The 57,671-nt window shown below is 37.4% G+C and carries 54 protein-coding genes, 2 tRNA genes and 2 other annotated features (1 of these 58 running past the window's edge); of the genes, 49 read left to right on the top strand and 7 right to left on the bottom strand.

Annotated elements, in window-relative coordinates:
- The 6 genes from ORL93_RS13770 to ORL93_RS13745 form a co-directional block, all read left to right on the top strand.
- On the top strand, positions 1-597 hold the 3' portion of the coding sequence (locus ORL93_RS13770; protein ID WP_097795379.1) for a GerMN domain-containing protein. It extends 450 nt beyond the left edge of the window; the window shows 597 of its 1,047 coding nt (coding positions 451-1,047); its start codon lies off the left edge, out of view; its stop codon occupies positions 595-597.
- Between the two features lie 136 nt (positions 598-733).
- The gene (rph, locus tag ORL93_RS13765) at positions 734-1,471 is read left to right on the top strand and encodes a ribonuclease PH (protein WP_003200759.1); all 738 of its coding nucleotides are present in this window, start codon (positions 734-736) and stop codon (positions 1,469-1,471) included.
- A gap of 11 nt (positions 1,472-1,482) precedes the next feature.
- The gene (locus ORL93_RS13760) at positions 1,483-2,094 is read left to right on the top strand and encodes an XTP/dITP diphosphatase (protein WP_018781674.1); all 612 of its coding nucleotides are present in this window, start codon (positions 1,483-1,485) and stop codon (positions 2,092-2,094) included.
- 13 nt (positions 2,095-2,107) lie between these two features.
- Positions 2,108-2,614 (top strand): metallophosphoesterase, encoded by a 507-nt coding sequence (locus ORL93_RS13755; protein ID WP_003200763.1) that lies wholly within the window; start codon positions 2,108-2,110, stop codon positions 2,612-2,614.
- Between the two features lie 101 nt (positions 2,615-2,715).
- A tRNA-Gly gene (locus tag ORL93_RS13750) sits at positions 2,716-2,789 on the top strand.
- Position 2,790: 1 nt separating this feature from the next.
- Positions 2,791-2,864, top strand: a tRNA-Arg gene (locus ORL93_RS13745).
- A gap of 52 nt (positions 2,865-2,916) precedes the next feature.
- Here ORL93_RS13745 and ORL93_RS13740 read toward each other — a convergent pair.
- Entirely contained in the window at positions 2,917-3,531 is a 615-nt protein-coding gene (locus tag ORL93_RS13740; RefSeq protein ID WP_003200781.1) for a PH domain-containing protein, read from the bottom strand.
- Positions 3,532-4,051: 520 nt separating this feature from the next.
- Between ORL93_RS13740 and ORL93_RS13735 the strand changes: the two genes are divergently transcribed.
- The 7 genes from ORL93_RS13735 (at position 4,052) to ysxC (ending at position 13,707) form a co-directional block, all read left to right on the top strand.
- Positions 4,052-4,300, top strand: coding sequence for a hypothetical protein (locus ORL93_RS13735; protein ID WP_018764400.1), 249 nt, complete (start codon positions 4,052-4,054; stop codon positions 4,298-4,300).
- Between the two features lie 198 nt (positions 4,301-4,498).
- Complete coding sequence (locus tag ORL93_RS13730) at positions 4,499-5,497, top strand: hypothetical protein (protein WP_097795381.1); 999 nt, start codon at positions 4,499-4,501, stop codon at positions 5,495-5,497.
- A gap of 333 nt (positions 5,498-5,830) precedes the next feature.
- Positions 5,831-7,114 carry a trigger factor gene (gene tig / locus ORL93_RS13725; protein ID WP_003200787.1) on the top strand — a complete coding sequence of 428 codons (1,284 nt, stop codon included), beginning with the start codon at positions 5,831-5,833 and terminating at the stop codon, positions 7,112-7,114.
- Positions 7,115-7,384: 270 nt separating this feature from the next.
- The gene (clpX, locus tag ORL93_RS13720) at positions 7,385-8,644 is read left to right on the top strand and encodes an ATP-dependent protease ATP-binding subunit ClpX (RefSeq protein ID WP_018764399.1); all 1,260 of its coding nucleotides are present in this window, start codon (positions 7,385-7,387) and stop codon (positions 8,642-8,644) included.
- A 106-nt stretch (positions 8,645-8,750) separates the two neighbouring features.
- Positions 8,751-10,421: an ATP-dependent protease LonB gene (gene lonB / locus ORL93_RS13715; RefSeq protein WP_003200791.1), complete on the top strand. Its 1,671-nt coding sequence runs from the start codon at positions 8,751-8,753 to the stop codon at positions 10,419-10,421.
- 362 nt (positions 10,422-10,783) lie between these two features.
- Positions 10,784-13,114 (top strand): endopeptidase La, encoded by a 2,331-nt coding sequence (gene lon, locus ORL93_RS13710; RefSeq protein ID WP_003200793.1) that lies wholly within the window; start codon positions 10,784-10,786, stop codon positions 13,112-13,114.
- Entirely contained in the window at positions 13,111-13,707 is a 597-nt protein-coding gene (gene ysxC / locus ORL93_RS13705; protein ID WP_018764396.1) for a ribosome biogenesis GTP-binding protein YsxC, read from the top strand. The genes lon and ysxC overlap by 4 nt, the downstream gene beginning before the upstream one ends.
- A gap of 27 nt (positions 13,708-13,734) precedes the next feature.
- Here ysxC and ORL93_RS13700 read toward each other — a convergent pair whose 3' ends face one another.
- Both ORL93_RS13700 and ORL93_RS13695 read right to left on the bottom strand, forming a co-directional pair.
- Positions 13,735-14,151, bottom strand: coding sequence for an organic hydroperoxide resistance protein (locus ORL93_RS13700; RefSeq protein WP_003200800.1), 417 nt, complete (start codon positions 14,149-14,151; stop codon positions 13,735-13,737).
- A 2-nt stretch (positions 14,152-14,153) separates the two neighbouring features.
- On the bottom strand, positions 14,154-14,606 hold the full coding sequence (locus ORL93_RS13695) for a MarR family winged helix-turn-helix transcriptional regulator (RefSeq protein ID WP_016116496.1): 453 nt from the start codon (positions 14,604-14,606) through the stop codon (positions 14,154-14,156).
- 626 nt (positions 14,607-15,232) lie between these two features.
- On the opposite strand from ORL93_RS13695, the gene hemA reads away from it, so the two are divergent.
- The 8 genes from hemA to ysxE all read left to right on the top strand — a co-directional run bounded on the left by hemA (position 15,233) and on the right by ysxE (position 23,752).
- Positions 15,233-16,570, top strand: coding sequence for a glutamyl-tRNA reductase (gene hemA, locus ORL93_RS13690; protein ID WP_018764395.1), 1,338 nt, complete (start codon positions 15,233-15,235; stop codon positions 16,568-16,570).
- A gap of 16 nt (positions 16,571-16,586) precedes the next feature.
- Positions 16,587-17,420 (top strand): cytochrome c biogenesis protein, encoded by an 834-nt coding sequence (locus ORL93_RS13685; RefSeq protein ID WP_018781677.1) that lies wholly within the window; start codon positions 16,587-16,589, stop codon positions 17,418-17,420.
- A gap of 15 nt (positions 17,421-17,435) precedes the next feature.
- The gene (gene hemC, locus ORL93_RS13680; protein ID WP_265959139.1) at positions 17,436-18,365 is read left to right on the top strand and encodes a hydroxymethylbilane synthase; all 930 of its coding nucleotides are present in this window, start codon (positions 17,436-17,438) and stop codon (positions 18,363-18,365) included.
- A 2-nt stretch (positions 18,366-18,367) separates the two neighbouring features.
- Positions 18,368-19,126 (top strand): uroporphyrinogen-III synthase, encoded by a 759-nt coding sequence (gene hemD, locus ORL93_RS13675; RefSeq protein WP_018764394.1) that lies wholly within the window; start codon positions 18,368-18,370, stop codon positions 19,124-19,126.
- Positions 19,127-19,157: 31 nt separating this feature from the next.
- Complete coding sequence (hemB, locus tag ORL93_RS13670; RefSeq protein WP_006096072.1) at positions 19,158-20,147, top strand: porphobilinogen synthase; 990 nt, start codon at positions 19,158-19,160, stop codon at positions 20,145-20,147.
- The gene (gene hemL / locus ORL93_RS13665; protein ID WP_003200815.1) at positions 20,147-21,436 is read left to right on the top strand and encodes a glutamate-1-semialdehyde 2,1-aminomutase; all 1,290 of its coding nucleotides are present in this window, start codon (positions 20,147-20,149) and stop codon (positions 21,434-21,436) included. The genes hemB and hemL overlap by 1 nt, the downstream gene beginning before the upstream one ends.
- 180 nt (positions 21,437-21,616) lie before the next feature.
- Positions 21,617-22,648, top strand: a complete 1,032-nt coding sequence (gene spoVID / locus ORL93_RS13660; RefSeq protein WP_080740069.1) for a stage VI sporulation protein D — start codon at positions 21,617-21,619, stop codon at positions 22,646-22,648.
- A 78-nt stretch (positions 22,649-22,726) separates the two neighbouring features.
- Complete coding sequence (gene ysxE / locus ORL93_RS13655) at positions 22,727-23,752, top strand: spore coat protein YsxE (protein WP_097795383.1); 1,026 nt, start codon at positions 22,727-22,729, stop codon at positions 23,750-23,752.
- 27 nt (positions 23,753-23,779) lie between these two features.
- Here ysxE and ORL93_RS13650 read toward each other — a convergent pair whose 3' ends face one another.
- The gene (locus ORL93_RS13650) at positions 23,780-23,974 is read right to left on the bottom strand and encodes a hypothetical protein (RefSeq protein ID WP_018764391.1); all 195 of its coding nucleotides are present in this window, start codon (positions 23,972-23,974) and stop codon (positions 23,780-23,782) included.
- A 278-nt stretch (positions 23,975-24,252) separates the two neighbouring features.
- Positions 24,253-24,484, top strand: a binding site (T-box leader).
- Positions 24,485-24,520: 36 nt separating this feature from the next.
- On the opposite strand from ORL93_RS13650, the gene ORL93_RS13645 reads away from it, so the two are divergent.
- The 24 genes from ORL93_RS13645 (at position 24,521) to pheA (ending at position 49,754) form a co-directional block, all read left to right on the top strand.
- Positions 24,521-27,166 carry a valine--tRNA ligase gene (locus ORL93_RS13645; protein ID WP_098806323.1) on the top strand — a complete coding sequence of 882 codons (2,646 nt, stop codon included), beginning with the start codon at positions 24,521-24,523 and terminating at the stop codon, positions 27,164-27,166.
- Positions 27,167-27,281: 115 nt separating this feature from the next.
- The gene (locus ORL93_RS13640) at positions 27,282-28,583 is read left to right on the top strand and encodes a bifunctional folylpolyglutamate synthase/dihydrofolate synthase (RefSeq protein ID WP_018781681.1); all 1,302 of its coding nucleotides are present in this window, start codon (positions 27,282-27,284) and stop codon (positions 28,581-28,583) included.
- A gap of 322 nt (positions 28,584-28,905) precedes the next feature.
- Positions 28,906-29,865, top strand: a complete 960-nt coding sequence (locus ORL93_RS13635; protein ID WP_265959138.1) for a stage II sporulation protein B — start codon at positions 28,906-28,908, stop codon at positions 29,863-29,865.
- Positions 29,866-30,063: 198 nt separating this feature from the next.
- On the top strand, positions 30,064-30,639 hold the full coding sequence (locus ORL93_RS13630) for a Maf family protein (RefSeq protein ID WP_003208628.1): 576 nt from the start codon (positions 30,064-30,066) through the stop codon (positions 30,637-30,639).
- 47 nt (positions 30,640-30,686) lie between these two features.
- Positions 30,687-31,364: a RadC family protein gene (gene radC / locus ORL93_RS13625; RefSeq protein WP_003200830.1), complete on the top strand. Its 678-nt coding sequence runs from the start codon at positions 30,687-30,689 to the stop codon at positions 31,362-31,364.
- A gap of 159 nt (positions 31,365-31,523) precedes the next feature.
- Positions 31,524-32,540 (top strand): cell shape-determining protein MreB, encoded by a 1,017-nt coding sequence (mreB, locus tag ORL93_RS13620; RefSeq protein ID WP_003200832.1) that lies wholly within the window; start codon positions 31,524-31,526, stop codon positions 32,538-32,540.
- Between the two features lie 41 nt (positions 32,541-32,581).
- A complete protein-coding gene (mreC, locus tag ORL93_RS13615) occupies positions 32,582-33,436 on the top strand; it encodes a rod shape-determining protein MreC (RefSeq protein ID WP_018764385.1) in 855 nt (284 codons plus the stop codon).
- A 12-nt stretch (positions 33,437-33,448) separates the two neighbouring features.
- On the top strand, positions 33,449-33,991 hold the full coding sequence (gene mreD, locus ORL93_RS13610; protein WP_003200835.1) for a rod shape-determining protein MreD: 543 nt from the start codon (positions 33,449-33,451) through the stop codon (positions 33,989-33,991).
- 35 nt (positions 33,992-34,026) lie between these two features.
- Positions 34,027-34,713 (top strand): septum site-determining protein MinC, encoded by a 687-nt coding sequence (minC, locus tag ORL93_RS13605; RefSeq protein ID WP_003200837.1) that lies wholly within the window; start codon positions 34,027-34,029, stop codon positions 34,711-34,713.
- A 2-nt stretch (positions 34,714-34,715) separates the two neighbouring features.
- On the top strand, positions 34,716-35,519 hold the full coding sequence (gene minD, locus ORL93_RS13600; RefSeq protein WP_003200838.1) for a septum site-determining protein MinD: 804 nt from the start codon (positions 34,716-34,718) through the stop codon (positions 35,517-35,519).
- A 209-nt stretch (positions 35,520-35,728) separates the two neighbouring features.
- On the top strand, positions 35,729-36,472 hold the full coding sequence (locus tag ORL93_RS13595) for a M23 family metallopeptidase (protein WP_006096065.1): 744 nt from the start codon (positions 35,729-35,731) through the stop codon (positions 36,470-36,472).
- Positions 36,465-37,325 (top strand): M50 family metallopeptidase, encoded by an 861-nt coding sequence (locus ORL93_RS13590; RefSeq protein WP_018781684.1) that lies wholly within the window; start codon positions 36,465-36,467, stop codon positions 37,323-37,325. The genes ORL93_RS13595 and ORL93_RS13590 overlap by 8 nt, the downstream gene beginning before the upstream one ends.
- Positions 37,326-37,392: 67 nt before the next feature.
- Positions 37,393-38,784: an Rne/Rng family ribonuclease gene (locus tag ORL93_RS13585; protein WP_003208621.1), complete on the top strand. Its 1,392-nt coding sequence runs from the start codon at positions 37,393-37,395 to the stop codon at positions 38,782-38,784.
- 73 nt (positions 38,785-38,857) lie between these two features.
- Positions 38,858-38,935, top strand: a sequence feature (ribosomal protein L21 leader region).
- A 14-nt stretch (positions 38,936-38,949) separates the two neighbouring features.
- Positions 38,950-39,258 carry a 50S ribosomal protein L21 gene (gene rplU, locus ORL93_RS13580; RefSeq protein ID WP_003200848.1) on the top strand — a complete coding sequence of 103 codons (309 nt, stop codon included), beginning with the start codon at positions 38,950-38,952 and terminating at the stop codon, positions 39,256-39,258.
- 11 nt (positions 39,259-39,269) lie between these two features.
- On the top strand, positions 39,270-39,614 hold the full coding sequence (locus tag ORL93_RS13575) for a ribosomal-processing cysteine protease Prp (protein WP_006096063.1): 345 nt from the start codon (positions 39,270-39,272) through the stop codon (positions 39,612-39,614).
- 3 nt (positions 39,615-39,617) lie between these two features.
- Positions 39,618-39,908 (top strand): 50S ribosomal protein L27, encoded by a 291-nt coding sequence (gene rpmA, locus ORL93_RS13570; protein ID WP_000944957.1) that lies wholly within the window; start codon positions 39,618-39,620, stop codon positions 39,906-39,908.
- Between the two features lie 64 nt (positions 39,909-39,972).
- On the top strand, positions 39,973-40,521 hold the full coding sequence (locus ORL93_RS13565; RefSeq protein WP_003208615.1) for a sporulation initiation phosphotransferase B: 549 nt from the start codon (positions 39,973-39,975) through the stop codon (positions 40,519-40,521).
- Positions 40,521-41,807: a GTPase ObgE gene (obgE, locus tag ORL93_RS13560; RefSeq protein WP_003200852.1), complete on the top strand. Its 1,287-nt coding sequence runs from the start codon at positions 40,521-40,523 to the stop codon at positions 41,805-41,807. The genes ORL93_RS13565 and obgE overlap by 1 nt, the downstream gene beginning before the upstream one ends.
- 497 nt (positions 41,808-42,304) lie before the next feature.
- On the top strand, positions 42,305-43,012 hold the full coding sequence (locus tag ORL93_RS13555; RefSeq protein WP_097795385.1) for a response regulator transcription factor: 708 nt from the start codon (positions 42,305-42,307) through the stop codon (positions 43,010-43,012).
- Positions 43,002-44,084 carry a HAMP domain-containing histidine kinase gene (locus ORL93_RS13550; protein WP_033799121.1) on the top strand — a complete coding sequence of 361 codons (1,083 nt, stop codon included), beginning with the start codon at positions 43,002-43,004 and terminating at the stop codon, positions 44,082-44,084. The genes ORL93_RS13555 and ORL93_RS13550 overlap by 11 nt, the downstream gene beginning before the upstream one ends.
- Positions 44,085-44,178: 94 nt before the next feature.
- The gene (locus ORL93_RS13545; protein ID WP_006096061.1) at positions 44,179-44,955 is read left to right on the top strand and encodes an ABC transporter ATP-binding protein; all 777 of its coding nucleotides are present in this window, start codon (positions 44,179-44,181) and stop codon (positions 44,953-44,955) included.
- Positions 44,930-46,843, top strand: a complete 1,914-nt coding sequence (locus ORL93_RS13540) for an ABC transporter permease (protein ID WP_097795386.1) — start codon at positions 44,930-44,932, stop codon at positions 46,841-46,843. Before ORL93_RS13545 ends, ORL93_RS13540 begins: the two co-directional genes overlap by 26 nt.
- Before the next feature lie 49 nt (positions 46,844-46,892).
- Positions 46,893-48,806 carry an ABC transporter permease gene (locus ORL93_RS13535; protein ID WP_098125166.1) on the top strand — a complete coding sequence of 638 codons (1,914 nt, stop codon included), beginning with the start codon at positions 46,893-46,895 and terminating at the stop codon, positions 48,804-48,806.
- A gap of 96 nt (positions 48,807-48,902) precedes the next feature.
- Complete coding sequence (pheA, locus tag ORL93_RS13530; protein ID WP_003200865.1) at positions 48,903-49,754, top strand: prephenate dehydratase; 852 nt, start codon at positions 48,903-48,905, stop codon at positions 49,752-49,754.
- A 34-nt stretch (positions 49,755-49,788) separates the two neighbouring features.
- On the opposite strand, the gene ORL93_RS13525 is transcribed toward pheA, so the two are convergent.
- The 3 genes from ORL93_RS13525 to ORL93_RS13515 form a co-directional block, all read right to left on the bottom strand.
- Positions 49,789-50,436 carry an MOSC domain-containing protein gene (locus ORL93_RS13525; RefSeq protein WP_097795388.1) on the bottom strand — a complete coding sequence of 216 codons (648 nt, stop codon included), beginning with the start codon at positions 50,434-50,436 and terminating at the stop codon, positions 49,789-49,791.
- Between the two features lie 88 nt (positions 50,437-50,524).
- A complete protein-coding gene (locus ORL93_RS13520; RefSeq protein ID WP_003208602.1) occupies positions 50,525-51,067 on the bottom strand; it encodes a transcription repressor NadR in 543 nt (180 codons plus the stop codon).
- Complete coding sequence (locus tag ORL93_RS13515; RefSeq protein WP_029427232.1) at positions 51,067-52,209, bottom strand: IscS subfamily cysteine desulfurase; 1,143 nt, start codon at positions 52,207-52,209, stop codon at positions 51,067-51,069. Before ORL93_RS13515 ends, ORL93_RS13520 begins: the two co-directional genes overlap by 1 nt.
- 364 nt (positions 52,210-52,573) lie before the next feature.
- On the opposite strand from ORL93_RS13515, the gene nadB reads away from it, so the two are divergent.
- From nadB to safA, 4 genes are all read left to right on the top strand, one after another.
- Complete coding sequence (gene nadB, locus ORL93_RS13510; protein ID WP_097795389.1) at positions 52,574-54,100, top strand: L-aspartate oxidase; 1,527 nt, start codon at positions 52,574-52,576, stop codon at positions 54,098-54,100.
- A gap of 19 nt (positions 54,101-54,119) precedes the next feature.
- The gene (nadC, locus tag ORL93_RS13505; protein WP_097795390.1) at positions 54,120-54,953 is read left to right on the top strand and encodes a carboxylating nicotinate-nucleotide diphosphorylase; all 834 of its coding nucleotides are present in this window, start codon (positions 54,120-54,122) and stop codon (positions 54,951-54,953) included.
- 29 nt (positions 54,954-54,982) lie between these two features.
- Positions 54,983-56,089, top strand: coding sequence for a quinolinate synthase NadA (gene nadA / locus ORL93_RS13500; protein WP_006096054.1), 1,107 nt, complete (start codon positions 54,983-54,985; stop codon positions 56,087-56,089).
- A gap of 204 nt (positions 56,090-56,293) precedes the next feature.
- Positions 56,294-57,671: SafA/ExsA family spore coat assembly protein (gene safA / locus ORL93_RS13495; RefSeq protein ID WP_265959137.1), on the top strand; the 1,378-nt coding region annotated here is incomplete at its 3' end.

The raw sequence follows: 57,671 nt of genomic DNA, 5'->3' as shown, positions 1-57,671 counted from the left end.
GAATCTGTAGCATGGACATTGACGCAATTTAAAGAAATTAAGCAAGTCAAATTTCAGATGAACGGTAAAAATTTAGAAACGATGCCGGTTGCTGGTACACCGATTGGTGAAGGGGTTAGCCGTGCGGATGGAATTAACTTTGATGATGAGCAAGTGGCGGATGTAACGAATACGAAGCCGGTTACACTTTATTTCCTAGCGCGAAATAATAAAAAACAGTACTATGTGCCAGTAACACGCCGCGTGGCAGAAGGAAAGGAACATGAAGTAGCAACGGTTGTGAATGAGCTTGTTAAAGGACCGTCGGGTTCAGCTTTACTTAATGATTTTAATCCAGATGTAAAGCTCGTTAGTGAACCGACAGTGCAAGATGGAAAGGTTACATTGAATTTCAATGAAAATATATATGTGAACAAAGGAAAAAGTATGATTTCAAATTATGTACTGCAATCACTCGTTCTATCTTTAACGGAAAAACAAGGTGTGAAAAATGTTTCTGTTGAAGTAAATGGAAAAGCAAATCTTGTTAACGAGAAGGGTGAGAAATTAACAAAACCTGTTGATCGTCCGCAAAACGTGAATACAGGTAGTTTTTAATCGTAAATAATTTGATATACTTATGTAGGAAAGGGGAATTTCTTTTTGAGTTCCCCTTCTTCTGTTGATATACATAATCATAAATTTAAAACGGGCTATACTAACAAGTAGCAGTTACTAGGTAGGGGGTTATTTTATGCGAGTAGATGGTAGACAAGCGGCAGAACTACGCAATATACATCTTCATACAAATTATTTAAAACATCCAGAAGGGTCTGTACTAATTGAAGTTGGAGATACAAAGGTTATTTGTTCGGCAACGATTGAAGAACGTGTGCCACCATTTATGAGAGGCGAAGGAAAAGGGTGGGTAACAGCTGAATACGCCATGATTCCACGCGCAACAGAACAACGTACAATTCGTGAGTCCAGTAAAGGGAAAGTAACTGGTCGCACAATGGAAATTCAACGTTTAATTGGACGAGCATTACGTGCGGTTGTTGATTTGGAAGCACTTGGGGAAAGAACGGTTTGGATTGATTGTGATGTAATCCAGGCAGATGGAGGAACACGAACAGCGTCTATTACGGGTGCTTATGTCGCGATGGTGTTAGCATTTGAAAAGTTATTACAAGCAGAAAAAGTATCTAAAATTCCAGTAAAAGATTATTTAGCTGCAACATCCGTTGGAATTGTTGAAGACCAAGGTGTAGTTTTAGATCTAAACTATGCAGAAGATTCTCAAGCTGATGTTGATATGAACGTTATTATGACGGGGAAAGGCCATTTTGTTGAAGTGCAAGGAACTGGAGAAGAAGCAACATTTAGCCGTGCGGAGTTAAATGAATTACTTGATGCAGCTGAAAATGGGATTTTACAACTCATTGAAAAACAAAAAGAAGCATTAGGTGACATCGTATCTCATATAGAGTAGAGGTGGGAAATATGAAACATGTTGTTGTAGCAACGAAAAATATGGGGAAAGTACGTGAATTTGCCGAGCTATTTGAGAGATTTGACTTAGAAGTAAAATCTCTTCATGACTTCCCTAATATTGAAGAAGTCGAGGAAACTGGTGAAACATTTGAAGAAAATGCACTTTTGAAAGCGGACAGTTTATGTAAACAGTTAAATTCAATTGTTATTGCGGATGATTCAGGGCTAATTGTTGATACGTTGAATGGAAATCCTGGTGTGCGCTCTGCTCGCTATGCTGGTGAGCAAAAAGATGATCAGGCAAATATCGATAAAGTTTTAACAGGATTAGATGGCGTTTCGATGGAAAAGCGTACAGCGCGTTTTTATTGTGCGTTAGCGGTTGCTTTTCCAGAAGAAAATAAAGAGTCGGTTATTGTAAATGGAACATGCGAAGGGAAAATTCTAGAGCAACGTCGTGGTGAAAATGGTTTCGGATATGATCCAATCTTTTATGTAGAAGAATACAAACGAGCGATGGCAGAGTTAACTTCAGATGAGAAAAATGAAATCAGTCACCGCGGGCGTGCTCTTCGTAAGTTGGAAGAAAAAATTTCAGCGTGGTTTTTAGAAGAAGAATAAGGGAGAGAGACCGATGAGAGCTTTAATTGTAAGCGATAGTCACGGTTCTACGAAAGAATTACAGCAATTAAAAGATACATATGAGGGAAATGTAGATGTTATGATTCATTGCGGTGATTCAGAACTAACGCCAGATCATCCAGATTTACGAGGGTTCCAAGTAGTAAAAGGGAATTGCGATCTTTATAATGGTTTTGAAGAAGAAATCATTACTGATGTAGATGAAATGCGCTTTTTTGCTACACACGGTCATCGATACAATATTAAAATGACTTTGCAAACACTTTTATATCGTGCAAAAGAAGTGGGAGCGAATATTGTATGTTTTGGACATTCTCATATGTTGGGAGCGGAATTTATTGATGGTATTTTATTCATCAATCCAGGAAGCATTTTACTGCCACGTTCCCGTAAAGAAAAAACATTTACTTTGTTAGAAGTAAATGAAAAGGACATTGAAATTCGATTTGAAACATTAGCTGGAAAAGTTGTCGCACATAAAACTTTTCAAAGAGGATAAGAAAAATTATCCTCTTTGAAAAAAGGTGTTGACTTTATCTGCGTGTGCAAATATAATAAACCTTGTCGATAAGATATCAGACGGAAATGAAAACAAAATATGCGGGTGTAGTTTAGTGGTAAAACAAGAGCCTTCCAAGCTCTGGTCGAGAGTTCGATTCTCTTCACCCGCTCCATGTCCCAGTAGCTCAGCAGGATAGAGCAACGGCCTTCTAAGCCGTCGGTCGGGAGTTCGAATCTCTCCTGGGACGCTAAAAAAACCTTGTTATCTTTTGATGACAAGGTTTTTTGTTTATTCAAAAATTAATCGTTAATAAATTTTTCAAAAACAAACCCATAATCTTTCACGTTATATTGCTTCTTCGTATCCACAAGCCAATTAAACGCAATTTGATTCATTTCTTTAAATTGCTCTGCTAAATTAACTTGTGCATTCGTAATACGACTAAATGTGTTAGAAGCCATATCTAAACTTTTATGAGCATATTGTAATGTAATATCATTTTCGTATGAAATTTCCTCAATTTTGAGAAGAGCTTTATATAAGTCTTTTAATTCCTCGATATGTTTTTTATGAACGTCAATTGAGTAATATTCATCTCCCATATGGAATTTAATTTCTACATCTAAATCGATTGTACCAGCAGTTTCTAACGCTACATTTTTAATTTGATGTTTGCTGTAGCTGAAGCGGCGTAATGTACGTTTTTTACTTGCTGCACTCGTACCATCTAAGTGAATTAACCCTTTGTTTGTAAAACAATATTCATCTGATTTTGATTTAATTAGAAAATAAATTTTTTCTCCATCTTCATGCATCACATAATCATCAGCATCCACTTTATCATAATCTTTCGGTGTGATTACAGAACCTACATCGCTTAGCCCGAGAACATCAGCAGCTACTTTTTTGAACATATGGATCATCCCCTTTAATTTCTGGATTTTGAATTACATAAAAATATTTTAACATTTTTCAACAAGGGAATTAGGCTGTATTTAAAAATTTATAAGAAGGTGAAGGAGAGAAATATCTCGAATGTGATGTAATAAATAATTACAAAAGTGTTTCGTAAATCAATTAGTTTAAGAATAAATCCACCAAATAAGTACTAAGAAAAGAATGTTAATTTTGCAGACGATTATAGAGAACTCCCGTAAAACCACTTTCAATTATGTTAGGTGGTTTTTTTCTTTTGAAATCTTACAATTCTGTAAGGTAAGTGTAAGAAAGTTCGATGGTAACAAAATGCCAGTTCTTTATAATTAAGGTAACGAAGATGACACGAGGAGGAAGAAAAACATGAAAGGATTAGTCGTAACGGCTTTAACAATAGCTTTCGGGTTTGTTGCATATGAGAAATTAACAGATGTAATTGAGGTTGTAAAACATTTAGTAGCATAGAGAGAATTGTTATGAGAGGGAAAGGGTAAATGAATGGAATGGTTACTCGGAATTATAGGTGTTTGTAGTGTTATATTATTGTCATTTGTCCCTAGCGGAATACTGAGTCCTACTACAAGTTTATTTTTTATGTGTTTACTTGCCTGCATTATGCTTATTATTATGTTTTTGATGAAACGAAGTAAGCCAATCTTCTTTTTTAGCATGGTTGTTGTTACAATTATTGTTCTCCAAATGATTACTCTTTTCGTATATCCTACAATTATAAAAGCTGCCCATTAATGAGGAAATCCTCTGCGTTATTTGCTGAGGGTTTTTTATATGTATAAAGAGGATATTCTGATATGATTTTTTCGTTTTAATTATAAAAGTAGAATATTTTCATATTTCAAATAAATGTATTTGGAATGTTGTTTTCTTAACAGCCATTTGTTATATTTACTTTGAAGATATTTAAAATCTAAAAAAAGAGGCGGACGTATGGATAAAAAAGAAAATACGGTCGTATTGTTTCCGCAGTTGTCAGAGCGTTATATTGATCAAGGGTTTATGGCGCTGCGGGAGCGGAAGTTCGAAGATGCATTGCGCTGTTTTGAAATATTACGCCAGTATAATGGAGAAACAGAGCAAACAGAATTAGCTTCAGTTATTTGTTTATTAGAATTAAAGCGAATGGAAGAATCAAAAGACCGATGTGAGAAGTTGCTTGAAACAGGAACAGTCTTGTTTGGGGATATTCTTGAAACATACGTGACTATTTTAGTTCAAACAAATGATTATGTAGGTGTAATTGAGACTGTTGAAGAGGTTTTGCAGAAGAAAGAATTGACTGTAGAGCAAAGAGAAAAGTTAGCGCAGCTTGCCCAATTTGCGGAGAATATGCTAAATGGTGAGGAAACGACGCTAGTAGAATCAGATTTTGATCTGGAAGAATTTTCGAAAAAACTATTTGTAGAAAATTTTGGGCAGCAGCTACAGGTAATTCATGCTCTTTTAATTAAAAACCTCGAAAAAGCTTTGCCAGCTTTACGGAAATTTCTCGTTGATAGCACGCGACATCCATATTTAAAAACTTCTATTATATACAAAATGGTAGAGAAGCGTATGAAAGAAGAAATAGAAGTAGAAAAATTTGGCGAAAGAATAATGATTATTCCAGCTCATTTGGATCATAATGATGAGTACTCGAAGAAAGTTATACATATATTATCTAATCGTTTAGAAAGTGATAATCCAAATATGTTTGAGGCGATTATTACATATTGGAGAGAAATGCAAGCTAGTATTTTCCCGTTCCCATTACTAATAGATAAAGTAGAAGTATGGGCAGCGGTTTTAGAGCGAATCGGGAGAAAGCGTTTCGGATTGATCATCGATGAAGAGGAACTTATGGCGGCGTATAATATTACCGTTGAAGAGTTTCATATTGCCTATCAATGGTTTTTACGCGTGGAGAGAGAAGGGCATTTACCTGTATAATTATGAAAAAGAATCGTTCAGTTATTGAAACGAGAATATTCTATGTTATAATGTAAGGGTTGCAAAAGGCTGAATTATGCCTGCTTGTAAGAGGAGAGAAGTATAATTCTCTTACTTAATATGTTTCATATTATTCTCGAACAAAATATACCGTGTTTGTCTTATAGACAAATAATAGATTGAGAATCGCGTGTCTTAAGGCTTATTGCTAGAAGATTAGAAAGCTTAAATAAATTGGCTTTCATGCTTTTGTTGTTTCTAAAAAAGAAATAATGAAAATCTCAATCTGTAGAGGTATGTGCATACATTATTATAGTTGGAGGGAAAGAATAAATGGCTGCAAAATGGGAAAAATTAGAAGGTAACGTTGGCGTTTTAACAATCGAAGTTGATGCTAAAGAAGTAAACAACTCTATCGACGCTGCGTTCAAAAAAGTAGTAAAAACAATTAACGTACCTGGTTTCCGTAAAGGAAAAATGCCTCGTCCGTTATTCGAACAACGCTTTGGTATTGAATCTTTATACCAAGATGCTTTAGATATTATCTTACCAAAAGCATACGGTGAAGCAATCGATGAAACTGGTATCTTCCCAGTTGCTCATCCTGAAATCGACATCGAGAAGTTCGAGAAAAATGAAAACTTAATCTTCACTGCAAAAGTTACTGTAAAACCTGAAGTTAAATTAGGTGAATACAAAGGACTAGCAGTAGAAAAAGTTGAAACAACTGTAACTGACGAAGATGTAGAGAACGAATTACAATCTTTACAAGAGCGTCAAGCTGAACTAGTTGTTAAAGAAGAAGGTACTGCTGAAAACGGCGATACAGCTGTAATCGACTTTGAAGGTTTCGTTGATGGCGAAGCATTCGAAGGCGGAAAAGGCGAGAACTACTCTCTAGCAATCGGTTCTGGTACATTCATCCCAGGTTTTGAAGAGCAATTAATTGGTCTAAAAGCTGGCGAGTCAAAAGACGTTGAAGTATCATTCCCAGAAGAGTACCATGCAGAAGAACTTGCTGGTAAACCAGCAACATTTAAAGTAACAGTTCATGAAATTAAAGCAAAAGAACTTCCAGCTTTAGATGACGAGTTCGCTAAAGATGCAGACGAAGAAGTTGCAACTCTTGAAGAGTTAAAAGCAAAACTTCGTACAAACTTAGAAGAAGGCAAAAAGCACGAAGCTGAGCACAAAGTTCGTGACGAAGTAGTAGAAAAAGCTGCTGATAACGCTGAAATCGAAATTCCAGAAGCTATGATCGAAACTGAGTTAGATCGTATGATTCGTGAATTCGAACAACGCTTAAGCCAACAAGGTATGAACCTTGAGCTTTACTACCAATTCACAGGTACTGACGCTGACAAGCTAAAAGAACAAATGAAAGAAGATGCACAAAAACGTGTAAGAATCAACCTTGTTCTTGAAGCGATCATTGAAGCTGAAAACATCGAAGTTACTGAAGAAGAAGTAACTGCAGAAGTTGAAAAAATGGCTGCAATGTACAATATGCCAGTTGACGCTATCACACAAGCTCTTGGAAGCTTAGATGCTTTATCTGAAGACATTAAAGTTCGTAAAGCTGTAGACTTCTTAGTAGACAACAGCAAAGCTGCATAATAAAATAACAAGGCGCGATTTTGGATCGTGCCTTGTTTTATAAATATAGATATAAATATATTTATAAAACTTTTCGACTTTAGAAGGAAATGATCCTTCTAAAGTCGAATATACATATTTCAAAAGTTTTAAAAATTTTTTATTTGTACATAACTAGTCATATTATTTGTATTTCTCGCCACGTAGTGACATAATATGTATTTACATACGATACATTTATCGTGTACATACGAAGGCAAGATATTAGCACTTTGTAAGGGGTGTGAAAATATGTTTAAATTTAATGATGAAAAAGGGCAATTAAAATGTTCTTTCTGTGGTAAAACACAAACGCAAGTCCGAAAGCTTGTTGCTGGTCCTGGTGTTTACATTTGTGATGAGTGCATTGAGCTTTGTACAGAGATTGTGCAAGAGGAGCTTGCGAAGGACGAAGAAGTAGAATTCAAAGATGTACCGAAACCGGTAGAAATTCGTGAAATCTTAGATGAGTATGTAATCGGACAAGATAATGCGAAGAAAGCATTAGCGGTAGCGGTATATAATCATTACAAACGCATCAATTCTAACAGCAAAATTGATGATGTAGAATTGGCGAAAAGTAATATCGCACTTATCGGGCCAACAGGTAGTGGTAAAACATTATTGGCACAAACATTAGCGCGTATTTTAAATGTTCCATTTGCAATCGCGGACGCAACATCTTTAACAGAAGCTGGATATGTAGGGGAAGATGTAGAAAACATCTTACTAAAACTTATTCAAGCAGCTGATTACGATGTAGAGAAAGCTGAAAAAGGAATCATTTATATTGATGAGATTGATAAAGTGGCGCGTAAGTCAGAAAATCCATCAATTACACGTGATGTATCTGGTGAGGGTGTACAGCAGGCCCTTCTGAAAATTTTAGAGGGTACTGTAGCAAGCGTTCCGCCTCAAGGTGGTCGTAAACATCCGCATCAAGAGTTTATTCAAATTGATACAACGAACATCTTATTCATTTGTGGTGGTGCGTTTGATGGTATTGAGCCAATTATTAAACGTCGCCTTGGTGAAAAAGTAATTGGATTTGGTTCAGAGAAGAAAAATGCTGATGTAAATGAAAAGCATGTTTTATCTCACGTATTACCAGAAGACCTTTTACGATTTGGTTTAATTCCAGAGTTTATTGGTCGTCTTCCAGTTATTGCGAACCTAGAACCACTTGATGAAGGTGCTCTTGTTGATATTTTAACAAAACCGAAAAATGCGCTTGTAAAACAGTTCCAAAAATTATTGGAGCTTGACGATGTTGAGTTGGAATTTGAAGAAGGAGCACTGATTGAAATTGCGAAAAAAGCAATTGAACGTAAAACAGGTGCTCGTGGACTTCGCTCTATTATTGAAGGCTTAATGCTAGATGTAATGTTCGAGCTTCCATCTCGTAAAGATATCGAGAAGTGTATTCTTTCAAAAGAAACAGTAGCAGACAATGCACCGCCAAAATTGGTGTTACAAGACGGTACTGTACTCGATACAAAAACATCTGCATAGTGTAAAAATGAAACAGCAATTTTTATAATTGCTGTTTCTTATTATGTTTAGCACTATTCCTCCCAGGAAATACTAAATGGTAAAACATAGCGGGAGGAAATGAATTATGAGCTGGACAAACATATTCTTACTTGTTCAACTTGTTTTTGGTGTAATTGTCGGATTGTATTTTTGGCATTTGCTCCGAAACCAGCGAACACAAAAAGTTTCAATTGATCGAGAATCGAAAAAAGAATTAGAACAACTTCGCAAAATGCGCGAGATTTCTTTGACAGAACCACTTGCCGAGAAGGTACGTCCTACATCTTTTTTAGATATTGTTGGCCAAGAGGACGGAATTAGATCATTAAAGGCAGCACTGTGTGGACCGAATCCGCAGCATGTCATTATATATGGCCCTCCTGGGGTAGGGAAAACAGCGGCAGCACGTCTTGTGTTAGAAGAAGCGAAGAAAAATCAAAAATCACCATTTCGTATGAATGCAACATTTATTGAACTAGATGCAACAACTGCCCGCTTTGATGAGCGTGGCATTGCTGATCCTTTAATTGGCTCGGTACATGATCCGATTTATCAAGGTGCAGGTGCAATGGGGCAAGCAGGAATTCCACAACCGAAAAAAGGTGCCGTAACGGATGCACATGGTGGCATTTTATTTATTGATGAAATTGGTGAATTGCATCCAATCCAGATGAATAAGATGTTAAAAGTATTAGAAGATCGCAAAGTATTTTTGGAAAGTGCATACTACAGTGAAGAAAATTCAATGATTCCAACATACATACATGATATTTTTCAAAAAGGCTTACCAGCAGATTTCCGCTTAGTCGGAGCGACAACTCGTTCTCCAGATGAAATTCCTCCTGCTATTCGTTCTCGTTGTTTAGAAGTTTTCTTCCGTGAACTTGATACAGAAGAAATTCAAAAAGTAGCGAAGAATGCAGCTGAAAAAGTGAAAATGGAAATTGGAAAACAAGGTGTTGAAATGATCGGCATGTATGCAAGAAATGGAAGAGAAGCCATTAATCTTGTGCAAATTTCTGCAGGAATGGCGATTAATGAGGGACGTTCTTTTATTAAAGATGAGGATATTGAATGGGTTGTACATTCTAGTCAGCTTACTCCAAAATATGAAAAGCGTATTTATCCAATTCCGAAGATCGGTCTTGTAAACGGTCTTGCAGTATATGGACCGAATACAGGGGCGCTATTAGAAATTGAAGTAATGGCAATTCCAGCTGCGGAAAAAGGTACGATAAATGTTACAGGAATTGTGGAAGAAGAGAGTATTGGTAGTCAAACAAAATCGATTCGCCGTAAAAGTATGGCAAAAGGATCCGTTGATAATGTATTAACCGTGCTCCGCTCCCTAGACTTGTTACCAGAAGGATATGATATACATATTAATTTCCCAGGTGGTATTCCAATTGATGGTCCTTCAGCAGGCATTGCAATGGCAACAGGTGTATATTCAGCGCTTCACCAAGTGTATGTGAATAACGAAATAGCGATGACCGGAGAAATAAGCATTCATGGAGAAGTAAAACCAGTAGGCGGCGTATATGCAAAAGTAAAAGCAGCAAAAAAGGCAGGAGCGAAAAAGGTTATTATTCCTGCTGAAAACATGCAGCCATTTTTATATACGATAAAGGGTATCGAGATTATTCCCGTTCGAAAATTAAAAGAAGTTTTTGCGTTAACATTCGTCCAGGAAAAATTGCATCGTGAAATTGATGTGCATCGCGAGCTAGATGAAGGCGATGTACAATCGATGTAAATTAAATCGGGTTCTAAGAAGTGGTTTCCTTTTAGGTAAATGGGAAATAGAACATGTAATGTTTGCCAGACTTCGTTTAAGTTTGTATGCTTAAGCGAGGTCCCTTTTTCTTTTATCCCGCTATTCGTGGGCAATAAGCCCCTACTTCAAAGCTCAGAGAGAAGAGGAGGAAATAGGTAGGGCAACTTACCTGTAAAAGCCCGATTGGTGATGGTTAACTAAGGCCCCTACGGCTGGAAGTTTCACTTTATAGAGAAAGAAAAAGTAGGAGATTTGCAATTGCAAGGAATCTCTGCAATTGCATCCAAGTGTATTGTAATATAAAATAGTTGAACAGGAGTTTAATTTATTATGGAGGTGCTATGTCTAGTATGAATACGAACGAAAGAATTGTGCCCCTCCTACCATTAAGAGGCGTTCTCGTATATCCAACGATGGTTCTGCATCTTGATGTAGGACGTGATAAATCAATACAAGCACTAGAGCAGGCAGCAATGGATGAAAATATCATCTTTTTAGCGATGCAAAAAGAAATGAATATCGATGATCCAAAAGAAGATGACATATATAGTGTGGGTACAGTAGCGAAAGTAAAGCAGATGTTAAAACTGCCGAACGGTACGCTTCGTGTCCTTGTAGAAGGTTTACATAGAGCAGAAATTGTAGAATTTATTGAAGAAGAAAATGTAATACAGGTTTCTATTCAAACAGTAACAGAGGAAGAAGAAGGCGATCTAGAAGAAAAGGCTCTAATGCGCACGTTACTTGAACATTTCGAGCAATATATTAAAGTTTCGAAAAAAGTATCGAATGAAACGTTTGCGACAGTAGTAGATGTTGAAGAACCTGGCCGCCTAGCTGATTTAATTTCTTCTCATCTACCAATTAAAACAAAACAAAAGCAAGAAATTTTGGAGATTAGATCAGCGAAAGAAAGATTACATACGCTCATTTCCATTATTCAAGATGAACAGGAACTACTTAGTTTAGAAAAGAAAATTGGACAAAAGGTGAAACGTTCGATGGAACGTACGCAAAAAGAATATTTCTTGCGTGAACAAATGAAGGCGATTCAAACAGAACTTGGTGATAAAGAAGGTAAAGGCGGCGAAGTAGAGGAACTTCGCGAAAAAATCGAAGAGGCTGGAATGCCAGAAGAAACGAAGAAAGCTGCCCTAAAAGAATTAGATCGTTATGAAAAGTTGCCAGTAAGTTCTGCAGAGAGTGGTGTCATTCGCAATTATCTGGATTGGTTATTAGCACTTCCGTGGACAGAAGCGACAGAGGATATGATCGATTTAGCACATTCTGAAACGATTTTAAATAGAGATCATTATGGTCTTGAGAAAGTGAAAGAACGTGTACTGGAATATTTAGCTGTACAAAAGCTAACAAATTCTTTAAAAGGACCAATTCTTTGTCTAGTAGGCCCTCCGGGTGTTGGGAAAACATCTTTAGCTCGTTCGATTGCCACATCGTTAAATCGTAATTTTGTCCGTGTTTCTCTTGGTGGTGTTCGTGATGAATCTGAAATTCGTGGTCACCGTCGTACATATGTGGGAGCAATGCCAGGGCGTATTATTCAAGGGATGAAGAAGGCAAAAACAATCAACCCAGTCTTTTTATTAGATGAGATTGATAAGATGTCCAATGATTTCCGCGGCGATCCGTCTGCTGCATTATTAGAAGTATTAGACCCGGAGCAAAACCATAATTTTAGCGATCATTATATTGAAGAGCCGTACGACCTATCAAAAGTAATGTTTGTTGCAACTGCAAATACGCTTGCAAGCATTCCAGGTCCACTCCTTGATCGTATGGAAATTATTTCGATTGCTGGTTATACAGAGATTGAAAAGGTACATATTGCTCGTGAACATTTATTGCCGAAGCAATTAAAAGAACATGGCTTACGAAAAGGGAATTTACAAATTCGTGATGAAGCCCTGCTTGAAATTATTCGCTACTATACGCGCGAGGCTGGTGTTCGAACGTTAGAACGTCAAATTGCAAAGATTTGTCGTAAAGCAGCAAAGATTATTGTAACAGAAGAGCGTAAACGTATTATTGTAACGGAAAAAAATATTACAGACCTACTTGGTAAACATATATTCCGTTATGGGCAAGCTGAAACGAAAGATCAAGTTGGAATGGCAACTGGTTTAGCGTATACAGCTGCTGGCGGTGATACACTCGCAATTGAAGTATCTGTATCACCAGGAAAAGGAAAATTAATTTTAACAGGGAAACTTGGGGATGTTATGAAAGAATCCGCACAAGCTGCATTTAGTTATATTCGCTCTCGTGCAGAAGAACTTCATATCGATTCAAATTTCCATGAAAAGAATGACATCCATATTCATGTTCCAGAAGGAGCAGTGCCAAAGGATGGTCCATCAGCTGGTATTACGATGGCAACGGCGCTTATTTCCGCATTGACAGGTGTACCTGTCAGTAAAGAAGTAGGGATGACAGGTGAAATTACCCTTCGTGGTCGTGTATTACCAATCGGTGGTTTAAAAGAAAAAACATTAAGTGCTCATCGCGCAGGCTTAACAAAAATTATTTTGCCAGCCGAAAATGAAAAGGATTTAGATGATATTCCAGAAAGCGTAAAAGAAAACCTTACGTTTGTGCTTGTGTCTCATTTAGACGAAGTATTGGAGCACGCATTAGTAGGAGTGAAACAATGAAAGTAACAAAAGCAGATATTGTCATTAGTGCTGTTAAACCAGAACAATATCCAGATGGTGACTTACCAGAAATTGCATTAGCAGGTCGTTCTAATGTTGGGAAGTCTTCCTTTATTAATAAAATTTTAAATCGTAAAAAGTTAGTGCGTATTTCTTCTAAACCAGGAAAAACGCAGACACTCAACTTTTTCTTAATTAATGAAATGATGCATTTTGTCGATGTTCCAGGTTATGGATATGCGAAAGTATCGAAAACAGAGCGAGCGGCATGGGGCAGAATGATTGAAACCTATTTTACAACGCGTGAGCAATTAGATGCGGCTGTATTAGTAGTTGATCTACGTCACCCGCCAACAAACGATGATGTTATGATGTATGATTTCTTAAAGCATTATGAAATTCCAACAATCATCATTGCAACAAAAGCCGATAAAATTCCGAAAGGGAAATGGCAAAAGCATTTGAAGGTTGTGAAAGAAACGCTTGATATTGAACAAGGTGATGAAGTTGTTCTATTTTCATCGGAAACAGGGCTTGGAAAAGAAGAAGCGTGGAAAGCCATTCATAAGTTTACAAAAACAAAAAACGTGTGACGATTCGTCGCACGTTTTTTTGTTTACTTATAGTACGTTTAATGTAACCTCAATATTTCCTCTAGTCGCTTTTGAATATGGACATACGCCATGTGCAGCTTCTACAAGCTCTCGTGCTTCAGCATGAGAAACGCCAGCTACACGTACATCAAGTACAGCAGATAATCCAAAACCGCCGTCCGTATCTTTCCCAATTGAAATATGAGCTGTCACTTCTGTACTTTCTACTTTTACACGTTTTGTACGAATAACAAGTTGTAATGCACTATCAAAGCATGCTGCATAACCAGCTGCAAATAATTGTTCTGGGTTCGTTGCTTCGCCGCCCATACCGCCTAATGCTTTTGGCATCTTCACATCAAGGTTTAGAATGCCGTCTTCAGAAACAACTTTCCCGTTTCTTCCACCCGTTGCAGTTACAGTTGCTGTGTATAATTTTTCCATCCTTATTCCCCTTTTCTATCATTTATTGGTTTCATGGTTTCAATTAATTTATTTAATTGAACTAATAATGATCGGTATTCTTGCTCTGTAATTCCTAAATTGGTAGCAATGGTTTTTGGCAATGAACATGCTTTTTCTTTTAAAGCGTGTCCTTGTTCTGTTAGTTCAATGCACACCTTGCGTTCATCTTCCTTAGAACGAACACGTTTAACTAATCCTAATGTTTCCATGCGTTTTAACATAGGGGTTAAAGTGCCGGAATCTAAAAATAGACGTTCACCAATTTCTTTTACAGTTAATCCATCTTGCTCCCAAAGTACTAATAATGTAATGTACTGTGGATACGTAATACCCATTTCTTCTAAATAAGGCCGATAAAAGCGTGTTACTTCCCTAGAGCAAGCATAAATAGAAAAGCAAAGCTGATTATCAAGATGCAAAGGATTATCTTTCATGAGCATCCCTCCCTTTTAATTGTTCGCAATTAAATTTTGTAAAATAAATATAACGAAAAAGAAATGAGATGTCAAATACATTGCAACGAAAAAATTTTGAGTAATGTGTCACATGAAAGAAGTTGTTACATTTTGGAACAATCATACATATTTTTCTGTATGATGAAAGAAGATAGAGAAAGAGAGTATTTCAATTCGTATGGAATAGTTTCCATCACTTGATTCTGATAGATTTTTTTGGTAACGTACAAATAGAGTTATTATTTTATAATGATTATAAAGTAAGGTATATATACATTTTGATTTTCTAGCATATAAGTCGCTGTTATGAAGAACAAAAGGTGACATGTACTCGTTTTCTCTCTTTGTTTTAACTTGGCATGGGGCAGGGAGAGGATCTGACCGCTTCTATGCGTGGCTGGATGCTCTCTCCCACCTAAAGATTAGGTTTTATGTCGTTTTTTCAATTTGCATTTATATAGTCAGATGAGTAATGTATTTCCTGCTAGGTGTGAAAAGCAGAAAAAATAATTTGTTGATGTTCACACGATTGTCAGATTCATAACAGGAAAGTTGTATTATGATAGTAGATAAGGTGATAAAACGGTTGAAGGGGGACATGCTGCGTGCATATTCTTGTTGTTGGTGTAAATTATCGAACAGCCCCTGTAGAATTTCGTGAGAAACTAACATTTCAGGCAGCGGAGTTAGAGCAGGCAATGACAACGTTACAAAATCAAAAGAGCGTGTTAGAAAATGTCATTGTATCAACGTGTAACCGCACAGAAATCTATGCTGTCGTCGATCAATTACACACGGGACGATATTACATTAAGAAATTTTTAGCTGATTGGTTTCAGCTTGGTATAGAAGAGGTTTCACCATATTTGTCTATTTTTGAACAAGATGGTGCCGTGGAACATTTATTCCGTGTAACGTGCGGATTAGATTCTATGGTAGTGGGTGAAACACAAATCTTAGGACAAATTCGAAATAGCTTCTTAGAGGCGCAAAAAGTGAAAGCAACAGGGACAATTTTTAATGAATTGTTCAAACAAGTCATTACGTTAGCAAAGCGTGCGCATTCAGAAACAACAATTGGTGAAAGTGCCATGTCTGTTAGCTATGCTGCTGTTGAACTTGGAAAGAAAATTTTCGGTGATTTAACAGACTGTCATGTTTTGATTCTTGGCGCTGGAAAGATGGGTGAACTTGCCCTGCAAAACTTATATGGAAGCGGAGCTCGTAAAGTGACCGTTATGAACCGTACGTTTACGAAAGCGGAAACAATGGCCGAGAAATATATGGGGCATGCAAAACCGTTAAGTGAATTGCAGTGTGCGCTTTTAGAAGCGGATATTTTAATTAGTTCAACTGGTGCTTCAGATTACGTGATTACGAAAGAAATGATGACAAGAGTGGAGCGTATACGCTGTGGTCGTCCATTATTTATGGTAGATATTGCAGTGCCGCGTGATATTGATCCGACAATCGATGAGCTAGAAGGTTCTTTCTTGTACGATATTGATGATTTACAAGGTGTAGTGGAAGCCAATCGTGCTGAACGTTTGAAAGAGGCGGAAAAAATTCAGCTTATGATCGAAGAGGAAATCGTTATATTTAAAGCTTGGTTAAATACGCTTGGCGTTGTTCCTTTAATATCAGCTTTACGTGATAAAGCATTAGCGATTCAAAGTGATACGATGCAAAGTCTTGAACGAAAAATTCCAACGCTTAGTGATCGTGAAAGAAAAGTGATTAGTAAGCATACGAAAAGTATTATCAATCAACTGCTAAAGGATCCAATTTTAGTAGCGAAAGAGTTAGCGGCCGAAGAGGGAGCTACGGAAAAGCTCGCTTTATTTGCGAAAATTTTTGATTTAGAAGTGCAAGAAGCGGCCATGGAACATATTGAAGAACCAGAGCATAAACGAGTGTGGACAGCATCCGTTCCATCTTTATAACTGGAAGGATGATCGGATGGTTTTTTTAAATAATAGTATTATTTATCATATCGCAATTATTTTATATGCTTGTAGCATTAGTTTATATTTTATAGATTATTTCCAAAGTAACCGAAAGGCGAATCGAATTGCTTTTTGGTTACTTGCGATTGTATGGGTATTACAGTCTATTTTTATGTTACTTCGAGCTACGGAATCAGAGACGAATCCGATTTTGACATTATTGTCAGGGATTTATTTTTATGTGTGGCTATTAATTACAATGTCACTCGTAATCAATAGATTTATGCGCATTGACTTTTTAGTCTTTTTTACAAATGTCATTGCTTTTGGCGTAAGCGCTTTTTCTATTTTCACTCCGCTCGGAAAAATGTCGCCTGTACTCGCACATCAATTAGTTTCAGAGCTTGTATACGTGCATGTAGGAATGGCGATTATTTCCTATGCGGCGTTTACAGTATCGTTTATTTTTTCCATTATGTACTTGTTGCAATATCGATTATTAAAACAAAAAAAATGGAATGCAAGATTAAGAAGGTTAGGAAACTTACCGAAGCTTGAGTCGATGTCATATGGATTAAATTTATTTTCTGTTCCGTTTTTCCTATTAGCTATTTTGCTTGGATGTATATGGGGATATACAAAACTAGATAATTTCCATTGGTATGACACGAAAGTAATCGGGTCTTTTGTTGTTTTGTTTGTCTATTGCATGGGTCTATATTTACGAGGGTCAGATATATTGCAAGGTAAGAAAATTATAAACTGGAACATTGGAGCCTTTCTCGTTATGTTAATCAATATTTTTCTATTAAGCAGTTTATCCAACTTCCACTTTTGGTATTTATAATGAGGAGAGAACATTATGCGCAAAATTATTGTAGGTTCAAGAAAGAGTAAGCTAGCATTAACACAAACAAATTGGTTTATTGATCAATTAAAAGCGCTTGGTTTACCATATGAATTTGAAGTGAAAGAAATTGTTACAAAAGGTGATGTTATTTTAGATGTGACGCTTTCTAAAGTAGGTGGGAAAGGCTTGTTTGTAAAAGAAATTGAACACGCACTACTTATGAAAGAAATCGATATGGCTGTACATAGTATGAAGGATATGCCAGCTGTACTTCCAGATGGATTAACAATTGGGTGTATACCAAAGCGTGTCGATCCGCGTGATGCGTTCATCTCAAAAAACGGGGAATCATTTGAGGACTTAGCAGAAGGTGCAATTCTTGGTACGAGTAGTTTACGACGTAGTGCGCAGTTACTCGCTGCTAGACCAGATTTACAAGTGAAGTGGATTCGTGGAAATATTGATACGAGATTACGTAAATTAAAAGAAGGAGATTATGATGCAATCATTTTAGCAACGGCTGGATTGCAGAGAATGGGCTGGGATGATGATGTAATTACAGAACACTTAGATGAAACATTATGTGTACCAGCTGTAGGACAAGGTGCCTTAGCGATTGAATGTCGTGAGGATGATGCAGATCTATTGCAATTATTATCACATATGAATGATGCTGTAACAGAACGAACAGTAGCGGCTGAACGAGTATTCCTTCATAAACTTGAAGGTGGTTGCCAAGTACCGATCGCTGGTTATGCAACGCTTCAGAAGAATGATGAAATTGAATTAACAGCTCTTGTCGGTTCTATGGATGGTTCAGTCTTGTTAAAAGAAATTGTCACAGGTGTGAATCCAGAGCAAGTTGGCTTAGAGGCAGCGGATCGTTTAATTAAGCAAGGAGCAAAAGAGCTCATTCTTGCTGCGAATAAGGAGCAACATTAATCATGGATGCTCTTGCTGGCAAAACAGTACTGATTACGCGTGCCCAGCATCAAGCAAAACAAATGAGTGTAGCGGTGAAAAAACAGGGCGGAATTCCATTGGAAATTCCGCTTTTGCATATAGAAGGTGTATCTCAGCAGGAATTTCAAGGTATATCTCAGCAGCTTCACACATATGACTGGGTTATTTTTACGAGTAAAAATGGTGTGAGTTTTTTTTTAGATGGTTTGTGTCAGGAAATACCCCCTACTGTTCGCATTGCTGCAGTAGGGGTGAAAACAGGACAAGAATTAGAAAAGCGGGGTTATGAGGTTCATTTTGTCCCAAAGACTTTTGTCGCGGAAGCTTTCGTTTTAGAATTTGTAAGAGAGTTAAACGGGACAGAACGCATTTTATTTCCAAAAGGGAATTTAGCTAGAGATATTATTCCAAATAAACTCCGCGATCTTGATGTGTTTTTAGAAGAATTTGTCGTGTATGAAACGAAAACAAATCATGAGAAGCAGCTAGACCTTATCGCAGCTCTAGAGTTAGGTAAGGTAGATGTTGTTACATTTACGAGTCCCTCTACTGTTACAAGCTTTGTGAAATTACTTGAGGGCACAAACTGGAGAGAATGGACAAAAAAATGTACAATTGCTTGTATAGGACCGATAACAGAGCAAGAGGCAAGGCGTTATTTTGCTGGTGTAATCGTTCCAAAAGAATATACAGTAGAAGCATTAATACAGTGCATTTCAAAATATAATCAAAATGCATAGTCTAAATAAAAAGAATGGGAGATAGAAATCTATGAATTCTTTACAATTTAATCGTCATCGTCGTTTAAGACAAAGCAAAAATATGCGTGCGCTTGTACGTGAAACATTTTTACATACAGAAGATTTTATTTATCCTATTTTTGTATTAGAAGGAGAGAATGTTCGTAACGAAGTTCCTTCTATGCCGGATGTATATCAAATTTCTTTAGATCTTCTGCAAGCTGAAATGCAAGAAGTGGTAGATTTAGGTATTCGTTCTGTTATCGTATTTGGTTTGCCTGCTGAAAAAGATGAAGTTGGATCTTCTGCATTTTGTGAACACGGCATTGTACAACGTGCGATCAAACAAATTAAAGAGCAGTTTCCAGAGTTAGTAGTAGTGGCGGATACATGTTTATGCCAATATACAAGCCATGGGCATTGCGGGGTTATTGAGGATGGAATCATTTTAAATGATGAATCACTTGAAGTTCTTGCAAAAACAGCAGTGAGCCAAGCAAAAGCAGGAGCAGATATTATCGCACCATCTAACATGATGGATGGATTTGTAACGGCGATTCGCCATGCGTTAGATGAGAACGGTTTTGCACACGTACCGGTTATGTCATACGCTGTGAAATACTCGTCTGCATTTTACGGTCCATTCCGCGATGCTGCGCACGGTGCACCGCAATTTGGTGATCGTAAAACGTATCAAATGGATCCAGCAAACCGTATGGAAGCATTCCGTGAGGCTGAATCAGATGTAATGGAAGGAGCGGATTTCTTAATTGTAAAACCGGCCCTTTCTTACTTAGATATCATTCGCGATGTGAAAAACAATTTCAATTTACCAATCGTGGCTTATAATGTGAGCGGAGAATACTCAATGATTAAAGCGGCAGCGCAAAATGGTTGGATTAATGAAAAAGAGATTGTACTTGAGAAACTATTGAGCATGAAACGTGCAGGAGCAGATTTAATTATTACGTATCATGCGAAAGACGCAGCACGATGGTTACAAGAAGGAGGAATCCAATAATGAAAAAGTTTGATAAATCGATTGAAGCGTTTGAAACAGCGCAAGATTTAATGCCTGGCGGCGTAAATAGCCCAGTTCGTGCATTTAAGTCCGTTGGTATGAATCCGCTTTTTATGGAGCGCGGAAAAGGCTCTAAAGTGTATGATATTGACGGGAACGAATATATCGACTACGTATTATCATGGGGACCGCTTATTCACGGACATGCAAATGAACGTGTTGTGGAATCATTAAAAGCTGTTGCTGAAAAAGGAACGAGCTTTGGTGCGCCAACAGAGATTGAAAATAAATTAGCGCAGCTTGTAATTGAGCGTGTGCCATCGATTGAAATTGTACGTATGGTAAATTCAGGAACAGAAGCGACGATGAGTGCCCTTCGTCTAGCACGTGGTTATACAGGTCGTAATAAAATTTTGAAATTTATTGGTTGTTACCATGGTCATGGTGATTCGCTATTAATTAAAGCAGGTTCAGGTGTTGCGACGCTTGGTTTACCAGATAGCCCAGGTGTACCTGAAGGTGTAGCGAAAAATACGATTACAGTAGCGTATAACGATTTGGAGAGTGTAAAATATGCGTTCGAGCAATTCGGTGACGATATTGCTTGTGTTATCGTAGAGCCAGTGGCAGGAAATATGGGAGTAGTTCCACCACAACAAGGATTTTTAGAAGGACTTCGTGAAGTGACAGAGCAAAATGGTGCATTGCTTATTTTTGATGAAGTGATGACAGGATTCCGCGTTGCTTACAACTGTGGACAAGGTTATTACGGTGTAACACCTGATTTAACTTGTTTAGGAAAAGTAATCGGTGGCGGCCTACCAGTAGGAGCATACGGTGGTAAAGCGGAAATTATGCGCCAAGTTGCACCGAGCGGACCGATTTACCAAGCAGGTACATTATCTGGTAATCCTTTAGCAATGACTGCAGGTTATGAAACATTAGTACAATTAACGCCAGAGTGTTATCAAGAGTTTGAGCGTAAAGCTGAAATGTTAGAAAATGGCCTGCGTAAAGCGGCTGAAAAACACGGTATTCCGCATCATATAAACCGCGCAGGTTCAATGATAGGTATATTCTTCACGAATGAACCAGTTATTAACTACGATGCAGCAAAAACGTCTAACTTAGAGTTCTTCGCAGCTTACTATCGTGAAATGGTAGAGCAAGGTGTATTCTTACCACCTTCTCAATTTGAAGGATTATTCTTATCAACAGCACATAGTGATGCAGATATTGAAGCGACAATTGCAGCGGCAGAAATTGCGATGTCGAAATTAAAAGCGTAAATAAAAAGGTTGCCGGGATCGTCCTGGCAACCTTTTTATTAATGACTAGAGATCATGTCGCATATTGTCGGAATGCCGATATATTTTAAAAAGCGTCGATATATGAAAAATGAATAGGAAGATCACATGTGCAGTTCGATTTTTTACTCATAAAATGATTCCGAGACACATAAACCTGTAATGACATACAGTTTGGGAGGGGGAAAAGAAGTGGCAACAGATCATTCATTACGTTTTTCATTAAAAGAATCGGTTTGGTTCCAAAAAGGACAGGAAGTCGAAGAACTTTTGTCAATTTCGTTAGATCCAGACGTTGAGATAGAAGAGCTTGAATACGAAGTAATTGTGAGAGGTCAATTGGATTTAACGGGAGAATATGTTGCAAGGCAAGATGATTCTGCGTTTTCATTACGAGATTTATCTCCAGCGAAATCCATTGATTATGTAGAAACGCGAGAAGATGGTGTAAACGAACTTGTGCACTCTTTTCCGTTAGAAATTTCGATTCCACGAAACCGAGTGAAACAAGTTGAAGAATTGTATGTTTCCATTGAGGAATTCGATTATGAATTAAAGGAAAATGGTTGTTTACAGCTATTAGCGGACATATCGATATCTGGATTATGTGAGGATGAGAGAATACAGAATGAAGTGCAAGAGGAAGAGATAGAGAATGTGGAAGTTGATAGAACCGAGGAAATAAAACTGGTGGATGAGGATACATTGCCGGTAGAAGTGGAAGAAGTAACAGTTCATACAGAATCAAACGGATGGGAAGATTATGCATTTGAGCCTTTCCAATTAGAGGAGCGCAAAGAACAAGAATTAGAAGAAGAGGTAGAAGATCTAGAAGAACATGAAGAGGAAGAACGAGAAGAGGAAGCAAAAGAAACTACACCACAGTTTGAATTCTTTGGCCGGAAGGATTTTCAGAAAAAGAAGGAAAAGGAATTACAGGAAGAAGCAGAAACGGCATACTCACAACGGGATGAAAATGCATTATATTTAACAAAATTGTTTACGAAAGAGCCGGAAGAAGAATTTACGAAATTACGTATGTATTTTGTGCAAGAAGGGGATACAATTGAATCGGTTGCGGATCGATATGAAACGTCGGTCCAGCATTTACATCGTGTGAATCAAACAGATGATGTATATTTAACTGCAGGGCAAATTATATATATACCTGTGTCAAAAGCAAAGACAAAGTGAGTGGAGAATTTTCTCCACTCATCTCTTTTCTTTTACCATAGTTCATCTTACGTTTTTGAATGAGAAAGGATCATTCGTATGGATATAGAATTGCGAGATCGTTATGCGCCGATCGTACAGCGGTATCAATTGGATGCCCACCATATGGAAGAGCATGGGAGTGTAATAAAAATTTATACGAATCAAGGTCCATATGCATTGAAAAAATTACCATCTCATCGATTGAAGCGAAATAATTTAATGTATCATGTTCAATTTTTACGTGAAAAGGGATTTACACATTATGTACCGATTTACCATGCGACAGATGGAAATCATATTTTGAGTGACGAAACATATAGTTATTATTTAATGCCTTGGCTTGAGCGAGCAGAAGGGAACGGAGAGGACAATGATCAATATCATAAAATGTTTCAGACGCTAGCGCTGCTTCATCAAAGGACGGTAAAAGAAGAAACGTATACTGAAGAAGTGTTAGAGGAGCATTATACAAATGTCTCTGATCGTTGGGAGAAAGATGGAGAATTCTTAGAGCAATTCCTCGTAGAGTCTGAGGCGAAATGGTATATGTCGCCGTTTGAATTGCAGTATTGTACGTATTTTCATCATGTGATGAGGGCGCGTGAATTTGCAACGAAACAGCTTTCGGAGTGGAATGAAGCGATGAAAGAAAAAGAAAAAACACGAGTTTCTTTTATTCATGGCAATGTATCGATGAATCATTTTTTATTCGATTATGAACGAAATGGTTATTTTATTAGTTTAGAAAGGTCTCAATTTGCAACACCAGTTCAAGATCTTGTTCGCTTTTATTCCCGCTCATTGAACACATATCCAATTACGAGAAGCGATCGCTTTGAATGGTATCAGGTGTATCAAAAGAATTTTCCGTTTACGAAAGAAGAACAACTCCTTATGTTTGCGTATCTAACATATCCGTCCCCATTTATTCGACAAATCCAATCTTATACAAGCAAACAGCAGAGCCGTAGTGAAAAGCAAGAACTTCAAGGTGTGAAAATGTTACAACAAGCGCATTGGCTTGTAAGTAATATAGAGTATTTTATTTCACAATTTCAAGCAGCGCAGCAAGGGAATGAGTAACAGCCGTAGTCTCAAGTGTCCTTGAGGCTACGGCTGAAAATGCAAGCGAATCGTTGCTACAACAAAGATGATAAGGATGATGAAATCTAAGAAAGTTGGAAGTAGTAATGTACGAATCCCTTGGAAAATCGTAAGGGGAATTGCAAAATCAGCAAACATCGTTTGTAAATTTCTAACCCATGAAGGGGCCGAAAAATTGTAGGTGCGTCGGTATCGTCGCATAATCATTCCTCCGTATAGAAAGGCTATTGCTGCACATGAACCTTAAAAGATGAAAGGGTAATATTACAGTATGCGGGGTAAGTACCTAAGGTGCTTGTGCTGCATACCTTCATTTTCCGTGTATATATTACAGGGAATTTAGTTAAGCTGATTGGTAATTGTATGTTGTTTTTATCAAAATAGAATTTATTAATTGTAGAAACTTGCTGAAAAATATTTTTATCTTGACGAATATGGTTTCGTTTTTTACACTATTGTATATAATAAATAACAATTATATAAATGCGTTGAAGGGGAAGAGTATAACATTAAACGTCTGCAGAGAGGAGAATTATTAGCTGTGAGATTCTCTAGATAGTCATGTTAGAAGGTAGCTCTGGAGCATCTTTTCTGAACGGAGTCATTCTCATTAGGAAAAGACGGATCTGTCCGTTATCAAATTAAGAGTATAAGCAAATTTTGAATTTGTTTGTAAATAAAGGTGGTACCACGATGTCCCTCGTCCTTTTTGGATGAGGGGCATTTTTATTTTAAGGAGGGAAAATAATGTCAAATACGGAAAAGAATTTACCGACTAAATATGATCATATGTCCGTTGAAGAAGGCCTTTATAAATGGTGGCTAGACGGCAAATATTTCGAAGCAAAAGGAGATACGGAAAAGCAGCCGTATACAATTGTAATCCCGCCTCCAAACGTAACAGGTAAACTGCACTTAGGGCACGCTTGGGATACGACGCTTCAAGATATTTTGACGCGTACAAAGCGTATGCAAGGTTACGATGTATTATGGCTTCCAGGAATGGACCATGCTGGTATCGCAACACAGGCAAAAGTAGAAGGAAAACTTCGTGAAGAAGGTATTTCACGTTACGATCTTGGCCGTGAGAAATTCCTTGAGAAAGCATGGGAATGGAAAGAAGAATATGCTTCTCACATTCGTCAGCAATGGGGAAAAGTTGGTTTAGGATTAGATTACTCTCGTGAGCGCTTTACATTAGACGAAGGTTTATCTGATGCGGTTAATAAAGTATTCGTTCAATTATACGAAAAAGGTTTAATTTACCGCGGTGAATATATTATTAACTGGGATCCAGCAACACGCACAGCTCTTTCTGATATTGAAGTAATTCATAAAGAGATTCAAGGTGCATTCTACCATATGAACTACCCATTGACAGATGGATCTGGTCACATTCGACTTGCGACAACTCGTCCAGAAACAATGCTTGGCGATACAGCAGTAGCAGTTCATCCAGAAGATGATCGTTACAAGCATTTAATCGGAAAAACAGTTACACTTCCAATCGTAGGCCGTGAAATTCCGATTATTGCTGATGAGTACGTAGAAAAAGATTTCGGAACAGGCGTTGTGAAAATTACACCAGCTCATGATCCGAATGACTTTGAAGTAGGTAACCGACATGACTTACCTCGTATTTTAGTAATGAACGAAGATGGAACGATGAACGAAAAAGCTGGTAAGTATAACGGTATGGATCGTTTCGAATGCCGTAAAGAGTTAGTAAAAGACTTACAAGATGCTGGCGTATTAGTAGAAATCGAGCCTCATATGCATTCAGTAGGACATAGTGAGCGTAGCGGTGCAGTTGTTGAGCCTTACTTATCAACACAATGGTTCGTAAAAATGGGCCCACTTGCAGAAAAGGCAGTAGAACTTCAACAAAAAGAAGAAGAAAAAGTAACGTTCGTACCAGAGCGTTTCGAGAACACATACTTACGCTGGATGGAAAACATTCACGACTGGTGTATTTCTCGTCAATTATGGTGGGGACACCGCATTCCAGCTTGGTATCATAAAGAAACTGGTGAAGTATACGTAGGTACGGAAGCACCAGCAGATATTGAAAACTGGAATCAAGATAACGACGTACTTGATACATGGTTTAGCTCAGCGTTATGGCCATTCTCAACACTTGGTTGGCCGAACGAAGATGCAGAAGACTTCAAACGTTACTATTCAACAGATGCTCTAGTAACTGGTTATGATATCATCTTCTTCTGGGTATCTCGTATGATTTTCCAAGGTTTAGAGTTTACAGGAGAGCGCCCATTTAAAGACGTATTAATTCACGGTTTAGTTCGTGATGAGCAAGGACGTAAAATGAGTAAATCTCTTGGTAACGGTATTGATCCAATGGATGTTATTGATAAGTACGGTGCAGATGCAATGCGCTTCTTCTTATCAACAGGAAGTGCACCAGGACAAGATTTACGCTTCAGCATGGAGAAAGTAGAATCTACTTGGAACTTCATTAATAAAATTTGGAATGCATCCCGTTTCGTATTAATGAACATGGATGACATGAAATATGAAGATATCGATTTAACTGGTGAAAAATCAGTTGCAGATAAGTGGATTTTAACCCGCTTAAATGAAACGATTGAAAGTGTAACACGTAACATGGATAAATATGAGTTCGGTGAAGCTGGCCGTTCATTATACAACTTCATTTGGGATGATTTCTGTGATTGGTATATTGAAATGGCGAAACTTCCATTATACGGTGAAGATGAAGTGGCTAAGAAAACAACTCGTTCAATTCTAGCATACGTACTAGACCAAACGATGCGTCTACTACACCCATTCATGCCATTCGTAACAGAGAAGATTTGGCAACACTTACCGCATGAAGGTGAATCTATTACAGTAGCAGCATGGCCGACAGTTCGCGAAGATTTACAAGATAAAGAAGCGGCAGCAGAAATGCACCTTCTAGTTGATATCATTCGCTCTGTTCGAAACATTCGTGCTGAAGTAAATACGCCAATGAGCAAAAAAGTTCAAATGCAAATTAAAGCAAAAGACGAAGCAGTACTAGCACAGCTTATGAAAAATAGCTCGTACATTGAGCGTTTCTGTAATCCAAGTGAATTAACAATTAAGACTGATTTACAAGCGCCAGAAAAAGCGATGACTGCAATCGTATCAGGTGCAGAGTTATTCTTACCATTAGCTGATCTTATCAATCTTGATGAAGAGAAAGCGCGTCTTGAAAAAGAACTTGAGAAGTTCGATAAAGAAGTAGAACGTGTACAGAAGAAACTTGCAAACCAAGGTTTCGTAGCAAAAGCACCAGCGGCAGTTATTGAAGGAGAGCGTGCAAAAGAGCAAGATTATCTAGAAAAACGCGAAGCAGTTCGTCAACGTCTAGCTGATCTTCAAAAATAAAGTCATTCGAAAGAGACTCGCCATATTGGTGAGTCTCTTTTATTTGCGTATAATAGAGCTAGAATAATTCTTTGTTTTAGTTCTTTTTTATTGATTTGAAAGGGGAATGGCAAGCGTGGTACATACATACGAAGAAGCGATAGATTGGATTCATAGCCGATTAAAGTTTGGAATTAAACCAGGATTAGAGAGAATGCAGTGGATGCTAGGGGAGCTTGGAAATCCTGAGCGTCACATAAAATGCGTTCATCTTGCAGGAACAAATGGAAAAGGTTCAACTTTAACATATATGCGTTATATGCTAGAGGCGGGAAAATATAAAGTTGGTACATTTACGTCTCCATACATTGAAACATTTAATGAGCGAATTAGTGTTAACGGTACACCGATTGCAGATAAAGAAATTACTGAGCTTGTAAATATGGTAAAACCGGTTGTTGAAAAATTAGATGAAACAGATTTAGGAGAAGCAACGGAGTTTGAAATTATTACAGTAATGGCAATCTGCTATTTTGGTAAAATAAACTTCTGTGACATCGTCTTGTTTGAAACAGGGCTTGGTGGTCGTTTTGATTCTACAAATGTAGTTCATCCAGTTCTTACAATGATTACAAATATCGGCCATGATCATATGCATATTTTAGGGAATACATTAGCTGAAATTGCGTACGAAAAAGCAGGAATTATTAAATCAGGAGTTCCTGTTATTACTGGTGTGCAGGATGAAGAAGCACTTGAGGCTATCCAAAAGGTTGCTCAGGAAAAGAATGCAAATCTTTATGAGTTTGGAAAGCAATTTACAGCTGTTCATCAACGTTCCGATGAAGATGGAGAGCATTTTGATTTTTCTTGCCCGTTTGCTTCATTTGAGGAAGTTCAGATTTCGATGAAAGGAAGTCATCAAGTCGGAAATGCAGCATTGGCGTTGATGGGGATTATGTATCTTAAAACATACCTATCATTCTTAATGGAGGAAGAGCATATTGGCGTAGGATTAAGTGAAGCATATTGGATTGGCCGATTTGAACGACTGCAAAGCAATCCGGACGTAATTATAGATGGCGCTCATAATCCAGAAGGAATTGCAAGCCTTGTGAAAACAGTAAAGGCTCATTATAACGATAAAAACATCCTTGTTTTATTTACCGCTTTAGGTGATAAACAGCTAGACAATATGGTAGGGCAATTAGAAACAATTGCAGATGAAATGACTTTTACAACATTCACATTTGATCGTGCGATTTCTGCTGAGGAGCTTGCAGCTTACTCACGTAAGGAAACAAAACAAGTTTTTGAGAATTGGAAAGAAGCTATTGATGCGAAAATGAACAACCTCCAAGAAAATGATGTTTTCATCATAACAGGCTCTCTTTACTTTATTTCAGAAGTTAGAAAATACATTCGTGAAAAAAACTAGGACAGCAACTTGCTGCCCTAGTTTTTTGTTCTACAAATGAAGTCAAATACATACATATAAAGTGAAACTTCCATCAGTGGAGGTTTTTTTATTTCCCACTGATGGTTAGCCTTCACCAATCGGGCTTTTAGGGGCAGTTTATCCCCTAGCAACCTTCATAATTTTTATCCGCAATTTTGAGGTGGGGGATATTACTGCCTATTAATGCGGGATAAGATAACTATATGGGAAAATTTGACGAATCCCTCCGACAGATATCTCGTTTTTTTGTGAAGTGAATATGATATGATGCGGACAATGATAAGAGGTGAGGTGTGAGGGTATGGACAAGCAATCACGAACAATCTCGGTTAAAGTAAACGGAACGGAAGCAAAGTATGAAGAAAAGCAGAAAGAAAAGGAAGAATTTGATTGGATGGTAGTTGATAGTGAAACGTCGCAAAATGTAGTGCCCTTTCAAAAAAACAAGTTACCATCTATCCGGCAGCACCGAAAGAAATGGAATAATGTGCTTATTTTTACAGTTGCTACTGCGGTTATCATTGGCACAGTGTTAGGGATGGGAATGCTTCACTTGTTAACGGGACAAGGTACAGTTCGGGAAGCTACGATAACAAGTGGAGAAAAGAATAATGGAGCAGAGCAAAAAGAAGTAACAGCTGGGGAGAAAAAAGAAGAAAAACAAAAGGTGGGGAATGCAGCTGCTTTAGAACCAATCACTTTATATTTCGTTCAGGGAGGTCTCTATTCTTCTGAAGAAAAAGGACAGGCAGCTACTCAGGAATGGAAAGACAATGGGGGCATAGCAGCGATTAAACCGACTGATGATAAGTATTCACTTGTAGTTGGAATTGCTAGTGATGAGCAAACGTTAGATAAATTAATCGGACAATATAAGAAAGACGGCGTATCAGTTTTGAAAAAGAAATGGGAAATTACAGATCGGGCATTGCTGAAAAGCGATAAAGAATCTGGTCCATTGTTAAGTAAGTTACAACTCTTATACGTCCATTTTGTAAAATACGCGACTAGTATACAACCTGGAAGTAAAAGTAATTCAAAAGAAATAGAAGCGATTGAAAAGGAATGGAAGGCAATTGAAAAAGAGGGGAAATCAATTAAGCGTGAGGATGTAAAAAAAATATATACGTATGCATCAGTAGCTGTGCAAACAATAAAAGAAGGAAAGACTGATAAAGAAGCAGTAGCTAAATTGAATCAAGTTATAATTGATGGTTTGCTTTCTTATGAAAAAGTGGTTTCGCAAAAAGCCAAAGAGTAGGATAATGGAATAAGAGGAAAGAAGTATGCATACTTCTTTCTTTTCTTTTGAATTATATAGCTATAGAAATGTTTTCACCTTATAGTGAGAAAACATCATTTCTTAAAAAGAAAATGATGTTTTTGCAATTTGTAGGAAAGGTATTTGTTTGATACGATCAAGCTATATTTTTCTGCTTTATGTAAGAAAGGAGCATATATGAAAAAACTTATTTTAGCATCTGGGTCACCGCGCCGGAAGGAATTACTTGAACTAGCGGGTGTACCATTTGAAATTGTTGTGAGTGAAATAGAAGAAACAATCGGTGCGTATTCATCGCCCGCTGATATTGTGATGTCACTTGCTTTGCAAAAAGCATCTGCTGTAGTAGAAAATCACGAAGATAGTGTGGTATTAGGTGCAGATACAATTGTTACATATGAATCGCGTATTCTTGGAAAGCCTAAAGATGAAGCGGAAGCGAAAGAAATACTGCAGCTATTATCAGGAAAAACACATGAAGTATATACAGGCGTTGCGCTCATTTCAAAAGAAAAAACAGTAACTTTCTACGAACGTACAGAAGTTACGTTTTGGGAGTTAACAGAAGAAGAGGTTGATGCGTATATTGCGACGAAAGAACCACTTGATAAGGCTGGAAGTTACGGTATTCAAGGAAAAGGTTCTATCTTTGTTCAACATATTCAGGGAGATTACTACAGTGTAGTGGGATTACCAATTGCACGACTTGTTCGTGAATTAAAACAGTTCGATAATGATGCATCCCATGCGTAAAATTGCATGGGGTTTTCTTTGCGAAAAATTGAAAAAGGAGTGAAAATATGAACGGTATTCGTGATGTTTTGAAAGAAGAACAACCACGGGAGCGTTTATTAGTAGAAGGAGCAAGCAGTTTATCGAATCGGGAACTTCTCGCAGTGCTACTTAGAACTGGTTCTAAAGAAGAATCAGTTCTAACATTAGCGGATCAAATTTTATATCATTTTGACGGATTACGAATGTTAAAAGATGCTACAATAGAAGAGATGACGAGTATTCATGGTGTAGGAATAGCAAAGGCCTCTCAGTTAATCGCTGCTTTTGAACTAGGGAGAAGGATGGTGCGTTTAGAGTACCAAAATCGATATAGTATTCGGAGTCCAGAAGATTGCGCTAGTTATATGATGGAAGAGATGCGTTTTTTACAACAAGAGCACTTTGTCTGTTTATACTTGAATACGAAAAATCAAGTTATGCATCGGCAGACTGTGTTTATTGGGAGTTTAAATGCCTCAATTGTGCATCCTCGCGAGGTTTTCAAAGAAGCTTTTCGTCGCGCAGCAGCCTCTATTATATGTCTGCATAACCACCCTTCAGGAGACCCTACGCCGAGTCGGGAAGATATTGAAGTGACAAAACGATTGGTAGAATGTGGAAGGATCATTGGGATTGAAGTCCTTGATCACATTATTATAGGCGACCATAAATTCGTGAGTTTAAAAGAAAAAGGTCATATTTAAGACTATTCTTTTTACCTATTTTGTTTTATAATGTGATTTATGAGTTTTTTGTAGGCATTCGCTTACAATAAAGGATAGAAAATATAAAAACGTACTGTTTTATTATAAATATAAAGTAAGAAAATGAGTCCGTGAAAATGAGAAAGGAAGATAGATGATATGTTTGGATTTGGTGGTTTTACTCGTGATCTTGGAATTGATTTAGGAACAGCAAACACGCTTGTATACGTGAAAGGAAAAGGTGTAGTTTTACGTGAACCTTCAGTTGTAGCATTGCAAACTGATTCGAAACAAATCGTTGCAGTTGGTAGCGATGCAAAACAAATGATTGGTCGTACACCAGGAAACGTAGTGGCTCTTCGCCCTATGAAAGATGGTGTAATCGCTGATTATGAAACAACAGCGACAATGATGAAATACTATATTCAACAAGCGCAAAAATCAAATGGATTTTTCTCTCGTAAGCCATATGTAATGGTATGTGTGCCATCTGGTATTACTGCTGTAGAAAGACGTGCAGTAATCGATGCAACTCGCCAAGCAGGTGCGCGTGATGCATATCCAATTGAAGAACCATTTGCAGCAGCAATCGGTGCAAACTTACCTGTTTGGGAACCAACTGGTAGTATGGTTGTTGATATTGGCGGCGGAACAACAGAAGTTGCGATCATTTCTTTAGGCGGGATTGTAACAAGTCAATCTGTTCGTGTTGCTGGTGATGATATGGACGATTCAATCATTCAATACATTAAGAAAAGCTACAACTTAATGATCGGTGAAAGAACAGCAGAAGCATTAAAATTAGAAATCGGTTCTGCAGGCGAGCCAGAAGGTATTGAGCCAATGGAAATTCGTGGCCGTGATTTAGTAAGTGGTTTACCAAAAACAGTATTAATCAAGCCAGAAGAGATTGCAGATGCGTTAAAAGATACAGTAGATGCAATTGTAGAATCAGTGAAAAACACATTAGAAAAAACGCCACCTGAATTAGCAGCGGATATTATGGACCGTGGAATTGTATTAACAGGAGGCGGTGCATTACTTCGCAACTTGGACAAAGTAATTAGTGAAGAAACGAAAATGCCAGTTCTTGTTGCAGAAAATCCACTTGACTGTGTAGCAATTGGAACAGGTAAAGCTTTAGATAATATCGACCTTTTCAAAACTGCTCGATAATATTCCAAAATAAAAATCAATGAAATTAAGAGGGTGTGAACGTGCCACAGTTTTTCTTAAACAAAAGATTAATTGTTTTGCTAGTTAGTATTATTCTTCTCGTGGCATTGATTGGAATCTCACTGAAAGAACGGAAAAATCTAACATGGCCAGAGCAGTTTGTAAAAGATACTGTCGGTGTTGTAGAACGTGTATTCCAAAAGCCAGCGAATTATGTTGCCGGGTTCTTTGAGAACGTAGAAGATGTAAAGCGCACGTATGAAGAAAATAAAACATTAAAAGAAAAATTAGATAAGTATGCGGAATTATCCGTGAAAGTAAAAGATTTGGAAAAAGATAATGCGAAGCTTCGTGAAACGATTGATAAAAAAGATTCTCTTCGTGACTATAAGCCAATCCAAGCTACAGTGATTGCACGCAATCCGGACAAGTGGTATGACTTAATCGGAATTGATAGAGGTGCACAGCAAGGAATCCAGAAGGATATGGCTGTTATGACTTCAAAAGGGTTAGTCGGACGAGTGAAAAGTGTGTCTCAATTTACATCAACTGTAGAATTATTGAGTTCACTGAATCGAACAAATCGTATTTCTGCTGTAGTAGAAGGGCAAGAGCGTATTTTTGGATTGATTGAAGGATACGACAAGGAAAAACAATCTCTTGTTTTCACAAAGATTCCATCTGATGTAAAAGTAGAAAAAGATCAAACGGTTGTAACATCAGGATTAAGTGATATTTTCCCGAAAGGGTTAGTAATTGGGAAAATTGTAGATGTTGCACCAGATGAATATGGATTAACACAAACAGCTTACGTAAAACCTGCTGCGGATTTAAATGATGTAGACCATATTATGGTTACAAAAAGAGTTATGCCCTCAGCAGCGTTAGAACAGTAAGGGGGAGAAGATATGGCTATTTTGAAAAGAGCAATTCTTCCTCTGCTGCTTCTTTTTGTGTTTTTATTCGAAAATATGTTTTCTACTGTAGTTCCAACAGCATTGTTTTGGAAAGACAGTATTGCAGCTCCGCATTTCTTTATGATTGTGCTATGTTTTATTACCGTTTATTTTAGTCCTTTACAAGGTATTTACTATGGGCTATTATTTGGTTTTTTATTTGATACTGTATATACAGAACTTGTTGGTGTATATATATTTGCTTATCCAATTTTGGCGTATCTTGTGTATAGTACGATGAGAGTATTGCAATTGAATTTATTTATTGTTTCTTTTATCGTATTAACGGGAATTGCAGCATTAGAGTATTATGTATATGGATTTTTAACGCTACTAGGACGTATTCATGTACCGGCGCATATCTTTTTCTCAGATCGTCTCCTTGCTACTTTATTGTTAAATGGCATTTTCTTATTACTAGTTTGTTTCCCACTGAGACGATATCTTGTGCGTCTTTCAAAAGCGATGGAAGAAAAAGAAAAAAGGATTTTCTAATTTTATGTCGAATTGAATCGTTGGGGTGAACTTTAGTGGAAGAAAAAAAGCAACAAAATATAACGATAAAAGGGACAAAAGATGGACTGACATTACATTTAGATGATTGCTGTTCATTCTCTGAATTACTGCAAGAACTGGACGAAAAGCTTTCCACTCACTATTACGATGGTGATGGACGTTCATTAATCGAAGTACATGTTAAAGTTGGTAATCGCTATTTGACAGATGTACAGCAAGAAGAAATTCGCACTTTGATTCGTAATAAAAAAAATCTTGTTGTGGATTCCATTGAGAGTGATGTCATAACAAAAGCTGAAGCAATAGCGTGGAAAGAAGAAACAGAAATTGTCCCTGTTTCCAAAATTGTTCGCTCAGGTCAAGTATTGCATGTAAAAGGAAATCTATTGTTAATTGGAGATGTCAATCCAGGCGGAACGGTTATCGCTGGGGGAAATATTTTTGTCGTTGGATCATTACGAGGAATTGCGCATGCTGGATATTATGGGGATACAGATGCTGTCATTGCAGCATCTGTTATGAATCCAATGCAACTTCGAATTAGTGATGTGACAATGCGGGCTCCGGAAGAGAAAGAAGACGGAGCAGAGGCGGCGGAATGTGCGTATATTGATGAGAACAATCACATTGTTGTCGATCGCCTGCAACTTCTCACTCATCTTAGACCTAATTTAACAAAGTTAGAAAGGGGAATTGTATAGCTGTGGGAGAGGCAATAGTAATTACATCTGGAAAAGGCGGGGTAGGAAAGACTACAACGTCTGCAAACATTGGTACAGCCTTAGCATTATCCGGGAAAAAAGTATGTTTAATTGATACGGATATTGGTCTAAGAAACTTAGACGTAGTAATGGGGCTAGAAAATCGTATTGTATTTGATCTTGTTGATGTCGTCGAAGGTCGTTGTCGTTTACCTCAGGCTCTTATAAAAGATAAGCGCTTTGATGAACTTTATTTATTACCTGCAGCACAAACGAGCGATAAGTCAGCGGTAACACCTGAACAAATGGATGAGTTAATACAACTATTACGTCAAGATTATGATTATGATTACATATTAATTGATTGTCCTGCTGGTATTGAGCAGGGATTCAAAAACGCGGTGGCAGGTGCGGACAAAGCGATTGTTGTAACGACGCCTGAAGTATCTTCTATGCGTGATGCAGACCGTATTATTGGGCTTTTAGAAAAAGAAGATATCGAACCACCAAAACTTGTTATTAACCGTGTGCGTAGCCATATGCTACATGAGCAAGATATGCTAGATGTAGATGAAATTGTACGTACACTTTCGATTGAGTTGCTCGGAGTTGTCGAGGATGATGATGAAGTTATTCGTGCTACAAATACAGGTGAACCTGTAGCATTGCAGCCGAATGGAAAAGCATCATTAGCTTATCGGAATATTGCAAGACGTTTGCTAGGTGAATCTGTCCCTTTACAAGCGTTTGGGCAAGAAAAAGTATCTGTTTTTACAAAGATGAAAAATTTCTTTGGAATTCGTTAAAAGCACTTCGCATGTATGCGAGGTGCTTTCTTTTTTATTCTCATGAATATCTTCCTCTTAGGGTTCATACATATGTACAAACTGTATAAAGTTTGGAAAATAGAGAACTTTTATTTTCCCTGCTATTTGCGGGGGAAATAATCAGTAGGGAAGATAGTTTCACTTTACTTGCCTCTTGCAAGAAGAGGTGGCAAAAGGAAGGGGACAGGATGAAGAATAGACGTGTAGAAGAGATTAAAAAACGGATTGCAAAGAGAAAAGAAGAACAAGAGAGACTCGAGGAAGAACAGTATTTTTCTGAAGGAAACTTTGATGGAGAAACGATGTTCATTGAAGAAGGTGAAAAAGAGGTGCATCCTCTTTTTCGAAAGGAAGTATTTTTATTTAAATTTTTATTAGCGGCGATTCTCGTTCTCTCGGTAGCCATTTTATTTAAAAATGCACCAGCTTCTTTTGATGGAGCAAGAACGGTTGTAAAACAAGTTATGCAAGAGGAATTTCAGTTTGCTACTGTATCCAAGTGGTACGAAAATCAATTTGGAAAACCGCTCGCTTTTCTACCTGCAAATGAAAAGAAGCAAGGCATACAGCAAAAAGATTATGCAGTTCCGGCTTCAGGGAAAGTTATGCAAAGTTTTCAAAAAGATGGCCAAGGTGTATTTGTACAAACAGCCGCGAATACAACTGTTGAATCGGTAAATGAAGGGGTTGTTATTTTCGCTGGTAAGAAAGAGGGGTTTGGGAATATAGTTGAGATCCAGCATGCAGATGGTACGGAATCATGGTATGGAAATTTAGGTGAGGCATCTGTAAAATTATATGATTATGTTGAAAAGAAACAAAAGGTTGGAACAGTTGGGACCAATGCGGATAACAAGAATGGCAAGTTCTATTTTGCAATTAAAAAGAATGAAAAATTTATCGATCCGATTCAGGTGATTTCATTTGAATAAATATAGTGAAGTATTGTCAAAAATTACAGTGCATCCACTGTTTTGGGGAATTATAGCTATTGGGATTTTTACGGCGCGTTTTAAAGAATTACTACTTTTATTTTGTATCGTTTTGATTCATGAGCTTGGGCACGCCTTCGCAGCTGCTCATTATAAATGGAGAATCAAGCAAATACAACTTTTGCCGTTTGGCGGGGTGGCAGAGCTTGAGGAACATGGGAATAAGCCGTTAAAGGAAGAATTAATCGTTGTAATAGCAGGACCTATTCAACATGTATGGATGATTGGGCTAGCTTATGCTTTGGCTAGGGCAGGATGGTTTAGTGAGGAACTTTATCATTTCTTTGTATGGAACAATTTAATGATTCTAGGGTTTAATTTACTACCAATTTGGCCACTAGATGGTGGAAAAGTATTGTTTAATGTTTTATCACATCAATTTCCTTATTTACAAGCGCATGAGAAAATGATGAAAATATCATGTGTTTTTTTTAGTGTAATATTAGGTTGGCAACTGTTTTGGAATAGTAATAGTATTATGATGTGGGTGCTGCTTCTGTTTTTAGCTATTTCTTTATATCAAGAATGGAAGCAACGGCGCTATGCGTTTATGCGTTTTTTACTAGAACGTTATTATGGAAACAAGCGAGATATTGAAAAGATTGCTCCAATTGAAGTTCGAACTGAGGATCGATTATACACGATTTTCACAAAGTTTCGGAGAGGGTATAAGCACTCGATTATCGTTCATGGTAAATATAAAGAGCATTATACATTAGACGAAAACGAATTGCTTTATGCTTATTTTACCGAAAAACGAACTACTTCATCTGTGGAAGAGTTAATCGGTTAGTGTTGACGAGGACACTAACCTTTTATATTGTAAGAGGAAAAGAAAATGAAAAAGTGAGGAAAGTATTTTGAAGACGTTATACATCAACTATACTGGTTCGGAAAAACGGGTTGCTGTAGAAGAAAAACAAAAGATTGTTGAGCTTTTATGGCAACGAAATCAAGAGCAAGAGATTGTTGGGCATATTTATGTGGGACGTGTCGTACGAACGATTGCTGGGATGAATGCAGCGTTTGTAAATATCGGTTTAGAAAAACATGCCTATCTTTCATATGATGATGTTCCATCATCATATCGAGTGCACGAAGGACAAGCATTGCTCGTGCAAGTGGTAAAAGAAGCGATTGATACAAAAGGGCCAAAATTAACAGCGAATGTAGAATTTACCGGGAAATATGTCGTTTATATGCCTTATGATGAAATGCGCGCTGTTTCCCGGAAAATAAAAAATAATAAAAAACGGCAACAATTGCTTGAAATTCAAGTAGAGGGAACCGGAGGCTATATTTTCCGTTCAGCTTGTGACAAAGGTGCAATTGATGAAGTGCAGATTGAAATGCAACATTTTCAAGATCTGTATAAAGAATTAAAAAGAAAAGAAGAGCATGGAAAGGCACCGTTATTACTCCATCGTCCAGCAACCTTTTTAGATCGTGTATTTAAAGAAAATCCGATTGAAACAATTGAAAAAGTAATTGTAGATACACGCAGTATAGTACCGGAATTGCAAGATAAAGTAGGAAAAGAAAAGGTTTCGTTTTACAATGAAACAACTTCTATGTTCATTCACTATGGTGTGGAGCGTGAGATTGAAAAAGCACTGCAAAAAATAGTGTGGTTATCAAACGGTTCTTATTTAATTATTGAGCAAATGGAGACAATGACGGTAATTGATGTGAACACCGGTAAATTTACTGGAAAGCAGAACTTGCAAGATACGGTATTACGGACGAATGAAATAGCTGCGGAAGAAATTGCTCGTCAATTAAGACTGCGTGATATTGGTGGTATGATTTTAATTGACTTCATTAATATGAAAAAAGAAGAAAATAAAGAAAAAGTAAGAGAGAGGCTCATTTCCTCATTACAAAGGGATCGTACATATACACGTGTTCTTAGATTTACAGAGCTCGGTATTTTAGAAATGACACGTAAGCGAAAAAAACACTCGCTCCGTGATGTATTATTAGACGATTGCTCAGCGTGCCAGGCGACAGGATATGTAATGTCTCATGAATCAATTGCATACGAGCTAGAAAGAGAACTTGTTACATATAGTAGTTCGGAGGACGAGGCGGTATTAATTGCAGCTTCAAAAGAAGTACAAAAAATATTTTTACAAAAAGAATTGCAAAAAAATATACCGTTCCAAGTTTATTTCACAGATGAAGAAGCTGAGAAATATGCAATTATTCGATTTGGAACGAGGCAAGAAATGATGCTGCGTAAAAATAGTTAGCAGAACATTTATTGACAATAGTCAACGTTTCGTGATAACATCTTTATGTTATAGTTTATAGCACCTAAACTGCTATATGCTACAACCGCACAAGACAGGTTCCAAAAAGGCATTTTATGTCTACCTCGTTTTGGCGAGTCTTAGTAATTATGAGGAGGTGCAAGTATGTACGCAATTATCGAAACAGGTGGAAAACAAATTAAAGTTGAAGCTGGTCAAGAAATCTACATTGAAAAATTAGATGCTGAAGCTGGTGAAACTGTTACTTTTGACAAAGTTCTTTTCGTTGGTGGCGAAAACGTGAAAGTTGGTAGCCCAGTTGTAGAAGGTGCAACAGTTACTGCGAAAGTTGAAAAACAAGGTCGCGCTAAGAAAATCATCGTTTTCAAATACAAAGCGAAAAAGAACAATCGTAAGAAACAAGGTCATCGTCAACCTTACACTAAGCTAGTGATTGAAGCAATCAACGCTTAATTCTGGTTAAGATGATTAAAATTACGATAAGTCGCACGAAATTAGGAAGTATCCAATCATTTAAAATGACTGGGCATGCCGATTATGCACCACATGGACAAGACCTTGTCTGTGCTGGAACAACTGCGGTCGTGTTTGGATCTATAAATGCAGTGGAAGTACTTTGTAATGTGCAAGCAACTATTGAGCTCGGAAGTGATGGTGGATTCTTAACGTATGAGTTGCCTAATGATTTAGATGCTCATACAGCAGAGAAAGCTCAAACGCTTTTAGAAGGATTGGTTGTTTCGCTTAAGACGATTGAACTTGATTACGGAAAGTATATCCGTTTAATAGAAAAAATGCAGGAGGTGTAACGTATGTTAAGATTAGATCTTCAGTTTTTCGCATCTAAGAAAGGTGTAGGTAGTACAAAGAACGGTCGTGACTCTCAGTCAAAACGTCTTGGTGCTAAACGCGCAGATGGTCAAACGGTTTCAGGTGGTTCAATTCTTTACCGTCAACGCGGTACAAAAATTTATCCAGGTGTTAACGTTGGTCGTGGTGGCGATGACACTTTATACGCGAAAGTTGACGGCGTAGTACGCTTCGAGCGTCTTGGCCGTGACCGCAAACAAGTGAGCGTATATCCTGTTGCTCAAGAAGCATAAGAAACTCACGGAAAACTCTAACCTGAGTGCAGGTTAGAGTTTTTCTATATTAAGGGGTATCTGGATGAATAAAAAATGGACAATTATAGATGCGTTGAGCCATTCTAGGCATGATTGGCTCAATCGTATGCAGATGATTAAAGGAAACCTCTCCCTTGGAAGAGTGGAAGAGATTCATGGGCTCATCGATCGTTTTGTCCAAGAAGCGAGACAAGAATCCAATCTGATGGGGCTATCGATGCCTTTATTTTCAGAATGGATTTTAACATATAATTGGAAACAGCAGCCGTGCTTATTGGAGTACGAAGTATTAGGGAAATTACATAACTTATCTCATTACGATGAAGAAGTGTGTACGTGGACGAATGAATTTTTCTCAATGCTTCAGCATAGTTTAGACGTTTATGTTGAAAATTATGTTTGTATCACAATTGAATGTGACGCGGAGAATGCTCGTTTCTTTTTTGATTTTCGTGGCAAGCTAACGAATGTAGAAGAACTACAAACGTGGCTTACAAACCAAAACAATGAATCGTATTTCATTTCTTATACAGTGCGAGATGATGAAATCTCGGTTATATTACAACCAATCGAAAAAAGTGTGGTGAAATAATGTTTGTAGATCAGGTCAAGATATATGTAAAAGGCGGCGACGGTGGAAACGGAATGGTTGCGTATCGTCGTGAGAAGTATGTTCCAAAGGGTGGCCCAGCAGGTGGCGATGGCGGTAAAGGTGCAGATGTTGTTTTCGTTGTTGACGAAGGCTTACGTACATTAATGGACTTCCGCTACCAACGTCATTTCAAAGCTGATCGCGGTCAACACGGGATGAGCAAAGGGCAACATGGCCGTAAAGCTGATGATTTAATCGTAAAGGTTCCACCAGGAACAGTTGTAAAAGATGAGGAAACTGGTCAAATTCTTGCGGATTTAGTAACGCATGAGCAATCAGCTGTTATTGCAAGAGGTGGTCGTGGTGGCCGTGGTAACTCACGTTTTGCAACACCGACGAACCCAGCACCAGAAATCGCTGAGAACGGGGAACCAGGTCAAGAACGTGATGTAATCTTAGAATTAAAAGTATTAGCGGATGTTGGACTTGTTGGATTCCCAAGCGTAGGTAAATCAACATTATTATCCGTTGTATCATCAGCACGTCCGAAAATTGCAGAATATCACTTTACAACAATTGTTCCAAACCTTGGTGTTGTTGAAACTGGTGATAACCGCAGCTTCGTTATGGCTGACCTTCCTGGATTAATCGAAGGAGCACATGCGGGCGTTGGACTTGGACACCAATTCTTACGTCATATCGAACGTACACGTGTTATCGTGCATGTTATTGATATGTCTGGTTTAGAAGGCCGTGATCCATATGAGGATTATGTTACAATCAATGCTGAATTAAAAGAGTACAATCTGCGTTTAACAGAGCGTCCACAAGTTGTTGTTGCAAACAAAATGGATATGCCAGATGCAGAGGAAAACTTACAAGCATTTAAAGAGAAAGTAGGAGACGAAGTTCAAATCTTCCCAATCTCTGCCGTAACAAAACAAGGTGTTCGTGATCTATTATTTGAAGTAGCAAACTTAGTGGAAACAACACCAGAATTCCCAGTACATGATGTTGTAGACGAATCTGAAGCAAGTGTAATGTACAAATTTGAATCTGAAGGATCTAAGTTTGAAATTACACGCGAAAGTGACGGTACATTTGTCATTTCTGGTTATGATATTGAGAAAACATTCAAGATGACAGACTTCTCACGTGATGAATCTGTACGTCGTTTCGCTCGTCAAATGCGCGGAATGGGTATTGATGAAGCTCTTCGTGCACGCGGTGCAAAAGATGGTGACATTGTAAAAATTCTTGAATATCAATTCGAATTTATCGATTAAGACTGCCAAAATACGGCAGTCTTTTTTATAATCGAGAAAGGAGTGTAAATAAAGCGATAGAAATACAGATTGGAAAACCGATAGAAAGCTTAATTTTTAGGTGGGAGAGAGGATCTGGTCGAGCGTAGAAGCGGTCAGTGCCTTTTTGAGCCCCATGCCATGTGAGAACAGAGGGAGAAAAAGAGTGGGGATTTCCTCTTGTTTTCAAGGCCGCAATTTGTATGTTAGAAGTCAAAGCGATAGAAATACAGATTGAAAAACCGTTAGAAAGCCTAATCTTTAGGTGGGAGAGAGGATTTGGTCGAGCGTAGAAACGGTCAGATCCTTTTTCTGCCCCATGCCAAGTTAAAACAAAAGGAGAAAGCAAGTAGAGGTCATCTTTTGTTTTTCATAGCCATGACTTATACGTTGGAAAATCAAAATAGATATTCATTTTTAAATTCAGAAGAATGAAAGAAATAGTCACTCCGTAGTAAGAAACAAGGGAGAGGGAGTATATGTATAAAATATTAATTGTAGAAGATGACGAAAAGATTGCTGGGATATTAGAAGAACATTTAGAGAAGTATGGCTATCAATCATTTCGAGTGGCAGATTTACGCCATATAAAAGGTGAATTTGTGAAAGTGAATCCACATTTAGTTTTACTCGATATTAATCTCCCGTACTTTGATGGTTTTTACTGGTGTCGTCAAATTCGAACTGTATCTAATGCACCAATCATTTTTGTCTCTGCACGAACCGGAGAAATGGATCAGGTCATGGCAATTGAAAACGGTGGTGACGATTATATTGCAAAGCCATTCCATTTAGATATTGTTATGGCGAAAGTAAAAAGCGCCTTACGTCGTGGATACGGTGAGTATGCTTCATCGGCAGAAAGCGATTGCTTTGGTGTGAGGGGATTGCTGCTATTTCCATCACAACATACAGTTGAGTGGCAAGGGAAACAAATAGAGCTCACAAAAAATGAATTTTATTTATTAGAGTGTTTAATGAAGCAGGCAAATCAATATGTAACGCGTGAGGAGCTCTTAGAGGCATTATGGGATGAACTAGCATTCGTTGATGATAATACATTAACAGTGAACGTAAAGCGTGTCCGAAAGAAGCTAGAGGAGCTTGGGATTGTAAATGCAATCGTAACAAAGCGGGGATACGGTTACGCACTTCTTACAGAGTGGGGAGATGGGCATGAAGCTTAAGGGTTACCTCATTGATCGTTTTCCTTTAATTGTTTCATATATTGTGAGCCTTTGCTTATTTGGACTTGTATTACAACTACAAGGACTTTTAGAGAAACGATCGATACAGTGGAGTACATGGTTGTATGGCCTTTTACTAGCGACTATCGTATTTATTATATACCTGATTTATGATTATCGAAAACGCAGCGTGTTTTTAAACAGAATCGAACAATACATTGCTGGAGGACATACGTTACATGACTCTTTATTAATTGATGCTTCCTATACGGCTGAACAAGAAATGATTGTAGAAGCATTCATTTTGCTTAGACAGCAATATATGAATGAGGTTCACCAGAAGCATGCGAAAGATCAACAGCAAATGATCTTTATGAACCAATGGATTCACCAAATGAAAACACCAGTTTCAGTGATTGAATTACTGTTGCAGAAATTTGGTAAAGCGCATCGCGAAGCAAGAGAAACGGTTGAAAGTATTCGTGAAGAAAATAATCGTATTTTACATGGTTTAGATTTAGCGTTACATATGGCAAGGTTAGAACAGTTTGCAAAAGATTACAAAGTGGAGGTAGTAAATGTACTAGAGGTTGTTCGAGAGGTTATTAACCAAAATCGAAAATCTTTCATTCAATCTTCTGTATATCCGAAAGTAATGTTTGAAGAAGAAACGTGTACGATCGCTTCCGATCGAAAATGGATTAGTATTGCAATCAATCAAATTGTTATGAATGCAATTAAATACACAAAAATCTCGCAAGTGGATAAGAAAGAAATTCAGTTTCAAATAGAGGAGAAGGAACAGACAGTTTTATTACATATTTGTGATACTGGAATTGGTATTCCAAAGCAAGACATCAAACGAGTTTTTGAACCATTCTTTACAGGAACAAATGGAAGAAAAACAAGAGAAGCAACAGGAATGGGATTATATATTACAAAGGAAATTTGTGATAATCTTCATCACGGAATTTACGTGCAATCAACCGAAGGAGAAAGTACAACATTTACATTCCAATTTGCAAAAGATGAAGAATATCATGCATTGATGAGAAAAATGACAAAATTGTAAGATAACAAACGGTTTTGTAAGGAAAATCACTCGTTTCTTTTTCTTATTTTTCTTATAGTAAATGTAAGAAGAAAGCACATAGGGGGATTTAGAAATGAGTGTTCTTGAAGTAAAAGGTTTAACGAAGGTGTATCAATCAAAAGGATCAGTGGCAACGACTGCTTTACACGATATAAATTTTAAAATTGAAGAAGGCGAATTTGTAGGTATTATGGGTCCTTCAGGAAGTGGGAAAACAACACTTCTAAATTTATTAGCAACAATTGATAAGCAAACTTCAGGCCATGTTTATGTGAATGGTGAAGAGATTAGTCAAATGCGTGCTACAAAACTAGCGGAATTTCGCCGTACACATTTAGGGTTCATCTTCCAAGACTTTAACTTACTTGATACGTTATCGATTAAAGAAAATATTATTTTGCCATTAGTTATGGCGAAGCGCCCTGTAAAAGAAATTGATACGAAAGTACTTGAAATTGCGAAGTTTTTAAATATCGAAGGAATTTTAAATAAAAAAGTATATGAAGTATCGGGTGGACAACAACAACGTGCGGCAGCTGCACGAGCAATTATTCATGAACCGACATTAATTTTAGCAGATGAGCCAACTGGGAATTTAGATTCTAAGTCTGCGAAATCTTTAATGGGCGCACTGCAAGATTTACATGAACAGAAAAAAGTAACAATTGCCATGGTAACACATGATCCAGTAGCAGCTAGTTATTGCGAACGTATTCTCTTTATACGCGATGGAGAAATTTTCTCAGAAATTCATAAAGGAAAAACAAAGCAAGCCTTTTTCCAAGAAATTTTAGATGTACTTGCGATGCTAGGGGGGGAATATCATGAACTTTCGCCAGCTCGCGCTTAATAATGTAAAAGGAAATTGGCGTAATTATAAAGCTTTTCTTATTAGTAGTTGTTTATCAATCTTAGTATTTTTCATGTACGCTTCCTTCATTTATCATCCAGATGTAGTGAGCGGAAACATTAGCATGAAGACGATGGTTACAAAAGGGCTAGAATCAATGAACTATATCATTGTCATCTTTTCAGCACTATTTATTTTATATGCTAACTCAACGTTTTTACGAGCGAGAAAAAAGGAGTTTGGTTTATTAACATTAATAGGTGGAACAAAAGCGCAGCTTGGTCGTATGATTATACTAGAGCAAATGATTTTAGGTGTAATCGCAATTGTAGTAGGGATCGCTCTTGGTATGCTTTGTTCAAAGCTCTTCTTTCAAGCTTTAAGTGTATTACTTGGTGTAGATAAAACACTTCCACTTGTATGGAATGGAGAAGCAGTTCTGATTACAGCTAGTGTATACTTCGTTCTCTTTTTCATCCTATCATTATTCGGTCTTTGGACGGTCGGTCGTTTGCAAATTATTGATTTATTAAGAGAAGCAAGAAAACAAAAAGTAGAGCCTTTCGCATTTACATGGCTATGTGTAGTCGGGATATTATGTATTATTGTCGCGTATGTACTTTGTTTCCAAGTTACGCTTATGAATTTCGTTATGCTATTTTTACCGATTGTAGGACTGACAATTGGAGGAACGTACTTACTATTTACGCAAGGTAGCACTGTTGTATTAAAGGTGTTACAAAAACGAAAAAAATCTTTTTATACATATCCCAATATGTTTATACTTAGTAATCTTATTTATAAAATGAAAGATAATGCTCGTTTTCTCTTTGTTATATCCATTATTACAGCTGTTGTTTCTTCCGCGGTTGGTACACTGTATGTATTCTTTGAAGATATGAGTTATAAAACAGTAGCTAGTACGCCGCATGCTATTTCATATGAGGAAAAGGGAGTAAATACACATAACATCATTAGTGAAGAGAAAATGCAAGAGTTATTGAAAAATCATGGGTTTGAAGATGCACGAAAAGTAACATATGTAAAACTTCCAGCAACACAGAAAATAGAGGGGTTGAATGGCAATCATGAGATGCCTTTAGGTATTATCTCAGAAAAAGAATATAATGCAGAAGCACGTAAGCAAAAGAAAGAGGAAGTTCATAATGAACCAGGAAGCGCAACGATGGTTTTAATTGATATGATGAATGACTTTGTGAAGTTAGATCGTACAAAACCATTTGAGTTCACGCTGAACGGACAAAAACAGTCTATTAAGCTAAATGATCCAATTGCACAATCTGTTTTTAACGATGAAGGGTACCTTATTGTTAATGATCAAGACTTTGTGAAATATGCAAAGGTTGTATCAGATGAAGAAAAGACAAAATATTACGGATATTATATTGGAGACTGGAAAGGAACAGAGAATCTTGTAGTAGACCTGAAAAAAGAAATTGCACAAGAACAACAACAGAATTTCCATAATTCAGTTCTTACTTATAAAGCAATAAAGGAACAAGGGGCAATTACAATGTTCATCGGTTTCTTTGTAGCAGTACTATTTTTCTTCTTTGCTTGCAGCATGACATACTTTAAATGGTTTAATGATAAAGAGCAAGATCGTGTTCAATTTAAGTCATTAAAGAGAATCGGTATGACAGATAAAGAAATTCATAAAATTGCTATTCGCCAAATGGGAGTCATTTTCTTTATTCCAATTCTCATTGGTACATTGCATAGCGGATTTGCTCTTCATACATTAGGGGAAATGCTTTATTTAGATTTATGGAAATCAGGTGCGATTGTTATTGGAGCATATATTGTAGCTTCGGCAATTTACTTTATGATTGCACAAAGAGGATATTTAAAACACGTAAAAAGCTAGGGAAACCTCTAGCTTTTTACGTGTGTAACAGGTTACAGGGGGAATGCAGATGAATGTCAGGCAGCTAGCGATACAAAATATAAGGGGGAATTGGCGGAGTTATAAAGCATTTGTATTAAGTAGCTCTTTTTCTGTAGCAGTTTTTTATATGTATACATCTTTTGTTCATCATCCGGAAGTTGCACACAGTAATGTCCACATTGGAATTCGATCAGGTTTACAAGGGTGTAGTTATCTTATTCTTATGTTCTCGGCACTGTTTATGTTAAGTTCTAATGCTACTTTTCTTGATGCGAGAAAGAAAGAATTAGGATTGCTTAAATTAATGGGATCTACAAATGCTAGAATCTCAATTCTACTATTCTTAGAACAGGCTGTAGTGGGCTTGGTATCAACTTGTATTGGGATTGGGGTTGGGATGTTATTTTCAAATTTATTTTTAATGACATTAAGTGTACTCTTAGATTTAGAGAATAGGATTTATTTCATCTTTCAAATAAAACCATTCTTGATTACCGTTGTTGTATATGCAATTCTGTTTTTTTCTTTAGCACTATTTGGTTTGTGGAATGTGCGGAGGTTAGAAATTGTTGATTTATTATTGGATAAGAGGAAAGGACGTAGAGTTTTTAAAGTAGGGAAATGGCGATTTGGTTTAGGGATTATTTTACTTTTATGTGGATATACCTTTGCGGTAAAAGTAACGCTAGGAGAGTTATTTCTCTACTTTTATCCAATCCTTAGTACTGTAATTATAGGAACTTATTTTTTATTTACTCAAGGCAGTTTATTTGTTTTGAAAGGACTTCAAAAACAGAAGAATATCTATTATACATATCCAAATCTATTTGTGCTTCGCAGCCTTGAGCATAAATTGAAAGATCATGCGAAGTTTTTATTTTCCATTTCTATTTTGACAGCAACAGTTATTACAGCAACAGGAACTGCATATGCATATTTTTCTGACCTTCCCAAAAGCGCTATGTTTTCATTTCCTCATGAAATTTCCTATACAGAAAAAGGAATAGAATCTCATGAGGTGATTTCTCCCGATGAGCTCTTAGTACTATTTGAAAAATATGGTTATGAAAATGTAGAGAAAGTACAGTTTATCGGATTACCAGGAAAGTTTATTACAACACATGACGGACGTCTGTTTCCGATTACTGTTATTTCACAAACGGATTATAACAAAGAAGCAAAGAAGCAAGGAAAAAGCATGGTAAACAATAAAAAAGGTTATGGCACATTTATAAACCCAATGGCTTTTGATGGTCAGGATGTGTATAACAAGGAAATATTCTATTTTCAAATGTTAGGAGTACCATATCAAATTAAATTGCATGAATCTAAATCAGATATGGTTTTTAATGGAGATGGCGCTGGGCACCATAATCAATTATTAGTTGTACGGGATGAACAGTTTAAACAATGGGAAAGTGTCATTCCTAATCATGAAAAATATGTATATTATGGTTATAATATTCCAAATTGGCAGGAGCAAAAAAAATTCGCGTTAGAAGTGAGGGGAAAAGTGTCTCCAGATTATTCTTCTTCGATGAGAAATAAGATCAGTATATATATCCAATTTAAGGAAGGGGGAGCAGTGTTATTATTTATCGGATCATTTATTAGTATTCTCTTTTTCTTAGCAACTTGCAGTATGACATATTTTAAATGGTTTTCAGATATTGAGCAGGATCGTAAAGAGTATCAGTCTTTAATGAAAATAGGGATGGAGAAAGGAGAAATAAAACGGATTGTTAGACGGCAAATGGGGAGTTTATTTTTTATTCCTATTGTGGTCGGTATAGTGCATAGTATATTTGCTTTCTATGCATTGAGTAATTTAATGGAAATGAATGTGTTATTTACAAGTATAAAGATCATCGGTATATATTGTGCAGCAACAGCTATCTATTTCTTCTTCGCTCAAAAAGAATATATGAAACATATAGACTAGCAAACGCTAGTCTTTTTAAAATATTCAAAATTCACATAGAAAAATAAAAATATTCATGGTATAACAGTAAGAAAACGAAAAAGAGGGGAAAAGACGATGATTCGAGTTGGCTATTTAGGACCAGAAGCAACATTTACAAATATGGCGGTGAGTCGTTTTTTTCCGGAGGCAGAGCATGTGCCATATCGCACGATTCCTGATTGTATGGATGCTGCAGCAAATGGAAATGTAGACTTTGCAGTTGTACCGTTAGAGAATGCGATTGAAGGTTCTGTTAATATTACTGTTGATTATCTTGTGCATGAGCAGCCGCTCTTCATTGTAGGAGAAATTACAGTGCCTATTCAGCAACATTTACTTGTGCATCCAGATTATGAAGAGGTGTGGAAAGAAGTATATGCAGTTCATTCTCATCCGCATGCGATTGCGCAATGTCATAGGTTTTTAAATGAAGAATTAAAAGGTGTAACGGTTCGGGATATGACTTCCACAAGTGCAGCGGCGCAATATGTGAAAGAACATCCGGAAGAAAGGATCGCTGCAATTGCAAATGAAGCGGCAGCAGAGAAGTATGATTTAGCAATTGTGCAGCGTAATATTCATACGCATAAAAATAACCATACACGTTTCCTCGTGTTACATAAAAAACAGCGGGCACTACTACCGAAAAACGGTGAGAACCGCGGGGAGAAAACGACACTTATGATAACGTTACCTGCTGATTATGCAGGAGCACTTTATCAAGTATTATCAGCTTTCGCATGGAGAAAATTAAATTTATCAAAAATCGAATCTCGTCCAATGAAAACGGGACTTGGTAATTACTTTTTCTTAATTGATGTGGATAAGGCATATGATGATGTGTTGTTGCCAGGAGTAACCATGGAGCTTGAGGCACTTGGTTTTTCTGTGACGGTGCTGGGGAGTTATTCGTCTTATTGGTTGTAAACAAAAATAAACCTCATTGCATATGCAGTGAGGTTTATTTCAATTTTGCTAAGCGATCTACTAATTGCTCGCGCCAAGCTTCTGCTAGTTCTGGAACAGCAATAATTTTCTCCATTGCCTCTGTATCTTTCCGTCTATGAAAATATACTTCGTTAGAAAACAGAATAGAAACTTGATTTGGATGGCGCTCTAGTAGTTTCATTTGTGAGTCTTTGCGAACAACGCCTTCTTGAAGAACACGGCATAAATAGCCGGTATAACCGGTTTCTACAATGCGCGGTAAAATACCGGGGATGCCAACTCTTTTTGAGATGGTACTACACGGTATCCGGCCTTGTGTAATTTGAATGACAGCCTCACCTAATTGATATGTATCGCCGATGAAAATATCATGTTCTAACATATTTGTTACGGTAATATTTTCGCCAAATGCAGAGGGTGGGAGTGTTGTTTGAAATTCTTGTTCCCATAGCGCGTAATGTTCATACGGATAGACACAAATAGCGCGATCAGGTCCGCCGTGAAACCTTAGGTCAGCTACACCATCTCCAAGAAATCCGTCTTTTGATAGAAAGGCTTCTTCTGTAAGCTCTTTACAGATGCCTGTTGTCATTTCTTTATTTTCTCCATATTGCATTTGTTTTGGTTTGCCAATGCTAAAGTGAACGAGTTTGATTCCCATATCATCTCTCCTTTACCAATTGATTTCAATATTATATCATTTCATAAATAAAAGCACAGAGAAGAATGAAACTCTCTGTGCTTTTATTTTAATAAACAAGAAATCCAGCGCGATCTAGCGCATCACAAGCAGCGTTTAATTTTTCTGTGGAATCTGCTTCAATTGTATGTAAGTGGATGCCATCTGTTAATTGAGATAGATAGGAAGCATTTGTATCTTCAATTTTTTGCAAATATTGTTCAACATCAAAACGATTGCTCACCATAATAGAAGCTGTTATGTCGCCGTATACAGGATGTTCTACTTTTACATCTTTAATTGTAACACCGTGGTCGACTAGCAATGTTAATTCTTGGCGTACTTCATCTGGTTTATGCTGGCAGACGATAACACGTTCAAATGTATTTTTCTTTGCTTGTGGTTTTAAATATAAATATCCTTGTGCAGTTGCGATAATTGGTTCGTTTCGCGCTTTTAGTAAGGAAATATCTTGTACGATGACTTGCCTGCTGACATTTGTTTTCTTAGATAATTCACTCCCGGATAACGGTTCGTTAGCAGCAAGGAGCCATTGTAAGATGAACTGTCTTCTTTCTTCTCCTAAAATCTTTTTCTGGTCATTTTGTTTCATTATAATTTAACACCTCTATAAAATTGATTTCCAATTGTGCATAGTGCATGAATGGTTGTATCAATATGTTCTTCCGTTGTATGACGTCCAAATGAAAAGCGGACATACTGTTTTGCCTCTTCATACGTTTTTCCAATTGCAAGCATTGTTTTTGAAGGTTCTTGTTTGCCGACTTGACATGCGCTTCCTGTTGAAATGGCAATGCCATGGCGATTGCATTCTAACATCGTGTACTGACCTTCTATTCCCTTTATTGTAACCCCAATAATATGAGGTAAACAAGAAGTAGAATGTCCTTCTACTTGAATTTCAAGGGGAATTGCTTGTAATTGTTCTGTAAAATAGGATCGTAATTGCTCAAAACGAGCGCGTTCTTCTTCACGATCGTCCAATATATGCTCTGCTGCTGTCAGAAACGAAGCGATACCGGGAGCGTTAACTGTACCAGGGCGAAATCCTTTTTCGTGAGATGTCCCTGGGAAGACTGGTTCCCAGCGAACTTTTGGGTTTATATAGCAAGCTCCGACACCCTTTGGTCCGTAAATTTTATGTGCGGAAACAGAAAGGCTATCAATTTGCATCGTTGTGACATCAATTGGGAGTTTACCAAATGTTTGTACACAATCTGTATGAAATAAAATATGGTGTTTTTTTAGTAGTGCTCCAATTTCTGAGATAGGTTGAACGGTTCCAATTTCAGAATTACCGTGCTGAATACTTGCTAAAACTGTATCGTCTGTAATTGCTGCTTCTAAAGCCTTAAGGTTAATAAGCCCGCATGAATCCACAGGAATTTCCGTGATTGTATATCCTTGCTTTGTTAATGACTGAAAGTAGCTGCGAATCGATGCGTGCTCCATCGGTGTTGTAAGTATGTGCTTGCCGCTTTTTGCATTTAAGAGCGACTGGATTGCAAGATAATTAGATTCAGAACCACCGCTTGTGAAAAATACGCCTTGTTCTTTTCCTCTAATCATTTGTGCAAATGCTCCCCTGCAAACTTGTAGTAAAGAAGAAGCTGTCCCTCCGATATCGTGTAAACTTTGTTCATTACCGAAGTATTGCTGTGCTGCTTTCGTATATGTGTCAATCGCTTCTTTGCTCATTGGTGTTGTAGCTGCATAGTCAAGATATATCATAATGTATAGTCCTCTCTATAGTAGAGTTACATTCGTTTTTTTATTTTAAAGTATATAAATTCAAATTAAAAAACCGACATAAACCCTTTCTTTTTAGGTGGGAGAGAGCATTCGGCCATGCATAGAAGCGGTCAGATCCTCTTCCTGCCCCAAGTAAAAACAGAGAGAAAATGAGTGTAAGTCCCCTTTTCTCCTTCATAGCAGCGATTTATATGTCGAAAAAATAAAATGGATTTATATAGTATGAGAATTTCGTTAAACTCCTTGGTGAAAATATTACTTTCTAAAAAACTCTTGTCATTATTTTAAAACTATGTAAATATAGGTGTCAAGACAGTTGGAAAGTGTAAACTAGGAGGCAATGATCATGCCAAGTGCAGATGTCTTAATTATCGGAAGTGGTGTTGCAGCACTTAGTGTTGCGAAAGAGATTTGTCACGAAAAGAATGTGATGATTATCACAAAGAAAACAGGCCGCAATAACAATACGCATTTAGCGCAGGGCGGAATTGCAGCAGCTGTAGCTACATATGACAATGCGAATGATCATTACGAAGATACAATAGCGGCCGGCTGTGGCTATAACAATGAAGAAGCAGTTCGATATTTAGTGGAAGAAGGGCCGAAAGAGATTCGTAAGCTCATTGCAAATGGGATGGAATTTGATGGAGATGAAAACAGACCCCATCTTGGAAAAGAAGGTGCGCATCGAAAACGACGTATTTTACATGCTGGTGGAGATGCAACAGGACGAATTTTATTAGAGCATTTGGTTCAGGAAGTCGCTCCGTACGTTACAGTAGTGGAGCGAGAAATGGTGCTCGATTTAATTATAGAAAATGATACATGTAAGGGCGTTTTGACCCGTGATAGCGAAGGAAATATACATCGTTACTATGCTGAACATATTGTATTAGCTACAGGCGGTGTTGGAGGGGTGTATGCATTTACGTCTAACGACGAGACGATTACAGGTGACGGACTCGCGATGGTATACAGAGCTGGTGGCGAACTTGTTGATTTAGAATTTGTGCAATTTCATCCAACGATGCTATATGTAGGCGGACGTTGCTGTGGACTTGTTTCAGAAGCGGTACGGGGTGAAGGAGCTGTTCTGTTAAATGAAAAAGGACAGCGTTTTATGCTGGATGTACATCCGCAACATGATCTTGCACCGCGTGACGTAGTGGCACGTGCGATTCATGAACAGCTTCTTGCAGGTGAAAGTGTATACTTGGATATTTCTTCTATTCAAAACTTTGAAGAACGTTTTCCTACTGTATCGGCATTATGCAAAAAGAATGGTATAGATGTAAAAAAAAATAGAATTCCAGTTGTTCCTGGTGCTCATTTTCATATGGGTGGCATTAAAACGAATTGTGATGGAGAAACATCTATTCCGCATTTATATGCTATAGGTGAAGTAGCTTGTAACGGTGTGCATGGTGCAAACCGATTAGCGAGCAACTCATTGTTAGAAGGGCTTGTGTTTGGAAAACGAATGGGAACACATATTTTAGCTCATCCGGTACAAGAAAAGATAAATAATAGCGAAGAAATACATGGAATATCAAAAATTCCTCAGTTACCTACGAAAAAAGAAATACAAAAACATATGATGACGTACGTAGGAATTGTACGAACAGAAAAGAGTTTATTATATGCGAAGCAATGGCTTGAACATTATCGTGTACAAAGTGTTCGAATGCAATATGAAGCTTTTACAAATGAAGATATAACAATTATAAATATGCTAACAGTTTGTCAGCTCATTACAGAAGCGGCACTGCAAAGAAAAGAGAGCATAGGTGGACATTATCGTGGTGATTATCCAAGACGAAATCAAGTAACGAAAAAAATTATTCTTGCTAATAGAAAATTACAACTTGTGTAATGAGGGGAAGAGGGATTGTATGAACGCGTTAAAGGTAAGAAAAGCATTAGAAAGTTTTTTTCTAGAAGATATTGGAGAAAAAGATGTAACATCTCAGCTTATTTTTCCTGATAATTTAAGGGCAAAGGGAACGTTCCTTGCGAAAGAAACGGGGGTATTCGTAGGGACAACAGTAATTGAACAAGGATTTCGATTATTAGATGACAGCATTCAAATTACACTTTATAAAAAAGACGGAGATTTCGTAGAAAAAGGTGAGATTTTAGCAAGTGTCGAAGGACCAATTGCATCTTTATTAACAGCGGAGCGTGTAATTTTAAATATTATTCAACGCATGAGTGGTATAGCAACGATGACGCGCAAAGCTGTTCTGGCACTAGAAAGTGATCATACACGTATTTGTGATACGAGAAAAACGATGCCAGGGCTTCGCATGTTTGATAAATATGCGGTTGTTTGCGGAGGCGGATATAACCATCGCTTCGGATTATACGATGGTGTCATGATTAAAGATAACCATATTGCTTTTGCAGGGTCTATTACAAAAGCTGTTACATCTGTGAAAGAAAAGCTTGGGCATATGGTGAAAGTTGAAGTGGAAACGGAGACAGAAGAACAAGTGCGCGAAGCGATTGCCGCAGGAGCGGATATTATTATGTTTGATAACCGTACACCAGAAGAAGTTCGTGAGTTTTCTAAAATTGTTCCAAGTACAATTGTGACAGAAGCATCCGGCGGCATTACAATTGAAAATTTATCGAACTATGGTGGAACAGGGGTAGATTACATTTCACTTGGATTATTAACACATTCTGTAAAGGTGTTAGATATTAGCTTTAATATTGAAGTTTAAGGTGAGAGGGTTAGAGGGGGAGATTACAAATGAGTATTTTAGAGAAAGTTCAGCTAATTGAAACGATGTTACCAGAGCGTTATCAAACGATGTCAGTACAAGAAATGGAAGAGCGCGTTCGTGAAATTAAAGAAAAATTAGGGGAAGCATTATTTATTCCAGGGCATCATTATCAAAAGGATGAAGTTGTTCAATTTTCAGATGCTGCGGGAGATTCATTGCAACTTGCGCAAGTAGCGGCTAGCAATAAAGCAGCGAAATATATTGTCTTTTGCGGTGTGCATTTTATGGCTGAAACAGCAGATATGTTAACGGCCGATGAACAGGTCGTTATTTTACCAGATATGCGTGCTGGCTGTTCCATGGCGGATATGGCAGATATCGAACAAACAGAACGAGCATGGAACGAACTTACGCAGTTATTTGGGGATACGATGATTCCATTAACATATGTCAATTCTACGGCAGCTATTAAGGCATTTTGTGGACGAAATGGCGGGGCGACAGTAACATCTTCAAATGCAAAAAAAATGGTATCTTGGGCATTTACGCAAAAAGAGCGTCTTGTTTTTTTACCAGATCAACATTTAGGAAGAAATACAGCGTATGACCTAGGTATTTCATTAGATAAAATGGCGGTTTGGGATCCGCATACAGATTCATTAGAATATGATGGGAATATAGAAGATGTGAAGGTGATTTTATGGAAAGGTCATTGTTCGGTTCATCAAAATTTTACTGTGAAAAATATTGAAAGCGTACGAAAAAATCATCCTGATATGAATATTATTGTTCATCCAGAATGCTGTTATGAAGTGGTAACAGCTTCTGACTATGCAGGGTCAACAAAGTATATTATTGATATGATCGAACAAGCACCATCTGGAAGCAAATGGGCAATTGGTACAGAGATGAACTTAGTAAACCGGATTATTCATCAACACCCGGATAAAGAAATTATTTCATTAAACCCTTTTATGTGTCCTTGTTTAACGATGAATCGTATTGATTTACCACATTTATTGTGGGTGTTAGAAACGATAGAGCGTGGAGAAGAAGTCAATGTTATTCAAGTAGATAAGCAGGTGACAAAAGAAGCAGTTCTTGCCTTAAATCGTATGTTAGAGCGTGTGTAAAAGCGACGGATTTCCGTCGCTTTTTTATTAAACATAATTAGCTAATTGCAGTCATACATTGTGTTGAGGGAATCATTGTATTTTTTCATATTCGTGCAATATTGTGTATGACTAAATGGTAAGAGCAAGAGTGTTAAATTATAGAGGACAGCTTCACTTTACATTATTTTGGCTTATAGATAAGTAATACAGGAGGGGGAAAATTTGAAAATTCATATCGTGCAAAAAGGGGATACCCTTTGGAAAATTGCGAAAAAGTACGGAGTAGATTTTGAAACGTTAAAAAAGGCGAATACGCAGCTTACTAATCCCGATCTGATTATGCCAGGTATGAAAATAAAAGTGCCATCTAGCAGTGTGCATGTGAAAAAAAATATGGGTGCTGGTTCAGCTCCTCCAAAAGAATATGTAAAAGAGGTACAACAAAAAGAATTTGCAGCGACACCTACGCCGCTTGGAATAGAAGATGAAGAAGAAGCACCATATCAATCTGCGCCGATTACGCAGCAACCGGCTATGCAGCAAACGCAAAAAGAAATGCAAATGAAGCCGCAAAAAGAAATGCCCATTCAAAAAGAAAAGCCGATTCAGAAAGAAGTACCAATCCAAAAAGAAAAACCGATTCAGAAAGAAATACCGATTCAAAAAGAAGTACCTATTCAAAAGCCGCCTGTCGTTGAAAAACCAGCTGTAATTGAAAAGCCACCAGTTGTAGAAAAGGTAGAGAAACCTGTGGGAAAAGAAAGCACAAAGTTTTCAGTGAATATATTACCACAGCCGCCACAACCACCGATTAAGCCTGCAAAAGACTATAAAATTTCAGATGTAATAAAAAAAGGAAGCGAGTTAATTGCCCCGCAAATTATTAATAAGATGAAACCGAACAATATAGTGTCACCACAAACGAAAAAAGAAAATGTAAGTAATATAGTTGCGCCGCAAATGAAAAAAGAAAATGTAGGTAATATAGTTGCGCCGCAAACGAAAAAAGAAAACGTCAGTAATGTTGTTTCGCCACAAGTGCAAAAAGAAAATGTGGGCAATATAGTGTCACCACAGACGAAGAAGGAAAGTGTGGGTAATATAGTTGTACCGGATGTGACAAAAGAAAGTCTTATTATTCCACAAGTAACACCACCGAATATCATGCCAATGATGGATAATAACCAAATGCCGAATATCATGCCAATGATGGATAGTAACCAAATGCCGAATATCATGCCAATGATGGATAATAACCAAATGCCGAATATCATGCCGATGATGGATAATAATCAAATGCCGAATATCATGCCGATGATGGATAATAACCAAATGCCGAATATCATGCCAATGATGGATAGTAACCAAATGCCGAATATCATGCCAATGATGGATAATAACCAAATGCCGAATATCATGCCAATGATGGATAATAACCAAATGCCGAATATCATGCCAATGATGGATAGTAACCAAATGCCGAATATCATGCCGATGATGGATAATAATCAAATGCCGAATATCATGCCGATGATGGATAATAATCAAATGCCGAATATCATGCCAATGATGGATAGTAACCAAATGCCGAATATCATGC

Source organism: Bacillus sp. DHT2, from assembly GCF_026241455.1.
GTDB classification, from domain to species: Bacteria; Bacillota; Bacilli; order Bacillales; family Bacillaceae_G; genus Bacillus_A; species Bacillus_A pseudomycoides.
The sequence above is the reverse complement of the archived record's forward strand: the minus strand, read 5'-3'. Positions and strand labels throughout refer to the sequence as shown.

What these genes read in the sequence shown, in the direction of transcription:
- rph (WP_003200759.1), top strand. Translation starts at nt 734, where the DNA reads ATGCGAGTAGATGGTAGACAAGCGGCAGAACTACGCAATATACATCTT.
- ORL93_RS13760 (WP_018781674.1), top strand. Translation starts at nt 1,483, where the DNA reads ATGAAACATGTTGTTGTAGCAACGAAAAATATGGGGAAAGTACGTGAA.
- ORL93_RS13755 (WP_003200763.1), top strand. Translation starts at nt 2,108, where the DNA reads ATGAGAGCTTTAATTGTAAGCGATAGTCACGGTTCTACGAAAGAATTA.
- ORL93_RS13740 (WP_003200781.1), bottom strand. Translation starts at nt 3,531, where the DNA reads ATGTTCAAAAAAGTAGCTGCTGATGTTCTCGGGCTAAGCGATGTAGGT.
- ORL93_RS13735 (WP_018764400.1), top strand. Translation starts at nt 4,052, where the DNA reads ATGGAATGGTTACTCGGAATTATAGGTGTTTGTAGTGTTATATTATTG.
- ORL93_RS13730 (WP_097795381.1), top strand. Translation starts at nt 4,499, where the DNA reads ATGGATAAAAAAGAAAATACGGTCGTATTGTTTCCGCAGTTGTCAGAG.
- tig (WP_003200787.1), top strand. Translation starts at nt 5,831, where the DNA reads ATGGCTGCAAAATGGGAAAAATTAGAAGGTAACGTTGGCGTTTTAACA.
- clpX (WP_018764399.1), top strand. Translation starts at nt 7,385, where the DNA reads ATGTTTAAATTTAATGATGAAAAAGGGCAATTAAAATGTTCTTTCTGT.
- lonB (WP_003200791.1), top strand. Translation starts at nt 8,751, where the DNA reads ATGAGCTGGACAAACATATTCTTACTTGTTCAACTTGTTTTTGGTGTA.
- lon (WP_003200793.1), top strand. Translation starts at nt 10,784, where the DNA reads ATGTCTAGTATGAATACGAACGAAAGAATTGTGCCCCTCCTACCATTA.
- ysxC (WP_018764396.1), top strand. Translation starts at nt 13,111, where the DNA reads ATGAAAGTAACAAAAGCAGATATTGTCATTAGTGCTGTTAAACCAGAA.
- ORL93_RS13700 (WP_003200800.1), bottom strand. Translation starts at nt 14,151, where the DNA reads ATGGAAAAATTATACACAGCAACTGTAACTGCAACGGGTGGAAGAAAC.
- ORL93_RS13695 (WP_016116496.1), bottom strand. Translation starts at nt 14,606, where the DNA reads ATGAAAGATAATCCTTTGCATCTTGATAATCAGCTTTGCTTTTCTATT.
- ORL93_RS13685 (WP_018781677.1), top strand. Translation starts at nt 16,587, where the DNA reads ATGGTTTTTTTAAATAATAGTATTATTTATCATATCGCAATTATTTTA.
- hemC (WP_265959139.1), top strand. Translation starts at nt 17,436, where the DNA reads ATGCGCAAAATTATTGTAGGTTCAAGAAAGAGTAAGCTAGCATTAACA.
- hemD (WP_018764394.1), top strand. Translation starts at nt 18,368, where the DNA reads ATGGATGCTCTTGCTGGCAAAACAGTACTGATTACGCGTGCCCAGCAT.
- hemB (WP_006096072.1), top strand. Translation starts at nt 19,158, where the DNA reads ATGAATTCTTTACAATTTAATCGTCATCGTCGTTTAAGACAAAGCAAA.
- hemL (WP_003200815.1), top strand. Translation starts at nt 20,147, where the DNA reads ATGAAAAAGTTTGATAAATCGATTGAAGCGTTTGAAACAGCGCAAGAT.
- spoVID (WP_080740069.1), top strand. Translation starts at nt 21,617, where the DNA reads ATGACATACAGTTTGGGAGGGGGAAAAGAAGTGGCAACAGATCATTCA.
- ysxE (WP_097795383.1), top strand. Translation starts at nt 22,727, where the DNA reads ATGGATATAGAATTGCGAGATCGTTATGCGCCGATCGTACAGCGGTAT.
- ORL93_RS13650 (WP_018764391.1), bottom strand. Translation starts at nt 23,974, where the DNA reads ATGCGACGATACCGACGCACCTACAATTTTTCGGCCCCTTCATGGGTT.
- ORL93_RS13645 (WP_098806323.1), top strand. Translation starts at nt 24,521, where the DNA reads ATGTCAAATACGGAAAAGAATTTACCGACTAAATATGATCATATGTCC.
- ORL93_RS13635 (WP_265959138.1), top strand. Translation starts at nt 28,906, where the DNA reads ATGGACAAGCAATCACGAACAATCTCGGTTAAAGTAAACGGAACGGAA.
- ORL93_RS13630 (WP_003208628.1), top strand. Translation starts at nt 30,064, where the DNA reads ATGAAAAAACTTATTTTAGCATCTGGGTCACCGCGCCGGAAGGAATTA.
- radC (WP_003200830.1), top strand. Translation starts at nt 30,687, where the DNA reads ATGAACGGTATTCGTGATGTTTTGAAAGAAGAACAACCACGGGAGCGT.
- mreB (WP_003200832.1), top strand. Translation starts at nt 31,524, where the DNA reads ATGTTTGGATTTGGTGGTTTTACTCGTGATCTTGGAATTGATTTAGGA.
- mreD (WP_003200835.1), top strand. Translation starts at nt 33,449, where the DNA reads ATGGCTATTTTGAAAAGAGCAATTCTTCCTCTGCTGCTTCTTTTTGTG.
- ORL93_RS13595 (WP_006096065.1), top strand. Translation starts at nt 35,729, where the DNA reads ATGAAGAATAGACGTGTAGAAGAGATTAAAAAACGGATTGCAAAGAGA.
- rplU (WP_003200848.1), top strand. Translation starts at nt 38,950, where the DNA reads ATGTACGCAATTATCGAAACAGGTGGAAAACAAATTAAAGTTGAAGCT.
- ORL93_RS13575 (WP_006096063.1), top strand. Translation starts at nt 39,270, where the DNA reads ATGATTAAAATTACGATAAGTCGCACGAAATTAGGAAGTATCCAATCA.
- rpmA (WP_000944957.1), top strand. Translation starts at nt 39,618, where the DNA reads ATGTTAAGATTAGATCTTCAGTTTTTCGCATCTAAGAAAGGTGTAGGT.
- ORL93_RS13565 (WP_003208615.1), top strand. Translation starts at nt 39,973, where the DNA reads ATGAATAAAAAATGGACAATTATAGATGCGTTGAGCCATTCTAGGCAT.
- obgE (WP_003200852.1), top strand. Translation starts at nt 40,521, where the DNA reads ATGTTTGTAGATCAGGTCAAGATATATGTAAAAGGCGGCGACGGTGGA.
- ORL93_RS13555 (WP_097795385.1), top strand. Translation starts at nt 42,305, where the DNA reads ATGTATAAAATATTAATTGTAGAAGATGACGAAAAGATTGCTGGGATA.
- ORL93_RS13550 (WP_033799121.1), top strand. Translation starts at nt 43,002, where the DNA reads ATGAAGCTTAAGGGTTACCTCATTGATCGTTTTCCTTTAATTGTTTCA.
- ORL93_RS13545 (WP_006096061.1), top strand. Translation starts at nt 44,179, where the DNA reads ATGAGTGTTCTTGAAGTAAAAGGTTTAACGAAGGTGTATCAATCAAAA.
- ORL93_RS13540 (WP_097795386.1), top strand. Translation starts at nt 44,930, where the DNA reads ATGAACTTTCGCCAGCTCGCGCTTAATAATGTAAAAGGAAATTGGCGT.
- ORL93_RS13535 (WP_098125166.1), top strand. Translation starts at nt 46,893, where the DNA reads ATGAATGTCAGGCAGCTAGCGATACAAAATATAAGGGGGAATTGGCGG.
- pheA (WP_003200865.1), top strand. Translation starts at nt 48,903, where the DNA reads ATGATTCGAGTTGGCTATTTAGGACCAGAAGCAACATTTACAAATATG.
- ORL93_RS13525 (WP_097795388.1), bottom strand. Translation starts at nt 50,436, where the DNA reads ATGGGAATCAAACTCGTTCACTTTAGCATTGGCAAACCAAAACAAATG.
- ORL93_RS13520 (WP_003208602.1), bottom strand. Translation starts at nt 51,067, where the DNA reads ATGAAACAAAATGACCAGAAAAAGATTTTAGGAGAAGAAAGAAGACAG.
- nadB (WP_097795389.1), top strand. Translation starts at nt 52,574, where the DNA reads ATGCCAAGTGCAGATGTCTTAATTATCGGAAGTGGTGTTGCAGCACTT.
- nadC (WP_097795390.1), top strand. Translation starts at nt 54,120, where the DNA reads ATGAACGCGTTAAAGGTAAGAAAAGCATTAGAAAGTTTTTTTCTAGAA.
- nadA (WP_006096054.1), top strand. Translation starts at nt 54,983, where the DNA reads ATGAGTATTTTAGAGAAAGTTCAGCTAATTGAAACGATGTTACCAGAG.